This window comes from Leptospiraceae bacterium (assembly GCA_024233835.1).
GTDB lineage: Bacteria > Spirochaetota > Leptospiria > Leptospirales > Leptospiraceae > JACKPC01.
The window spans coordinates 85,001-142,671 of sequence record JACKPC010000002.1; the positions used below are offsets into that span (position 1 = coordinate 85,001).

The following is a 57,671-nucleotide window of genomic DNA, read 5'->3' on the forward strand; positions in this document are numbered from 1 at the left end:
TGCAGAGAAGATTTCCTTATCTAAATGTTCTTTTTTTTCTCCTCATTTTCTATTCTTTTTTTACGCAAATCTTCGGTGTTATAAATGATTATGGATTTCAAAAATGGCATTTATGCAATAATAAAGAGTTTGATGAGATGATGCACGATATGGAAAATCCAGAGATCCTTGCATTTTTAAAACCATACAAAACAGTTTTCCTAAATAATATAATAATTCCAGCTGATTACATCTGTGCTTCGAATATTGTATCAACTAATCGTGAAAATGGAAAAGTTAAATCCCTTGATTTCATGGAAGATGATTTTTTAAAATCCCCATATTTCCTCATAGGGCATGAGTTCTTTGGCAAAGGCAATTATTGCTTAAGTATTTCTTTTTCGAAGAGCAGTAATATAACTAATAATGATTTAGTTATATATAATAATACTATATCGGTCCCTTATTATACCCAAAATAATAGAATTTATATAGATTTCTTTATTAAACAATTCGGAAAACAGACATTACTTGTTTATGCAAAGGAAACAAAATATTATAGCGTTTTAGATTTAAAGATAAGCAAATCTAAATGTTTGCCCTAACTATATAAAAATAGTATTTATAAAAATCTTAGAGTCTTTTATAATCGAAGGTATAAAAATGCTTTACTAAAAATCATATTATTATTAAGTTCCAACTAAACGTATAGTAGGCAAACGAGGAAATAGCTATGATTATAAAAATTAGAGAAAATAAATTATTGTTAACTTTTTTATTTACTTCAATCATACTTGCATTATATCCAGTATTGAATATTACTGGCTGGCCAAACAATCATGAAGATTTGTTCTGGCGAAACCGTGCCCTATTATTTCACTCTTACTTCAGAGAAGGCATATTTTTCCCTGTTTGGGATAAATATGACATCTGGGGAATGGGAAGCCCATCAGCACTTTTTTACCATAAGTTATTCTATTATGTAATGGGAATTCTTTTGTTTATACTTCCTACAATAAAATCCGCAGTAGTTCTTAGTTTATCTTTCTTCTTCATTATAGGTTGGACAGGAATATACAAAATATTAAAGCTACTAAATATAGAAAATTACTTAAGAATTGCTTTTTCTTCGTTACTCATATTATTAAATTACACCTATACTGATTGGGTGATCAGAGGTGCAATGGCTGAATTGTCAGCGATGATGCTTATACCATGGATTTTGTGGTGGCAACTAAATTTATACAAAACGAAAACCTTTTCATTTTTTATCGTAATAATTTTTATTGCTTTATATTTTTCCCATTCAATAATCGCCTACTATGCAGGTGTTCAATTAGTCATTGCAGAAATTATATTTTTTGCTGTTAACAGGAAAGATATTATTGTTGTAAAAAATTGTTTGATTCGAGGTGCTATAGCATCAGTAATAATATTACTTATTTTAGGTTTAAACTTTTATTTAATGACAGCTTTTATGATTAATGGTAGCTATGACCTTAAAATAAATTTATCAAATATTAAAATAGCAATAAGTGCAATATATAGTTATCATCCTTTAATCGAATATTTCTATGATAAAAATTTACTATTTTCAGAATGGGAGAAGTATACTGTTCAGTTAGATTTACCAATTACAATTATAATGTGCTTAACTTATTTTTTTCTAAGAAAAAATAAAGAGAAAATAAATTTCAATTCTCAAGCAGATAATCTTTTTTTTATTTTCATAGTAATTTCCAACTTTTTTTGTGCATTTTTGCAAACCAAATTAAGTAAGTTCTGGTATATTTATATTCCAGGAGCTGACTACATTCAATTTCCATGGCGTTTACTAGCTTTTATATCTATTTATAATTTAATCTTGACTGCATGGCTTATAAATACATTGCAAAAAATAAATAAACAATTAATGTTTTTTGCTGTATCTGTATTATTCCTATCTGTTCTGTCTCTTTATCCAGGTTTTAAAAAAATTCAATATGAAATATTCCCAAAAGAAAAACTGGAAAATAGAAATCACTTGGACTATCCTTTTGGTGCAGGTGAGTATGCTCCTTACGTTGATAAAGCATTTGAAAAACTTGCATTTAAAACTTTGGACACTCACTTTAAAAAAATATATGATAAAAGCTTTATGAATTCTGTCTGCTCTATTAAAGAACTCCCCATCTCAAATCCAGTCGTTAAACAAATTGAAGCTACTTGTAGTCAAAAAACAGATTTATCAATTCCTGTAAATTACTCAGGTCATGAGAAACTGTTAATAAATGGTCAAGACAGTCAAGATTATATAAGAACAGGAACAAGTGATTCCAGAATTAAAATAAATAATTTTCCCAAAGGAACAAATTTAATAAGTATTAAGTTTCCAACTTTTATTGATATACTTTTTCGCGATATAAGGTAGACCCCGTTTTCTGAGTATATTTTAAAAATGTAAGTATGTAACCAAATGTACTTGCCGAGAAATAAAACACCAGACAATTTGTGAAAATGAAATTGATTCATAGTTTGAAAAACCTTCACGGAACTTATTGGTTCATAATCTTATTTTTTATTACTTATACAGCCAGTTCTTTCAATGTATTAAAAACTCCTTTCCATGAAATTGCAGATTCAGCCGTGAACGCCCTGCAAATTCATAGAGCGGGGCAATTTAAAGAAATGCTCGGTCCTTATTCCCGAGCCGAATTCCATCATTTTGGTCCTATCAGTTTTTATTATTTTTCCTTAATGGAAAAGCCGCTGTCATTCCTGAGTTCCATTCACAGGCAACACCAACTTGCCTTAATCATAATCAATTCCATATTTCTACTTATAACCACAGGAATCCTTCTCAGGGTTCTCTCTGATAAACGATATGTATATTTATTTTTACTTACAATTTTTATAAGTCTCAGACCTCTCGGAGCTGATTTTTTTATGGATACCTGGGGGCCTTATATACTCCTCATGCCCATGTTCTTATTTTTTTCCAGTCTAATTCCTCTTTGCATGGGAAATTATAAATATCTCCTTTTTACAGCCCTTGCATTTACATTTATGCTTCATAACCACATTGGCTCTATATCCATTACAATTCCACTTCTTCTCCTGGCACTTTTTCATTACTATCATAACAGAATAAATAAAGGTATTCAGCGGAAAGAAATATTCTTCTTTTTAAGTTCTATCCTTCTAATTTTACTTTTAAGTATTCCTCCACTGATAGAAGAAGCTATGTATAAAGATGGGAATATATCAAAAATACTGTATTTTATTTTCCAAAAAAAAGCGTCTCAAAAGTTAATAAGAGTTTTCCCTTTTATCTTCAATTATTATTCTGAACCTTTAAAATTTATAGGCGATTTTTCCGGAATTTGGGTTCTGGCTGTATGTTGGATAAGTTCATTTCCATTGAAAAAAAGATTAAATACACCGGAGTATTATCTCAGGCGAATCTCTATAGCCGGATTTATATTCTATTTTATCGCAGCTTCTCGTATTAACGGTGACCTCTTTTCATATTTATTATGGCATCATTATATCATTGTTGCTTCCTTTTACTTCATGGCTCTTTTAATTCCTTTTCAATATTTTTTAAAAATGTTAGAATTCAACCGGGAACATAACTTACAGATCTTTCATGTTTCCTGGATAGCCTTAGTTTTATTCTTAATAGTAAGCTATACAAGAAAACCAGCAGATTATGATAATCAAGCAGAAGTCTTTATGGAATTTATAAAACCCCAGAAAGGAACTTACTATAAACTCTACTGGGACGAGCAGGATCTGGGTCAATGGACAATAGCAGCCAGTTTTGCAATTGAAATGGTTAGAAAAGGCTATTCTCCCTGCGTAGAAGATAATTGGCTATTCATGTTTCCGAGAGATATGAAGTGTGCAGGTAATACAGTAAATGTAAAATTGTCTACAATAGATGAAACAAATACATTTAATTCTAATAATACTCTAAGTTATGAATATAAGAAAACCAGGGTAATTATTAAACCCTGATTATTTTTTCTTTGCCAGACAAAAAACACTTAAACCGGCAAGCTTATTGATAGGGAAAAATAATAATTCCAGTTTATGTATGCCTATTAAAGTAAAATTAATAAAAGGTGCTGAGAGTTTTAAATCACTCTTTGCCTGAAAACTTTTTCCTAAAAGTTTCATTTTCAACTTAGTAAAAAGGCGAATGCCAGCAATTAAGGGAAATAATAAACCAAAAAAATAATGACAACGAACTACTTCCAGACCTGCACTTTTAACAGTTTTCTGTATCATCGAAGATGTATATCGTCTGTGATGTTCTAGAAATAAGTCATGTCCGGAAAATAGAAATTGAAAGGCAGGAACCGTAATTAAAAAATAGGCTCCGCTTTGAACTTTGTCAACATAGCTTTTTAATAAAGCTACATCATCTTCCACATGCTCCAAGACATCCATCATAAGAACAAGATCCGCATCTGTCGTTTCTATATTTTTTTTAAAATATATTGGCTTATCTTTATATACTTCGTCCCACTCTTTTGGATAAGATATGTCTACGCAAGTAGATGAAGAATAACTTGACGTCTCTAATAGTTGTCTGGAGAAAATTCCGGAACCGGCTCCTACATCTAAAATACATTCACTTTTAATATCTTTTATATAATGCTTAAGTGCAAAGCCCTTAGATACATAGTACCAATGTGTATAAATTTTATCTTTCAGTATATCTTCTTCTTTTAAATCCATATCTATTCTTCATCCTGTATTGACTTAAAGCCTATTGATTGTTTTACTATATATAAAGGTCTTTCTTTCACTTCATCAAAAATTCTGGAAATATACTCTCCGATAACCCCCAGGGAAAGTAGCTGAATGCCACCTAATAATAGTAAAACTACCATCATAGAATTATAACCCGGAACATCAATACCATGAAAAAAATGTCTAAACATTAGAAATAATGCATAAATAAATGAAATAAAAGAAATCATAATTCCGAGATATGTCCAGACTCTAAGAGGAATCGTTGTAAAAGAAGTAATCCCTTCAAGGGCAAAGTTCCAGAGTTTCCAATAATTCCATTTTGTCTTTCCTGCAAAACGTGGTTTCCTTTGATAGGTAATACTTACCTGATTAAAGCCTACCCAACTAAAAAGTCCTTTCATGAAACGACGTTTTTCTTTGAGACTTTTCAGTGCATCCACCGCATTCTTTTTCATTATTCGAAAATCTCCTGTATCGGGAGGAATGGGAACTGAAGTCATCCTTCCTATAATTTTATAGAAAAGTATAGCTGTCATTTTTTTAAATAAAGATTCCCCTTCCCTCTTCGCCCTTGTTGCATATACAACATCATAGCCCTCTTTTAACTTTTCCATCATGGTAAAAATAAGTTCAGGTGGATCCTGTAAATCTGCATCAATAGGAACCAAATAATCACCTGAGCTATACTCTATGCCGGCAGTCATGGCAATTTCTTTACCGAAATTTCTGGAAAAAGATACGACTTTCACTCGATTGTCTTTGCTATGTAGATTGAGAAGCTTGGAAAGGCTATCGTCTTTACTTCCGTCGTCAATACAAACCATTTCAAAATCATATTCTGTTTTTTCAAAAACCTTAAGAATACGTGAATATAGTTCATCGATTACTTCAGATTCATTATAAATTGGAACAATGAGGGATATAACTTCTTTCTTCATACTTAAAAATTTATTGTTTCCTTAACTATATAAATCGGTCTTCTTTTAACTTCCAGAAATAAATGTGCAATGTATTCTCCAATGATACCGGTTAGAAAAAACTGTATCGCAAATAAAAAAGAAATAAGCACAACAATAGTAGTATATCCTGATGGAGGTTCATTGGTAAACAGTTTTTTTATTATGGAATAAATTCCTACAATTATACTACATAAGGCTGTCATTCCACCCAGAAACAGTCCGAGCCTCAGTGGAAAACGGCTAAAGCTAAATAGAACGTGGAAAAAATATGTAAGGAGTTTTCTAAAACCATACTTACTCTCCCCGTATTTTCTTGCTGGCGCTTTATAATGAATAGTTGTTTTAGGAAAACCAATAATTTGAACAAAACCTCTCATAAACCTGGCCCTTTCATGAAAGTCTTCTCTTAGAACATCGGCAACCCGTCTTGATACTAAAAAGAAATCAGAAGCACCCGGTTCGATATTATAGTGACTTAATCGATTGAAGATAAAATAAAAGAGATAAGAAAAAAAACTATGTAAAAAAGTACTATCCTCCCGTTTTTCTCTGACCATATTAATAATGTCAAAGCCTTCTTCTTGCTTTTTATAAATCTGTTGGATCAGATCGGGTGGATGTTGCAGATCAGCATCCATGCAAAGAACATGATCTCCTATAGCATAGTCAAGTCCCGCAGTCATCGCTGCCTCATGTCCAAAATTACGAGAAAAGTGTATAACCTTTACATAAGGGTAGATTTCTGTAAAATTTTGCAAAATTGTTTCTGAGCAATCCAGGCTTCCATCATTCACAAAAAGAATTTCATAATCAGCTTCATTCAAAAAGCCCAATGCTTCTTGCAGATTTTTCAAAAAGAAAGGAAGAACAGCTTCTTCATTATAAACAGAAACAACCAGACTTAGTTTCAAGTTCCCTTATATCCAATAACATCCATAAAAGCGGAAACGGAAAAAACTGCTTTTCCGGGTCCGGGTTCACCATAACCCGGTGGAACAGGAAGCTTATATTTTTCAAAAGTTTCTTTCCAGACTGTTAAAAGTTTACAAAAATATTCTAATGTAGGGCCGGCCTGGGTTCCGAGTGTGGTATAAGGTTCCGGGCACCAGGCTGTAAAGCGAGGAACCACTCCTTTTGACATAAAAAAATCTAATCCCTCAGCAGTAGAAGCAATAGCTTCCTCTACCGTATCAAATCCATAAGGTTCTGACAACTCCACTCCTCCCACAAAATTTGGTATTACACAGGATGGACCAAATACCTCGGATGAATCTATAATTCTACGAATCCAGTTATCTCTACCTATCCATTTTGTTTTTCCCGGGCATATCTTTTCAAAAAGTTTTGGATCCCATACTTCATAGTTCGGATGATAAACCTGGATACCGGCATCTTTGAATTTCTGGCAGTCTTCTTTTTCAAAGGCCTGGGCTACGATTTTTCCCATCCATCGACCGGGAAATTTTTCTTCAATAGCTCTCGGATATTGTAAGTAGAAATCTACTTCGGACATTTTTTTTAAATTGGTAAGAACAGAACCACCTGTAATCGTATAGACCTTTGCGACTTCATCCTCTTTGTCAATCCAGTCTAAAACTTCAAGAATTTCTTCTACAGCTTTTACCCCGGTATAAGGCCTTCCTGCATTTTTTTGCTGCCTATAATTGTGATTTATATCACAGTAAGCACATTCTTCTTCCTTTCCAAAATACTGGCAATTCCGAAATACCGTTAAATAGATTAAATATCCCCATTCTATCACCGGTGCTACCTCACCCGGAAACTTCCCGGCACTTGTCCTGTGTCTGTACCATTTTGGTACAGGAGGATACTCTAATTTTCCAAGACAGATGTTGTCTAAGAATAGCTCCGGTTCTCCGAATTCAGATGCTTTCACCAGATAAGGAGATTTAGGATTATTACGCACAGAAATAACAGTAGGTAAAAGATTGAAGTGTCCTCCGGAAAGCTTTACTTCTTCCGGAGCCTGTTTATCTTCTCCTTTCTTCATTTCAGCAAGAGGGATATGATCAAAAGAAAAAATGAAATAATCTTTCTTCTTATATTCTTTATCGGTTTTAAGAGCTTCCGGAGTAAAATTAAGACCAAGTCTTAAAATATCCTGTTTAATGATCGCTTCTTTAGGTATAAATGTATATATTTCTACCATTCGTTCAAGGTCTTGAATTGTAGAATGCTCTCGCTTCTTCACTGCTTTTAGACTCATCATCCCTCCGCATACTCTATGACTTTAAAGAGCCAGATTTTGTCTATGGAAAATTCTTAAAAATAATACCTTCCGCCTATGGCTGCATTCAATCGTACAGAGTTACTTCCTACAAGAAACATATTTAAACTGAGATCTCCAAATAACTCAAAAGATTCATTCACAAATAAAGATATACCTACAGGGAAACGAAATCCGGGAGCATTGATTCGACCGTCTTTTTTCCATAATTTCTCAATTCCCTCTACTTTATCATTCTGTGAATTCATCACGAGCCCCCCTCCGAAGTATAAGTTAATTTTAGGAGTTTGACTTAGCTGCATAAAATTATACAAAAGAACCCCGTGAATGTGGTGACTCTGACTTTCCAGACCCAGGCCAAGGGAGGCTTCAAAGGATAATTTATCATTAAATAGGTATTTCATAGTTAAACCGGTAGGACTTATAAGGCTTAAACCCAGACCAAAATTGCCTCCGAGCCCTCCGCTTATCCATTCCTTATAATTAGCCAGTGTGTTTTCTACCCTTTCCTCTTCTTCTTTTTCTGCTTTTTCTTTCTCTTCCGGCTTGGCCTTTTTTACAGCCCAGGAAACAGGTTTAGGAGTAAGGTTTTTAATTTTGTCCTCTTCAAAAGACTTAGTTGATCCATCAGAATAGACAACTATAGCCTTACTACCTCGAAATGTAACCTGCACATCATCAATGGTTTCTCCATCTTTTAGTGTTAGAGTATCTGAAAAGGTGTAAGAGCAAATTCCAAGTAGAAGAGTGATAAAATAGAGAAAGTTCATAAATATCCTTATTTAGCGACAGGTTATTTACAAGTAGGAATAACGTCCAGCAGAATTCAAGATGGTGATAAATAAGCGAACCGGAAGTGGTTCGCTATTATAAAAAATACTAAAACTCTATATTTTTTACTTCATTTTTAGAAAACTCTTTCGTTCCATTAGGAGTTATGAGTATGTATTTATCTTTATGTCTTGTATCTCCAATTATCCCTCGAATTTTTTCGCCATTGTTGAGTATAATTGTCTGAGCCCTTTTATTGTGGGTTTCAGAAAGACGTTTAATAAGTTTATCCTGAATCTCATTATTTCGAGATTCAACAGCTTTCTGTATAGATTCTTTATCTAATTTGGATTCTGATACCGGTTCTAGCTCTTTAGTTTCTTCAAGGCTCTCCTCCAAATCTTTATCTGAAATTTTTTCTATTTTCGAGAGATCTTCTTTTTTTATCTGGGATAGATTTTGAGAAAGTTCATCCGTCTTTATCTCATCTAAAGCTTTATTGAGTTTTTTATCAGATGGATTGGAAATAATTTTTTCAAGCTTTGCCACTTTCAAAATCTTATCTGACTTACTTTTATCGATAGTGATGGTTTCGGCTTCACCTAAAACAAGTTCATTTTCATCTATAAACTGTTTAACTTTTTGAATAGCAGGGTGTTTTTGATTAGAGTCTGAGAGTGCTTCTATTTCTTTTACCCTGACCTTATAAGAAACTTTACTTTCGATTACTTTCAAAGAAGAAGATTTATTGTCATCTACAGAAAGCTCAAATTTGGTTCCTCTTACTCCCGCTACCGCAGCCGGTGTAGAATATTGAAAATCTCCATTCTGCTTGTTTACACTAAAAACAGCTTTCCCCTTGTGCAAAAGAATTTGCTCTTTTTCATTTAAGTGTTTAAAGGTCAGTTTGGAATTGGCTTTTATACGAAAAGTGACTTCGGTTTTTGGAGAAATGATTTGCAAATCACAAAACGATTTGTTTCCGGTAACAATTTCCTGCCCCTCAGTAATAATATCCCCTTTCCTGGTATTCTTACTCGAAACTTTCACAGAACCGGTTTTGAATAAAATAATAGCTTTCATTGGTTCGGTGGTTTTACCTTTTTCTTCTCCCTTACAGGAGATAAAGGAAAATAATAATATTATAAAAGGGATTAATATTTTCTTCATCAACAGTTCCTCTTGTAGTAAAATAATACTTCCATATTTTAAAATTTTAGACTAAGAATAACTTTTTCCAGTCCATAGGAAATAATAACTAAAAATATTCTATTTGTCAAGTAGGAAAGAATATTTTACTGTATAAACCTAAAATGCAGCAGTAACATCCCCCATCTCTACATAAACTGTCTTTAATTGTGTGTAGTATTCAATAGTAGCCAGGCTATTCTCCCTTCCCAATCCGGATTGTTTATAGCCTCCGAAAGGAATTTCTATAGGAGTCAGGTTATAATTATTTATCCAACAGATGCCTGCCTGTAATTTCGAAACTACCCGATGAGCCCTCTGAATATCACAGGTAAATACTCCCGCTGCCAGACCGTAAGGAGTATGATTAGCCCTTTTTAGAACTTCCTCCTCCGTCTCAAAAGGCAAAATAGACAGTACAGGACCGAATATTTCTTCTTGAACACACTGCATATTATCCGTACAGTCATCAATAATTGCGGGTTCTATAAAATATCCCGCATGTCCTGGAACCTGAACTCTTTTTCCTCCAAAAATTATATTCGATCCATTCTCTCTGGCTTTTGTTATATAATACATTACTTTTTCGTAATGATCCTTACTTATCAAGGCTCCCATCGTAGTGCTCATGTCCATAGGATCACCAATTTTTATTTTCCGGGTTCTTTCTACTAATTTCTGAGCAAATTCTTTATGTATAGCCTTCTCCACAAAAACTCTTGTTCCATTCGAACAAACTTCACCCTGTGTATAAAAATTAGCCATGAGAGCAGCTTTTACAGCATTATCCAGATCGGCATCGGAAAAAATAATCAGAGGAGATTTCCCCCCTAATTCAAGAGTAACTTTTTTCAAACTTGTCGCTGCATCTGCCATGACTTTCTTGCCTGTATTTACTTCACCTGTGAGACTTATTTTGGCTATTTTTTCATGTCTACTTAAAAGTCTACCCGTATCCGCAAAACCCTGCACCACATTAAATACTCCGTCCGGAACGCCGGCCTCCGTGTATACTTCGGCTAGTTTTAGAGCAGTTATCGGACTTAATTCGGCGGGTTTAAATATCATGGAATTTCCGCAGGCTAAAGCCGGTCCTGATTTCCAGGCAGCTATCTGAAAAGGATAATTCCAGGCTCCTATACCGGCGGTAATTCCCAGAGGTTCTCTACGAGTATAAGCAAAGGAGAAACCCAGATCGTAGTGATGACCGTGAAGACTTGCAGCAAGACCAGCATAGTATTCTATTGCATCAGCACCGGAGTGTATATCTACTTCAATTGCTTCTGAGAGAGGTTTACCCGTATCAGATACCTCTAATTTAGCTAATTCTTCATTTCTCTTACGTAATATTTGAACTGCTCGATTTAAAATTCTTCCCCTCTGGGTTCCGCTCATGGAAGACCATATCTGAAAACCCTCCTCTGAACTTTGAACCGCTTTTTCCACTTCTGCTCTGCCTGCAATTTCAACTAAAGAAATAACTTTCCCGGTAGCCGGATTTAAGTTTTCAAAAAATTCTCCGGATTCAGAATTTACATACTTCCCATGAATATAGTTTTTTAATACAGGTATCTCTGACATAAACGATCCTCTTATCTTTGCTTAGTTTTCCATTCCGGATGAATCCAGTATTCTGCGTTTGAAGGAGCTAAGGGTTCTTTTCCGCGAATCACATCTGATAATTTTTCTGCCATCATGATGGTAGGAGCATCCGTATTTCCGCTGACCAGATCCGGCATTATCGATGTGTCTACTACTCTTAAATTTTCTACACCAAATACCTTTCCTTCTGAATCGACCACAGCCATAAGATCGGTTTCCTGACCCATTTTACAGGAACAGGATGGATGATATGCACTTTCCGAACGTTCACGAATGAAGGCATCGATCTCAGCATCCGAATGGACTTTCTCCCCTGGTGTCCATTCTTCTCCTCTGAATTCATCAAAGGCTTTCTGATATACAATTTCCCGGGTTAATCGAATCCCATCCCGCATTTCTTCTCTATCGTTTTCAGTACCCATATAGTTAAAAAGTATTTCAGGTTTTGCAAATGGACTGTTTTTACTTATTCTCACATAGCCCTTGCTTTCCGGACGCATCGGCCCTACATGCACCTGGAAACCATGACCTCCTGCCGGCATAGAACCATCATAATTCATGGCTATAGGTAGAAAGTGAAATTGAAGATTCGGATGCAAAACTCCGGCCTTGCTCCGAATAAAGCCTCCTGCCTCAAAATGATTTGTAGCTCCCGGGCCTGTTTTCATGAATATCCATTCCAATCCTACCAGAATCCTTCCATACCAGCGAACTGCCGGATACAAACTGATCGGTTTCTTACATTTATACTGAACATATATTTCAAGGTGATCCTGCAAGTTTTCCCCTACACCGGGTCTGTCCGCTATTATGGGAATTCCTAATTTTTCTAAATGCTCTGCCGGACCTACTCCGGATAATTGTAAAAGTAAAGGTGAATTGATAGCTCCTCCGCAAAGAATCACTTCTCTTCTTGCATACACCTTTCCTGTGTTCGCACCTCTTATAATTTCTACACCCACCGCTTTTTTTCCTTCAAAAAGAATACGGTGAACCATGGTTTTTGTTCGCACAGATAAATTCGGTCTTTTTAAAGCAGGATGTAAATAAGCTCTTGCAGAAGAAGCACGGTAGCCTTTTTTAGTAGTTCTATCAAAAGGTCCAATTCCTTCCTGGTTAAAGCCATTCACATCTTCCGTGTACTGATAGCCGGCCTGTTTACCGGCTTCCATCCAGGCAGTAAATAGAGGGTTAATTTGTCGACCGGCCTCTACAAATTGTGGACCTGCATCCCCCCTATACTCATTGCCTCCATTTTCATGAGTTTGCACTTTTTTAAAATAAGGTAAACAATGTGAAGCCGACCAATTTTTCAAACCATAGGATTCCCAACGGTTATAGTCTTCCGCATGACCCCGGATATAAACCATTCCGTTGACAGAACCGGAACCACCGAGGATTCTTCCTCTCGGGCAATACATTTCTCTATTATTCAAGTAAGGTTCCGGAAGTGTATAATAAGCCCAGTTTAAACGATTACTTTTCAAAGGTTCAGAAAAAGCAGCAGGCATTCGGCTGAAAATTGAACTATCCCCGGGCCCTGCTTCCAATACATGTACAGAAACATCGGAATCCTCAGAAAGTCTTCCCGCAAGTACCGAACCCGCAGAACCCGAACCAATAATAATGTAATCATATTCTTCTTTCTTACTCATTTGCTCCTCTTTTTTTTAAACTTTTTTACGTGCAAAGCATCGCACGAAATCCCAGTAGTCGTATAATACAATTCCTAAATATAAGAGTAGAGTGAAACCCAGAGATAATCGAAAGAGTTTAGGATATACAATTTTAATAGCCAGAACCATAGTCTCTAATAATAATGCTATTAATATGATAAAGACGGATGATGCTGTTTGTGAAAGCATTCTCATCCAGGGCCCTTCAATATCGCTGATTTCATAAGAAGAAGCAAAATTAGCAAAACATACTGTTACTAAGAGTATACTGATAAGCGATAAGAATTCACTTAGATTGGCCATCTTCACCTGTTCTAACTCTGTATAAATAAAAGAGTAAAAAAGAAGAGCAATCAGAACAGCCAGCAAATGCTTCACTGTGTTTTCTATTAAAGCTCTTCTTACACTCACCCGATTGAAAAATCCTTTTTTAAAAAGTTTCATAAATTTGACAGACCTTTTCTCGAACGATAACTCAGGTACCCGGTACCTATTATGCCGAGAATACAGATCGCCACTAAAAGTTGAAACGTTTTTTGAAAACCATATTCTTTTAAAATCCAGCCAATGATCTCTTCCTGAAAAATTGGCCCTATTGAACCCAGACCATTAATAATCCCGGCCGCAACTATAGCTCCACTTTTTCCTCCTACATCAATAGCCCCTACACCAGCTAGAAGCGAATCCGGTCCCATTACCATAAATCCGCATATCGCAAGGCTAATACCAAATAGAACTAAAGACTTTATCCCCACTAAGTACATAAATAAAAATGCGAGAAGCATTCCAATAGTCATGTAAAGTATAATTTGGTGACGCTTCCCCTTAAAAAATTTATCTGATGCCCAGCCTGCAAATAAAACTCCTCCAAAACCCACCCAATCAAATAGAGTAGAAATATATCCTGCATTTTGCTTCTCTATATTAAACAGGTTTTCTATAGCCATAGGTGACCAGCTATCCAGGGAATACCTGAGGAATTTAAATACAAAGTACACAGTTCCCATGAATATTACAGTGAATATTACATTGCTTGTCCAACCGGCAAAAATTCCACTCTGCCTTACATCAGCTGCATCGGAAGCTTCTATTTCAACTTCCTCAATGAGCGGTTCCATACCTGCATCTTCCGGCTTATCTTTTTCCATAAAATAGAATATTATCCACACAAGAAACATGATAATAGAAGCACCCCAAAAAGACCATAGAACGCCAAAAAGTCCGAGCATCATAGCCGCAAAAGATTTGGCAAAAATACTTCCTAATTGATAGCTGGTTGCCCATACAGCCATTATTTGACCGCGTTCTTTTTGGTTAAGCCAGTTACTCAAAACACCTATATTACCCGGCCAACCCGTCGCCTGGGCAAAACCATTGATAATCATGAATGTTATAAATAAGTAATAGGTAGAGGGACCCCGAAGATAAGAAAATCCGAACACAACATTTGCAAGGAAAGTAATTCCCATACCAGAAAGAAGTAAAATTCGGGTAGCAACTTTACGACCTAAATAACTCGTAAGAAACTGACCGAGCATGTATGCAACGAGATATGCAGTAAATATATGAGCCAACTGAAGTTCATCCAGGCCCATTCTTTCCTGTATAGATGATTTTACTATGGCATAATTTTTTCGACAAAAATAAAAGCCCGCATAGGAAAGCCAGGTAGTCGTAAGAATGCGCACTCTCCAAATTTTTTTAATCTTTGGCTCTTCATTCATTAGCCTATCCTTATTTGATTTTGATTAGAAAGTCCTCGCTTAATCCATTGTAATCTTTTATTAAAATGTCTGCTAAGCTCCGCATGACTTGTATATCAGTTGCCCTCCAGGTAATACCTACTGTATACATTCCTGCGTTTTTTCCGGCAGTAAGGCCTGCTATACTATCTTCAAATATAAGACAATGTTTCGGATGTAAGTTTAGTGATTCAGCAGCTTTCAAGTAACATTCGGGATCCGGTTTAGATTTCGTATAGTTTTCAGCCGAAAGGGCTACCTGAAGAGTGTCTCGAATTCCCATTTTATTTAATAAGAAATCCAGACTTTCTCTGTTACTCGAGGTTGCAATAGCCAGCTTAAAATCTTTTTGAATTTTTTTAATAAACTCCGGTGCTCCGGGGATATATATCATTTCATCGGACTTAAACATCTCATGAAATTTATCCTGTAATAGAAGACTTACATTGACTTTCATCAAAGTAGGATAGAGAGCCTGAAGTATATCGGTAATTCTTTGCCAGGTTATACCATAAAACTGTTTGAAATTCAAATCAGGATATGGCAGGTTAAATTCATCTAAAAGCCAGCGAACAGACTTCTCAGTGAATATCTCAGAATCTACCAGAGTACCATCCATATCAAAGATTATGCCCTGAATATCTTTTATATTCATTTTTCTAGGATCCTAGGTTTAAAAATTAAATAGATGAGGTCAAGGGATTTTTTTTTAATAGGAAAAAAGTATCTTTTTTATGAAAGTGGTTCTTGGAGGCTCCATGAAACTTTTTTATATCTATTTTGTATATATTCCCATTTTTTCTTTATTTTCGCTTATATGGTCGTATTCATCTGATGATCTGAATAAAGAAACTCTCTTATCTGATCATATATACCGCCTGAGTGAAAGTGAATATACCAAGAAATGGAAAACCGAAAATGGTAAAGAGGGAACCTGCATAGCTGACGGGCAATTATATGATAATTGGAAATCGATTATAGAAAAGGCTTTCAGGAAGTTAATAGACAATTCCGGAAAACATCAAATTCCTATCTGTTATGTAGTTTTGGAAGAAAATTCATTTAATGCTGCCGCCTTTCCGAATGGAAAGTTTTTAATAAATGTCGGTACTTTGAAGATCTTAGACGCTCGCATTAAATCCGAGAAACTAAAGGATATTGATAAGGCGAGAGAAAGCTATATTGCAGCAATCCTCTCTCATGAATTAGCCCATTATTATAATCGACATACCATAAAATTCATGAAACGTTTACTCGACTCCGGAAATAAAAAAAATATTGAACTACAAAAAATTCAATTTTCCCAGGAAGATGAGTTAGATGCAGATAGCAGCGGTATGCTCTATATGGAAAGAGCCGGGTATGATAACTGGTATTTCAAGGATATGTTGAAAATTATCAATCAGAATTATCAGAATTCGCTCGAAAAAGCAAGAAATGATAAAAAAGAGCATGTGAGTATTTATTTTTCAACCCATCCGAGTCCTCACCTGCGCTTAAGTAATGCGGGAGCAGAAAATGCAGAATTTCATCGCACTGCTTTTTTACTGGAGAAGCTATTCGCTGACATTCAACTCGGTAGAAATTTAGATTCCATAAAATCATCTCTTGATAAATTATTAATAGATCCAAAATACCGGGATAATCCGGAAATACTCAGGGCCTATGCGGTATGTCTTCACAAAATTTGGTTAGAATCCGTGTCACTTGAGGATCAAAGTTTAAGAGGTGTTCTCGACATGCCTTCCTTTAGAGATAGCATGTTATTTAAGAAAGCCGTAAGCGGCAAAGGAAGAAAAGAAATACCGGGAGATAAGGCAAAATACTGGAAAGCCAGAAGAGCCTATTTAAAACTATTAAAGAATATCATAGACCTGGAATTTTGTTCTAATTATGCTCTTTTATTAGCTTATTCTGATAAACCGCATGATTGGAAAGAAGCTGTAATTTTCGCCGAGAAATCAAATGAAATTCTAAATACAACCATCAGCATGAATAATCTGGGGGTTGTTTACTATATAACCGAAATGAAAAAGGTGGAAGAAGTTATTCCTTTTTTTGAGGGTATCGTAAAACGAGTAGAACCTGCACTGAAAGCGAAAGTATTCAGCAAACAGATAGAACCGGAAAAAGTAAAAGCCTGGGAACAAATTTTTAAAAATCGTCAGGCTTATGATTCTAATTATGTTTTTGAAGATTTTACTCCCATATTAAATTTGGCTTTACTCTATCACTATTCCGGTAAAACGGACTTAGCTAAAGAAATTGCTAAAACCTATTTGAAGGATTATGATTCTGAGTCTGATTGGTCAAAATTTCTTTCTAAAACAACTAATGTCAAGCTTCCCGAAATAAGCACCGGTGTTAATCAACTTAGCGTTTCCGGTTTAAAAATAGGAAATTCTCTTGTAGATGCAGTTCGTCTTTTAGGAAAGCCGGATGATAAAATAGTTGGCTATGAAGGAGATATATGGGTTTATCAGGATAAAAAAACAAAAATTATCTTCCAGGAAGGAAAAGTCAGAGAAATTCGCTTAGAAGATAGTAGCAGCCCTCCCGTAAACCAGGAACTTAGAGTAGGAGCAGAAAAAAGCCTCGCAGAGAAAGTTTTAGGGAAAAATTCACAAAAAAAAGGTCAAAATAAATTTATATACTTTCAAAAAGGAAAAGCTTCTATAAGTTATTCCAATAATATCGTAAACAAGATTATTCTATTTGAATAAGGAGAACTAATGAAAACAATTAGTCGTTCAATCTTACTACTGTTCGCCCTTTTGGCTACAGTTGCCTGTTCTTCTCAATTACCTTTTGTGAAGAGTGTAAAACAGAATATGAATCTGGAACATGTCTATTCCAGACCTTCAGCTGCTTACGGTCCGGGTACCATTGTATATTATACAGAAAAAAGTGGCTATTCAAGAGCCTGTTGGGCCTGGGAACTAATGGAGCTACCTAAAGAGTCCTATACAGGACTATTGATTAAAAATCCTATTGCCGGTGGAAATATTAAATCCAATTCAAACATCTCCTTCAATCTGGATTTGGATGCAAAAAAGCTGGCGAAACTCAAAACAAACTTTAAATCTGTCAGTGAAATGAAAGTAGTTTTGAAAAATGGCAAACAGTACGATCTGGAACTCAGTATCGGCAAACTCTTTCGAGCTCTTAAACGTGAGGATAACGAATGCCGCTTATCTTTAAAAGCTATCAAATCAGCCAATCCTGATGCTCAACTCTATATGGTATTAACCACATTTGCTTATGATATCGACTATTCGGTTAAAACCGACAAAGGCTGGGTTAGTAGTGCAAAAGTTTCCAAAGAACTTCTAAAACAAATTAATAATGAAATCCAACTTTCCGGTGGTGGAGATGGCGGAGCTGAGATTTCCGGAAAACAAATGTTTATTGGATTTACCGGACTACCGGCTAAAGTTAGCAATAAACAATATAGCAAAATTAGTGATTCTGATAGTGCTACAAGTAAAGGACTCGCTTCTATGTTAAACGATGGAGGAGGTAATTCGAATAAGAAAATTACTTCTATCGATCTAACAGAAGCTCTGGATCTTTCCAAATAAATATATAGCGGAGTTAAGCTCCGCTTTCTTGTTCTATTCCGATAGCCCGGCTCAATTTCTTTTCTAATAAATTCACTTTTTCCTTTGTCATTCCCAGTTCGATTACTTCATTCAGTAAAACTCTGGCTCTTCCATAATTTTCAGTTAAAATGTAAGAGTTAATTAGAAGTTCGAGGTTTTCCAAATTAGAAGGATTACGCATTCTTAGTCTTTCTCCGTATTCTATAGAACTCTCATATTTCTTGATAGCTAATCCTATTTTAATTGCTCTCATCATCATGTTATCAGCAGGTGAATACATCAGATATTTTTCAATACATGAAAAAGCTTGAGAATACATTTTCATACTCTCATATTGTAAAAGCAAGATATTACATAATTCTTTATCGAAAGGGTTCTCTTTGTAAGCTTTTTCTAATAAGCTTATTTTTTCGTTTTCTGCTTTATCTGTTAATTCTCTATAGAAAGAATCAGGTAGTACTTTTATATTTCTGTTTAATTGATTATATTTAATTCTTAGTAGAGAAAGGTCATCTATAAGTTCGCCCTTTTCTAATATTCTAGAATATATTTCTGAGATTTCTCCTTCTGCTTCTTCTACATTTTGGAGAAAGAGATTTTCATCTTCATTAATAATCCGATTTCCTTTCTCATCATAACCAATTATAATATCATCCCTACCATCCGAACCAATCAAAAGCATATCTCCATCCTGCAACTCAAAAACATTAATATAGATCTTTCCTGTTAAGCCTTCCGTACCCAGTTTACGAAACTCTAAAGAATTCTCTATAAATTCTGCTTTCTTGTCTCTATACAATACTATCCAGGGATGTTCAGCATTAATATAATAGAATACTCCGGTTTTATCTTCGACAGCACCAATAACCAAAGAAATTAACATCGTTCCATTAAAACTTTCAAAAACTTTTTGCAACTCTATAAAAGTGTTCTTCAACCAGCGTTCCGGAGAAATATTTTTAGATTGAGAGGCTGCTTTTGTCCTTTCTACAATAGAATGAAAGACCGCTCCCAAAACCAGAATTCCACCTGCACCTTGCATCGATTTACCCATGGCATCTGCATTTAAAAATATTGTATAGGTTTTCCCTCTTAATTCTATCGAGTGGGCAATATCAATATCTCCTCCAAGTTCCCATTCTCTTTTTCTAAAACTAAACTTTTTCTTCTGGGAAATAAAAAAATCTACTTCAACATTTTCACTCTTAACCGTATTTTTATTAAATGTATTTGTCAAAAGAGACGTTAAAAAGTAATCTCCATCTTGCTGTTCTTTTAAAGTTTTAATTTCTTCAAAAGATATTTGGAGTTGTTGGGTTCGATCTTTAACTTTTTCTTCCAGACTCTCATTCAGCTCATCTGTAAAATTATGAATCTCTACAGTCCTTGCAGCTAAGATAAACATGATGCTACCTAAAAACATGGGAAAACCCAGTCCTGACAAAAAAGGAAGGTTGAAATTAAAATAGTTTGTTATAATATCTACCACAGTCAATAACATCAATGGAATAAAACCATATAAAAGGGAGAAAACTTCTTTCCTTTTCAAAAGAAAAGCCCTGATGATTATAAAACTCAAGCCTATAACAAACAATAATAAAACGGTATTTAAATAATTTCTATATATTAAAAATAATTTGTATTCAGCGGGTATTATGATTATAATAAAACTAAGAATTGTCAGAAAAAGAAAAGTTCGAGAAAACCAGGATCTAACCGGAACCCTTAAAAACTCTATTAGGAATATCATAAATACCAGGGCAGATAAAAACATAAAAAAGAATACCAGTTTTTGGTGTAAGAGATAAGACATGGAAATATAGTGAGCATAAAACTCAGTAAAGAAATTTGCACTATAAACTGCATAAATAATTGAAAAAATAGCATAGTATAAATTATAGCGATCTTTTTTCCGTTTCACATAAATTAATAAATGGTAGGCAGCAATAATCACAAATAAGAAAGATACAAAAATATTATAATATCCATAGACAAACGCATTAGGAAAATTATACAAATCAACTTCATCCGCATCCCCCAGGATAAACGGTTCATAAATAGCCCCTTCCCCGTTTACGTAGAGTTTTATTAGTAACTCATTATTTTTTTCTTTTAGGATACTTTTATGAAAGGTATAGGAACGAAACCAGTTCCAGGTATTCCATTCCCGCATGGTACCTTTGGGAGTTTTACCAATAAAAACTCCATTTAAATACATTTCGTCAGATAATATAAGTCTTCCGGGCGATATGCTCAGCAATTCGGAACTAAAGATACTTTTTTGATTAAACTTTTTCTTTATCCAAAGATAGCCTTTTTCTGAAGGAACAAATCGATGCAAATTGTTTAAACTTTTCAAATTCTTCCATTCTGAATTCGCTTGATTGGAAAGAGAGTAGTACCAATCCCCGGAAATTTCCTGAACTTTCGGGTTTGAACAGGCGGAGAAAAAATAAAATACAATGATAAAAACTATAATTTTCATTTTATTCATACTCAGTTGATATAAATTAAATAAAAATAAAGTCAAAACTTTTTATCAGAAAGTATCTCATAAAATCAGTATTTTATTTAAAACAATATATTTCTTCCTTGTCATATACCTGTTTTTCAAAATATTGATTTCATGAAGATCTCTCAGACATTTCAAATTCCCTTTCCTATAAATAAAGTTTATGAGCTATTTACTAACCAGGAACATTTACTTCAAAGGTATGAACACGCTAAATGCAGTAATGTTGAATTCCTATACTATGGTAATAAAGAACAGGTTTTCAGAATTCAAAGCAAAAGACTTATTCCCTCTACTCCCCCTGCCTTATTAAAAAATTTCGTAAAAAGCACAACAAGCTTAATTCAAATAGATGATTGGATTCTCGAAGAAAAGGATGAAAAGCGTGGAAACTATGAGGTAGAAATGGAAGGCTTACCCGTCCATATAAAAGGAGAATTATTCCTTTTAAACAACATGGAAGGAAAAGAAACCGAATACAAGATCAATGCAGAAATAAATATTTCGATTCCTTTAATCGGCAATACCATCGCCTCTCAGGTAGCAAGCGATACAAAAAAAACATGGCAGCATGATGTAGATTTCCTGATAGAAGTCTTAACCAATACCCTTCTTTCTTAGTTTAAGTTTTTAAAGAAGGTCTTAAAACAAAGTGATTATGGGATCTATAAAATAACAGGAATCCGTACAAAATCGTCATAAGAACCAGGGCTCCGTGGTAACCTAATTCTTGATAGTAGTTTTCCCTGAGATCAAAATAAAAGTCTGATACATCTACCTCAAATGCATAGTTATAAAATCGTATCAAATCAAAAATTAAAACCTGGTATATAAAAAATACAAAAGCCCATATAAGAAGACCATAATGTAACAGGATTCCAATAATCCCCCGGCCTTCTTTCCATTCTCTACTCATAAACTTCTGGTATATCGGCAGCAAAATGGCGATTCTCCAGGATAGTCTCTCTGTCCAATGACACCATTCTGCATAAGGATTGATAATTCCTCTACCAAATCCGTAATCAACCATATCTGTTAAAAAAAGGAAATGAAAAATACTAAAAAGGCAAAGAGCCTGTTGGATACGTGTTCCATAAGACCGCTTACTTAATTGGAATAAAATGGCAAAATATGCTACATATAAAAATGGTAATATACTCCATATTAATAAAAAGATTACTGATCCCACATTATTTCCTACACCCGCAGGAACAAAAACCGGCATGTTAAACTCTTTCAGTCCGAGAGTAAACATTTTTTCTGAAAATTCTTCCGGTTTAAAAACTAAACCCAATAAAGCTCCCAGCTTAATAAACATTCTATGCCAATACGGCCAGCAATCTTTAGCTGAATTATAATTATATAAAGAGCAGGCCAGATTACAGGTGAAAGCAAGTAACTCAAATCTGTAAAGGGATGTTTTAGGTAAAATTTTTGAATCTAATAGGTTTACCTCCAGGTTTCGAGGAGGAAGAATAAAAACAAGTACAGAAATTAAAAGGATTAGAACTAAGTATATATATCCTCCCGGACTTATTAGATAAACAGAAAAGGGTAATAAAGCTATACTTAAGATAGAGATGAACTTAAACCACCATTTCTGATAGCTAAAGAATAGTTGAAACAAAATAAATAAAAACCCCACCTGTGCTGCGTTCCAGATAGTTTGTCCAAGCACTATCCCTACAGGCCCATCCTCAGCTCCCAATTTTTCTCCGGGAAAAAGTGTAAGAAGGAAACTGAGAAGTGATAAGAGTATAGTTATAGCGGCTATTTTACGAACGGGAAGAATAAAGTGGAATAATTTGATCATTATTTCCTGTATAAGATTTCCTGATTTATTTTGTCAATAAAACAAGTTATCCCTGAAAATAATTATTATGGGGAACTACGAAAAATAAAAAAGCCACCTGATGGTGGCTTTGATATGATTGCTTAAATTCTGGCAGCGTCCTACTCTCCCATGCAGCGAACCACATAGTACCATTGGCGATGAAGGGCTTGACTTCTGTGTTCGGGATGGGAACAGGTATTTCCCCTTCTCCAAAACCACCAGAATGATTACAGTCTATAAACCCACCTTTTTTAGTCAAGTTAAATTCTAAAAAATAATTCTTAATTATAAAAAATTTCAATATTTTCATAGACCTTCGATTGCATCCAGACTTGACAGATTTATTTAGATTCCTTATCAGGTTAGCTATGGATACAAAAAAAGAAATCATGGAATTTTTCTTCAGTCTACCCTTTGCCCTATTTCATTCGTTATATAGCGTTCTCATTACCGGTTTAATCGGATACCTTTTAAAGAATGAATTAAAAGAACTCCTGCTTATTTTGAATGTTATCATTTTCGGATTTCTCTTTTTTCTTTTTGCGATACCCTCCTTGCCCTACATCATGGCTATGAAAACCCAGAGTCTCGGTCTTCCAAAGCTTATTTACGGACTGGAACTCGTATTGCTTCCCTTTTTGTACTTCCGCTTTTTAAAAGGGTTTTACTTCAAAAAAAATTAGGTCCTGTAAAAATATCAGAAAGACCTGTATAAAAAAATGATACCCTTTTTCTAAGAGTGTTAGAAACTGGGTTCTGTTTGATTTAGGAGGAGAATATGATAGCCCCGAATACCCCGGTTGAAGAAATCGATAGAATTTATGCACTTCAAAAAAAACATAAACCTGTAGTAGCCAGAACCAGTTACAGGGAGAGAGTTGAAAAACTACAAAAACTTCTGGATACTGTTAGAGATAGAACTCGCGAAATTCATGAAGCAATTTATAAAGATTTTCGCAAAGTAGCCCAGGAAGCAGATATAACAGAAGTTATACCCGTTATCGGTGAATTAAACGACGCTATTAAAAATCTAAAAGATTGGATGAGTCCAAAATCTGTGGATACTCCCCTTCCCCTTTTGGGCTCGCAGAGTAAAGTCTATTTTGAACCCAAAGGACAGGCCCTGATTATCGCCCCCTGGAATTATCCCTTCAATCTTTCCATTTCCCCTATCATTGGAGCCATTGCAGCAGGTAATACTATGATTGTAAAACCTTCTGAATATGCAGCCCATACCTCTGCCCTCTTAAAAGACCTGTTAAAAATCTTTCCGGAGGAAGAAGTAGCTGTAATTGAAGGAGACGCATCCGTTTCCGGTCATTTGCTCAGCTTACGATATGACCACATCTTCTTTACCGGAAGTGTAGAAGTAGGTCGAATCGTTATGCAGGCAGCAGCTAAATATTTAACTCCTGTAACCCTGGAGCTGGGCGGCAAATCACCGGTTATCGTAGATGAATACTGCGATTTTAAAGAAATGGTGAAAAAAATATGCTGGGGCAAATTCATTAACTGCGGCCAAACCTGTGTAGCACCTGACTATATACTCCTACCTAAAAACAAGCTGGATGATTTCAGAAACCTCATTCGAACAACCCTTACAGAAGTCTATGGCAAAGAAGGAGAACGTCATCTCTCTCCTGATTATGCAAGGCTGATAAATGAAAGACAATTTAATCGGATCCAGGGACTCCTTAATGAAGCTTTAGAAAAAGGAGCGGAGATAATCGCCGGTGGACAAACCCTGGCAGAAGAAAAATTTGTTTCACCGACCGTTCTTTACAATGCACCGGCGGACAGTAGAATTATGAATGAAGAGATTTTTGGTCCCCTACTTCCCGTAGTTCTTTATGAAACTATAGATGAGGCACTGGAATACGTTAACCGAAAAGAAAAACCCCTGGCCCTGTATATATTTAGTAACCGAGAATATACCATTCAGAAAGTACTTCAGGAAACTTCAGCCGGTGGAACCTGTATTAACGATGTAGTAATTCATCTGGTAAATCCAGACTTACCATTTGGCGGAGTGGGTGAAAGTGGAATGGGCAACTACCACGGGTATTACAGCTTTAGAGCCTTTTCACACGAAAGAGCTGTTTTACGTCAATCCAGCCCTGTGAATACCATTCAACTTCTGTATCCACCTTATAAGGCTACCATAAAAATTCTTGCCAAGGATGTAATAAAAAACCTGGTATAATCAGTGAATCAACCGGGTATCCTGATTGAATCCTCTTATATTCAAGAGAAAGTTTCTTCTCTCGGTAAACAAATTACAGAAGATTACCGGGGGAAAGAACTTCTACTTATCGGAGTTCTGAAAGGAAGTTTCATCTTTTTGGCCGACCTTGCACGAAAAATAAAACTCGAACATAAAATTGATTTCTTACGAGCTGCTTCTTACGGAAACAGTACCCGATCTTCCGAAATTCTGGATCTCAATTTCCTCATGAAAGAAAGCATTGAAGGAAAACATGTTCTGCTGGTTGAAGATATTGTTGATACCGGAAAAACTTTAAATAAGATCTACGAAAGTTTATTTTCCCAAAAACCTGCCTCTTTAAAGCTAAGTGCTCTTCTGGTAAAAGAAAAGGTTCATCGCTTTGCCTATCCGATTGATTATCCGGGATTTTTTATAGAAGATCATTTTGTTGTAGGCTATGGACTGGACTTTGCGGAAAAATATCGACACCTTGATTATATAGGAATCCTTGATGAAAATGAAAATCCTCATCCTTCTTAGTTTCATTTACCTTTTTTTTACCTGCCTGCCACAGGGAGGAGGAGATAAAAAGAAGCTCAAACCAGAGAAACCCATAGAAACCGGTCTCAATGAGGATTTTTTAAACTGGAATGAAAATGTATTTCGAAATTATTTTCACTCAGAAGAGTCACGCAAAGAAAGCATGGAAGCTTTACACAGACGCTGCTGGGATGTAGACGATGCACATTCCTGCTATAATCTCTCTATTTTACACTACTATTTTTTAAAGCAGGCAGAACCTGCTCTTCCTCTCATTCGCAAAGCTATCAGCTTAAAACCGGATGATGAGTTATATAGAGATTTATTTCAGAAACTGGCCGTAGCCAACCATAAAGAAGAATTAATACAGGAGATCTATCCAAGGCATAAACTGAGTGTTTACCATTACACGAAGGCCATTGAATACTGCCGCTCCGGAGAATGCAAAAAGGCAGAAAGCCACATTCAATATCTTATAACAGAGAAAATTCTTACTGAAGATATACTGAACTCCGGAGTCTTTGAAACCTGTTTTAAGTCCGAAGAACTTAAACACCTCAAAGAACTCAAAAAAAATCCTGTGGACTATGTACGATTTCTGGAAACAGAGAAGAATAAAACCCAGACTTTTTATAGTATCTGGGATACTCTATACTATACCCGAAACCAGAAACTTATCCTGCAAGAAAGTTTAAAGTCTCCATTAAGCGTATATTGGAGAGATGTGCAGAGAGGCATCAAATCTAATAACTATACAATGGCGAAAAATAGCCTGGATAAATTTATCAGTCACAATCGTACACAGCAGCGTTCAGATAAAAGAAACTACTACCTGTATCTTGCCTTAGAAAAAGCGGCTATTTTCTTAATCCGGGAAGATCCCTTTTTTAAGAATTTTCGCCATTTAGAGAAAGAGTTTTGAGATAGGCTTTCACAGAAGCATCCAGACCCACTTCCAGTGCGTAAGAAATCAAACGATGTCCGATAGAAACTTCTTCGAGGCCGGGAAGAGTGGCAAATAAATGTAGATTCAGATGATCCAGATCGTGACCTGCATTGATTCCGAGACCGAGTTCTTTCGCTTCTCTGGCAGTTTGCAGATAAGTTTGAAAGATCTCGAAAGCCTTTTCTCTTCCACCCAGATCATACAATTCCGCAAAAGGACCGGTATATAATTCAATCCTATCCGCTCCCAGTTCCTTAGCCAGATAAAGGTTTTCGACACCGGCATCCACAAAAAGAGAGACTCGAATCCCCTTTTCTTTCAACTTCTCAATAGCCGGTTTTAGTTTTTCCTTATCTTTCTTAAACTGAAAACCATGATCGGAGGTTATTTCCCCCGGAGTAACCGGCACTAATGTAGCCTGTTCTGGTAATACCTCAAGACATATATCAATAAAACGTTTTTCCGGTTCTCCTTCGAGGTTATATTCTACATCTACATTTCCATGAGAATTATACATCTCTAAAAAATCTTTCAGGTTAAATACATCTTCTTTTCGGATATGTCTCTCATCCTCTCTCGGATGAACCGTAATCCCATGAGCTCCCGCTCGAAGAGCAAGACCGGAAAAATAGAGGAGATCGGGTATGGCACCACCCCGCGAATTACGCAGGGTAGCAATTTTATTGACATTGACACTCAAATGTATCATTTTTTAATAAAGTTCCATTTGCTTTTTTTCTTTCTCAGCTTTATGAGTTTCATACTTATATAAAATATGCTCTAATTTGTAAGAGGATTCAATCATATTGAGTTCGATTTTTTTAAGGATTTTTACCCGGTTTTCATAGTCAAAATAGTCCAGATCGGTAATGTAATTATGGGAAGTACCATCTGTATAGATAATGGTTCTTTTATAGTCTTCGGGATAAAATAAAAGCTTTTTATTTTCATATTCCCAGCTTATATTCAGATAACTTTCCTTATAAACAATTTCAATTTCTTTAACTTTTTCACCTTCAAATTTTAAAACGGTATACCGACTATTGATTAATTTTTTATGTGCCTTAACACTATTGAGCTCTGGAGCTGTTTTGTGCTTTAATAAGACGACGTTCGCATAATCCTTATCAAAAAGAATGAGCCTTGAGTGTACTTTCTCAATAAAAGCGATTTTTGATTGAATTCGCTGTAAAATGGCATCCATTTCTTTCTGGGCTTTTTGTTTGGTGACCTCATCTGCGACAACGAGTCCACCACTGGTCTCAGCAAATAGACCGGAACCCCACAAAGAAAGCATAAAAACTAAAACTTTTAACAACATAAGCTACTCCTATTAAACGGTTTTTAGCCAGACAGGCCTTGAAGAATCCAGAGTATTAGTACATAGAACGAAAAAAATTTCCACAGCTTTTTTTATTTTATAAAAAAATTATTTATAAAATTCGTCTTCAATACATTCTTCTTCGAGTCCCAACTGCTCCTCAAGGGTTTTCTCTACAAATAAAAGGTCAATAAATGACAGGTTGTTAGAAGGCTTTTCCTGGAATGGGACTTCCCAGAGACCGATAACCGTCCATTCTTCCGTGTTTTTGGAAAAGGGGTTTTTGCGGGAAAAAAAGCCCATTTGGAATAGTAATCCTTTTAGTCCTCCTGGATATTGCACAGACCTGTGTGTAAGAAGACTGAGCCAGATATGTCCTTCGTCAAGCCGGTTTACCCGGATGTACCGAATTTTATCCACAGGAATCTCCATTTTAGCTCCGAAAAGCCAATCAATGAATAAAGGATACTGCATTCTGATCATCAGGCTTTTTCGATTTACCAGAAGACTATATCTTTTCATATGCAAGAGGAAAATTAGTAAAACAATAGATAGAAAAATACTAACAAAGACCAGAGCAATCATTCCAAAAATAATACCTACTTCATCGTCTTTTGTATCGATAAAGGCGGAATACAGAAAATACACAGGAAAACCAAAAAAAATATAAAAAATAGTAAAGAGAATAAAGCTGGTTCCGAAATTCCCTGGTTTTTTAATCTGAATTTCCATGCCCTCCATTTCACTTTTTAATTCAACAAACTTTGAAGGCATGTAGGTTTTGGCTCCCGCTAAATTCCTCATCGTGTCTTTATTTTCTACACTGAGACCGAAGCCCGAAAAGTCTTTCATATTCCAGTTTATAAAACTCTGAAGTTTCTTTGCTTGTTCCTGAAATAGATCTGCATCCAAAAAGGAATCCAACCAGAATTGAGCCCCATCTCTCTTGATTAAGAAAATCTGGTAGCTATCATAGGCTGTCCTACTCTTCCCTTCCGTATATTTGATTTCTTTAATAAGCTCAATGTGAGAAAAGTTTTCGTATTCCAGTTGTATTTTATAATCCTCTTCTTTATAATACTCTAAAGTCTTATCCTGGTTATCCAGAACAACCACGGAGTCATAGTTTATAACTTTACGGTTTACAAAGACGGAGATAAACACCAGACCGAATACAAAGAAAAAAGAAGTTAAGAAAAGATCCGGGTAATTTCCTTTTTCCCAGTTCGAATATAAAAAGAGAGAAGATACAGAAGAGATGCTTAAACCAAAAAGAAACAGGAAAAAATATATACAACCATAGCCTTTTCCTGTAGCAATAATTTTGAGTCGATTTTCTGAAATTTCCCAGATATTCATTTCCGGCTCTTATACATTTAAACGATGCAAAACTTCCAATCCATTCAAAGTTAATAAGGGATCGATAATATCAAATACATCTCCATCGGTAGAAGAATGTATGGTCGTTACCAAACCTCCTGTTCCGATAACCCTATAATTGGAACCGTATTCTTTTTTTATCTCCATAATAATATTTTTTAATAGACCCACCCAACCGTAATAAAATCCGGCCTGTAAGGACTCTAGGGTAGAATCTCCTAAAACCTGCTTGGGAGTCTGGAAAACAATAGGGGGAAGTTGTGCCGTTTTTCTATGCAGGGTTTCCATAGAGATTTTCAAGCCCGGTGCTATGACTCCTCCGAGGTATTCGTTTTTATCATTCACCACGCAAAACGTAGTGGCGGTACCCATATCAATGATGATAGAATTTCCGGGAAAGTATTCTACAGCCGCCGCGGCATTGACAAGCCTGTCGGCTCCTATTTCGAAAGGTCTTTGATAAAGAATTTTAAATGGAAGTTTCATTTCATAGTGAACTTTCATAGGATGCACAGAAAACCAGTCTTCCAGCATTCTTTCTAATATAGGATTAAAACCTGGGACTACACTGGAATAAATAGCATGTCCGATTTCTCCTTCTTTGATACCACCTGAATCCAGGAAACCTTTCAGGAAAAGACCTAATTCATCGGAAGTTCTATCTCTTCGGGTTACCGTTCTCCTGTGAAACATGGGCTCTTTATCTCCCGGTCTATGCACGCCTATTACCGTATTGGTATTACCTACATCAACAATTAAAAGTTTGTCTGTCAACTTAACACCTCAAATTCTGGCATAGTATCCATGAGAATTTCTTTTTGTCCAGCACTTTCTACAATCAAAAAACCTGCTTTTGTATAGCCTTTCACCTTTGCCTCGGAAAGGAGTCCATTTAACTTATACCTTACACTTTTACCTGTAAGATAGGATCTTTCATAAATTTCAGATAAGATATTCAGACTCTCCGTGTTCTCATATAATAAGAGAGTAGCTCGATTTAAATAGTCTATAAGAGTTTTGTAAAATGTCTCTTTCCAGGCATCAAAAGGCGGCTCTGTTAATAAATAGGTCGCATTCCCCGTATTCTCAGTCAAAATCTTTCCGTAAATATTTATGCCTATACCCATGATTATAGTATACTGTTTATGTTGTAAGGAAGAATCGATTAATATTCCGGCCAGCTTCTTTTTCCCTGAATAAATATCGTTTGGCCATTTGAGACTTAAGGTCTCATTTTTTCCAAATACTTCTTCAATGCAAAGAAGGGTATAATATCCTACAAGTAAGGGAAAAATACTTAATGGCTGAAGCGGATTTTCGATACGTATTTTACCGGAAAAGATTACTTTTTCATCTCCTTCACTGTGCCAGGTTTTACTCCCCCTGCCCCTTCCTGCAGTCTGTTCATCTGCAATAACCCAGGAACCCGCTTCAACAGAATTCTCTGCTGCATACTTCGAAGTAGAATCGACTGTATGAAGCTTTATTTTTTTTGAATATTCTAATAACTGTAAATTCATTTATTCCCAGATTCTATCCCACCATTTCTTTCTTGGATAGGAAGAAGAATTCAGGTTCATACGATTTCTAATATCCTGTATATCCCAGCCTGTAAGATGAGAGAGGTTTTGAGCCCGTTTTTCCTGTCTTCCCTGCAAATTAGAAAAATAACGTTCCGCTTCGGAACAGGCAGAAGCGCTTCCTGTCCAGGGGTGTTGCAAAATATATCTTCCCTGGAAATTAGAACGATCCGAAGTTTCCTGAAACATCAGGTCTTCCGGAAAGGTTTCCGGCGTATAACGAACATGAAGACGGGTAACCAGGACATTCTGAGCTCCACCATATTGCTCGTTTCCATCCAGCCAGAATACACCCAGAGATTTTAACTCTTCTTTACTCAATGGATCCGCTGCACAGGGGTCACACCAATTCATATCCCAGAAATATTCTGTAAAAACAACTCGGTAGTTTTCTTTTTCTACCTGTTTTGAAAACATGTCCTTGTAAAACTTACCGAACTCTGTTTTAATATAGGCAGGAATTTCTAGATTAGAGGGAAGCTTTACTGTCCTATAATTACTGGTTTCTACCCTTCCATTCCGACTGAGTACATAAAGCAATAGCTCTTGAGGTCCTTTTGCATTGACCATACCCAGACGAATCGGTAACATAAACTTCTCAGATTCATAAGCAAATTGTAGGGGACGCAAAAATTGCAAACCTGTTTTCGTCTGTTCTTTCAGGTTAACTTTCGCTACAAAAAACTTGAGGTTTTGCTGTATATAAGGCTTTAATGCCTTGCTTGCTCCCTCCGGTATTTTATACCCATTTGTATGAAGCCAGGTTTCAAGTCCGCTAGAATACTTCGCAGAAAGAATCAGTATATCGTATTCCCCCACTAAATATTTGGCTTCTACTTTCACTCCGAGGTCTTTCTTTTTTCTGGATCCTCCACCGAAATCATCATTGACAGCACCCTCTGTTCGCATATCCCTTTCTTCTTCATACTTTCTTTGACAGGGATCTTCATCGAAATACTCTACCAGTCTCGGAGCAGTATAGGCATCCAGATGGTCAAATACAGCCTGATTTCCCACATTAATCTGCTCCCGTTTTAAAACCACAGGAACCGGAATTACAATAGCAAAATCCTTCAATTCTCCCTTGTAGTCATTCATCATACCGACTACTGTTTTATTCCCATTACGAACCAGCACGACTTTGGATGCTTCATTAAACAACTTTGCATCTGCTTTCGCCACATAGAAACCGCAAAAAGAAGATAGTTCTTCCTGGAATAAACCGAGTATTCCCAAAAGTAGGAATATAGAAATAAACCCTTTTTTTCTAAGCATTCTTAAACCCCTTTATGAACAGTAAGGTCGGATACCAAACCTGCCCATTCAAATTTTTCATATTTAAAATAAGTATCTAAGAGAGGAACCAGAGGACTGGCAAAAAGTAAGGCATATAGGAGGTTATGATAAAAATAAAAATAATATTGCCAGATAAAAGCGATAAGAGCCACAATGCCTGTGTGAATCAATCTTCCGGAAGGATGATCGGGGGAGGTTTTCGGATCGGTTATCATGAAAAAACTGAATAACAACAGAGAACCGCTTTTGAACTGGTGAAACCATACATCCCAGTGATAACCGAGGTATAAAACACGTATAGCCAAAAGCCCGAAATAAAAACCTATAAAACTCAAACCTATCCAGAGAGTTCTAGAACGAGCCGTTACAATAAAACCAAATATGAGTAGCCAGAATAGTACAGCGAGGTCATACCCCCATTGTCCGGGTGAAATCCAGGAAGCGGGCAGGAGATTCATAGCAAATAAAACAGCAAACATCGCCGGATTTAAGAGATGCTTCCCACGAAAACGAATTAAGAACTTACTGCTAATCGCAAGAAAAATGGCCAGAGGATGAACCCAGATGTGGTTAGAACGAAGCAATAAGGATATTCCAAAACAGGTTATAACAGCACTTAAATAACCCACATTTTTTATTCTAAAAATACGAATAAACATAGCCTGGCTCAAGATTCCAAATACAAAAGTTAGAGCAACTTGCAAGGGAACAATGGAAAAATCCCGGAATAAAGCTCCTCCCATCAAGAGACTTGCCATTAAGAATATATGAATATACCGAATATCATATATATAAAACATCTCCCTCCAACTGCGTTTTGCAGTTGGAAGCTTTTCTTTAGAAATGAGGTCTGTCAAACTTATTCCCAGATCCTTTCATACCATTTCTTCTTAGAAATAGGTTTCTCACCGAGATTCATTTTCTTTCGTATCTCGTTTATATCCCAACCTGTGAGCATAGAAAGGTTCTGCGCCCTTCCTTCCCTTAATGTATAAAGGTTATCAAAATATAGCCTCGCTTCCGAACAGGCATTCGGACTTCCCTTCCAGGGATGGCGAACAATGTAGCGACCCTGAAAATTGGCTGTATCGGAGGTTTCTTGAAACATCAGGTCTTCCGGAAAAGTTTTATTATTATAACGCAGATGTAGCCTTGTCACCTTTACATTACTTCCACCAAAGCCTTTGTTCTCCTGCTCATTCAACCAGAACACTCCGAGAGATTTTAGTTCCTGTTGACTCAAAGGGTTTGCGGCGCAGGGGTCGCACCAGCCCATGTCCCAGAAATATTCAGTAAATACAACCCGGTAATTCTCCTTTTTCACCTGTCTTGTAAACATATCCCGATAAAAATCTTTGAATTCCTGGATCACAAATTCAGGAACTTCTACATCGGAAGGCAGCTTTACCGTCCGATAATTGGTAGTTTCTACCCGACCTTTCTTGGTAAGCACATAGACTAAAAGCTCCTGTTCCCCTTTTGCGTTAATCATACCCAGACGAATCGGAAGCAGGAACTTCTCGGATTCATAGGCAAATTGCAAAGGACGAAGAAATTGTAAGCCGGTCTTCAACTGCTCTTTCAGATTGACTTTTGCTACGAAAAACTTCATCTTCTGGCGAATATAGGGTTGTAGGGCCTTACTCGCTCCCTCAGGAATCCTGTATCCATTCTGACGAAGCCAGGTTTCGAGTCCATTGGAGTATTTGGCAGACAGGATTTTAATATCGTACTCGCCTACGGTATAACTGGCCTCTACTTTTACACCCAGACCTTTCGGACTTTTAGGTGTTTCTGAACTACTTTCCTTAACACTTTCTTGCTTCACAACACCATCTTCATTTTCATAGAGCCGATAGCAGGGATCAGAGTCATGGTATTCTACAAGCCTCGGAGCTGTAAAGGCATCGAGATGGTCAAAAACCCCGGATTCTCCTACGTTGATCTGCTTTCTGGTAAGCACAACCGGAACAGGAACCACAAGGGCAAAGTCTTTTAGCTCTCCCTTATAGTCGTTCATCATACTGACAACGGTCCGGTTTTCATCACGAACCAGCACCACCCTCGAAGCACTATTATAGAGGCTGGCATCGGCTTTTGCGACAAAGAAACCACAAAAAGCAAAAAGGACAGAACTACTGCTAAAAGAAATAAACAGGAAAAAAATAAAAAATCGTAACATATTCACTTACTCCCAGATCCTTTCATACCATTTCTTAGCGGGTATCTTACTATATTGTTCAAAGTTCATTTTTTTTCTAATGCTTTGCAGATTCCATCCGGTTAGATCGGCGAGGTTTTTAGCTCTAGTTTCTTCTCTTGTTTGTAAATTCCTGAAATAGTTTCTGGCTTCCGAGCAGGCATTCGGACTTCCCTTCCAGGGATGATTTACAATGTAACGACCCTGAAAATTGGCTGTATCGGAGGTTTCTTGAAACATCAGGTCTTCCGGAAAAGTTTTATTATTATAACGCAGATGTAGCCTTGTCACCTTTACATTACTTCCACCAAAGCCCTGATTCCCCTCTTCATTCAACCAGAACACTCCGAGAGATTTTAGTTCCTGTTGACTCAAAGGGTCTGCGGCGCAGGGGTCACACCAGCCCATATCCCAGAAATATTCAGTAAATACAACCCGGTAATTCTCCTTTTTCACCTGCTTAGTAAACATATCCCGATAAAAATCTTTGAATTCCTGAATAACAAATTCCGGAACTTCTACATCGGAAGGCAGCTTTACCGTCCGATAATTGGTAGTTTCTACCCGACCTTTCTTGGTAAGCACATAGACTAAAAGCTCCTGTTCCCCTTTTGCGTTAATCATACCCAGACGAATCGGAAGCAGGAACTTCTCGGATTCATAGGCAAATTGCAAAGGACGAAGAAATTGTAAGCCGGTCTTCAACTGCTCTTTCAGATTGACTTTTGCTACGAAAAACTTCATCTTCTGGCGAATATAGGGTTGTAGGGCCTTACTCGCTCCCTTAGGAATCCTGTATCCATTCTGACGAAGCCAGGTTTCGAGTCCATTGGAGTATTTGGCAGACAGGATTTTAATATCGTACTCGCCTACGGTATAACTGGCCTCTACTTTTACACCCAGGCCTCCCTTCGTTCCGGAAGCATTACCGGCAGGAGCCGGAGAATAGGTTTTCTTCTCCATCATCTCCAGAGTCGGAGTCGTATAACAGGGGTCAGAGTCGTGGTATTCCACAAGTCTCGGAGCTGTAAAGGCATCGAGATGGTCAAAGACTTTCGATTCTCCTACGTTGATCTGCTTTCTGGTAAGCACAACCGGAACGGGAACGACAAGGGCAAAGTCTTTTAGCTCTCCTTTATAGTCATTCATCATGCTGACAACGGTTCGGTTTTCGTCCCGGACCAACACCACCCTAGAAGCACTGTTATAGAGGCTGGCATCGGCTTTTGCGACAAAGAAACCACAAAAGGAACTGAGTTCAAAAGAAAAAATCAGGATAGAAAGAACAGCGAATAGGTAAAAGACTCTTTTTTTCATGTAGTACTCCGAGAGAAAGATCGTGAAATCAGGATAAGGCTATTCAGCCATTTCCCATTTGTCAAACGGATAATCGCAAAAGAAGGTTTTTAAATCAGGAAATTGTGGATGTAAAAAAGAAGGAAATGTTTTATAAACCCTAAGGGGCTGTCTTATAAGGGAATTTCTTTTTTTCCTAAAAAACTAACATAGAAAAATAAGGACATCAATCCCAAAAGTATAAAGGATTCAAAAAAAGTTTGTATATAAAGATTATGTGAAACCAGCACATCTACAGGATAAAATATTAGATAGAAAATTACGGCAAGAAAACCAAGGTGAAGTAAAGAATATTGTTTATTTCTTTCATAAAGAACAAAAAGAAGCACAACAGAAGGAAACAAAAATACCAGATGATGATACCAGGTCATAGGACTTAAAATGATCAATAGTATATTTAATTGAATAATTAGAATTTCCTCTCTTCCCGAAACATTCTTCATGCGAAAGTAAACAAATAAGGAAAAGAGCAATAATACAATACCACATATATAATGCACATACGACAGATGGGGAAAATCCCAGGGTAAGACCTTATAAACAAAGGCCTTCAAGGAATGGTTTCCCGAACCTATAACGGTAACCGTTCCCATAATGGCTTTTTCGCCGAAACTTATGTTGGGTAAATTCTTAAAAAAATGTATCCAATTTGTTATCCCCTTAAAAAACAAAGTAGGAATAATAATTACCACAGAACTCAAAAAAGTATAAAGTAAAAATCGAAATTCTTTTTTCAGAAAGAAGTATACTAAAAACAAAGCCGGACTCATCTTAATCAAGATAGAGAATGCCATACAAGAGGAAGCTAAAATAGGAGAATCCTTATATTTAAAAATGGCAATAGTGAATAAACCCAAAACTATACCATTCACCTGGGACCAGTATAAAGAATTATTCATTGGCATCACAAAGAATAAGAGAAGGAGGAAAAACATAACTGAAGTTTTAGATTGTAAATTTATCTTCTCATCACTTAACTTTTCGATGGCTACTACTAAAGCAAGGAAGTAAAAGGCATATAAGAGAAAATGCCAGACAGGAAAAGCGATTAATTTTGAAATAAGGGTTAAGGGATAGATATAAAAGGCTAAAACCGGGGGATATAAATACGGAAAAACAAAAGCCCGGTTGAGAGCTATCGGGTTAAGGCCGGTTGCCGCCTGCAACTCTTTTGCAAAAGGCAAGAAGTCCGGTTTTAACATCGGCATCTTCTCCATCATTTTCTTTGTAAGCATAGAATGTAATGGAAGGTCTTCTCCTACGGTATGAAATTCGTAAATACGATTTGTAAAAACGTTTTTTGCCGCGTAATAATAAGAATCAAAATCACGATAATCATAAGAAGGATGATTTAGTAGGGTAACAAACTGTACGAGGAAGTATCCAAGAACGATGAAAAGATATACCTTCAAAAATGTGGATTCAATTAATAGCTGTTTTAGTTTATTCATCAGGAAGATAGGTGTAAAAATATAGTTTACTTATTTCAGATCTGCAAATTACCCTGCTACTATGATTCAATATGTCAACTTATTTTTTATAGTACTGCTTATATTTTCCTGTAAAAAGGAAGATAAAAGTAAGATACAATTAGAGAATTTAAGGAAGGAAAGTTACAATACAAGCCTAAAGCATCAGGCACATATTATTGAGCTTTCTTCTAAATTTATGGAACGTACAGTAACGATAGAAGAAAGGGACTCTATAGACAAGGAAAAATACACCGTTTTAGGAACCGGCTTTTTTATAAATAACGAAGGCCACATTCTTACCTGCTATCACGTAGTCAGGAACAAAACAAAGGTATGGATCAATTTAGGTGGAACCCAGAAGCACCTTCAGGCAAAAGTCATAGGTGACGATTATAAATACGATTTAGCCCTCCTGAAAGCAGAGTTCGAAGATCCAATTCCCACCAAGATTCCTCATATAACGATTCCGTATGAAGAGTTTCCCGCAAGAGGAACTGAGTATATTTCCTTTGGAGCCTCTCACGGTCGTAGAGATACTCTTATCAAAGGATATGTTGCTAATATTGTAAATAAAGGAATTGCCGATGACAGACCTGAGGAATACTACCTGCAATTAAGTGAGCCGGTCTTATCAGGAAGTTCGGGTGGGCCTGTAATAGACCTATCCGGTAAACTTATAGGTATGAATCGATTTACCTACTCCTTAGGAGGAAAGGGAACCTTCGGACCGGGTTTTGCGATTCCTACAGATATACTTTATAACTTTGTTAAAAACCAGAAAGAAGTTGTTTCTGTAAAAACCAAGGCTATGCGTGGAATTATAGAAATTCCTTTTACAACTATGTATCTGGTAAAAAAACTTAACCTTCCGGATATGGCAGGTGTAATCGTCAGTTACCCGGAAAAAGACTCAGCAGCCGAAAAAGCCGGCATCAAGCGCTATGACTATATCACGCATCTCAACGGCAAACAAATACACGGTTTTTTTGAATTCTTTGAAGACATGAAAAAAATAGATAAAAAAGAAGATATAACTTTCAGTATTATTAGAGAAGGAAAGAAGCTGGAAATTACAATAAAAGGAGAAAAAGAATAAGCCCTAAGGCTTATTCTTCCCCTGACAACCGGTTTAAACCGGTTGTCAAACGGATGCCTCAAAGGTCTTAGAAATTAATAGTTTCTGTTAAGTTAAGGGGTGAACCTGCAAAAGTTCCGGAAATACTCAGAGTAGAAGTTCCGGTTACTTTACTCGCTGTATATGTATACTTACCTCCCTCATAAGAGGTACCATAATCGTAATCAAAACTATAGGTTTGTTTGTAAGTAACATCCATAGGAGAATCAACGTTTTCAATTTTCAAATCTGTAGATTTACTGCTTGCAGTAGTTGTTCCGCTTGATTTGCCAACATTTGTAGTTTTTGAAGTGTAGGTAGTTCCACTTTGAGTAGAAGTGTAAGTTGTAGTAGAACTCATTGAACCTGTTGAATTAGAAGTAGCTGTAAGAGTACCTGAATTCATAGTAGTTCCCAAAGAAGGAGTATACAACATATTCAGAAAACCAGCATACTGTTTTATCTCATCACAGGAATACTCGGCCATGCTTTTTGAATATAAAGTTTTCAATATTTTGTAAAATTTAACCATTACACTCGGATCCTGAACCAGCATTCCATAATTGGAGAATTTCAAAGTAGCAGAAAAATCACTAGAAACTCCTAAAGAAAACTGTGAATCATAACCGCCGCTGGTATTCTGAGTAGACTTGTTTAACATAGTTTGGCTAAGTGTAAGCTTTCCATCGGTAATGTCTATAGTCCCCTGTTTACCGGTTTGTGTATAAACTTTTACCGGATCAAATGTACAGCCGGAATAGTTTGGATTTGTAGCAAACGCTGAATAAACTGCCTTCTTCATATAGTCACCTGCTGCTTCTGTTTGGGTATAGCTGACTCCGTCCTGAGTTCCGGAAAAAGTAGCTGTAAACTTGGTCGTTGTTCCTTTAGTAGGATCAATAGTAACTGATCCATCAGAATAGGAACCACTTAGAGCAGAAAGATGGGTATTGCTGGTTTTCTTAGGAGTTTGAGCCTTAGCAGCCATTTTCTCTAACAGTTTATTAGTAAAAAACTTACGAACTGCTTCTCTGGAATAGTACGGGTCACGACCATTTTTCATGATATCAGCTACCAGGTTGTAAAATTTTCCCTGGTTCTTCAGATTATCCAGTTGAGCAGAAAAACTACCAGCAGAAGTAGCTGATGATGAAATCGAAGTGGAAATCGAAGTGGAAACAGAAGTGGAAACACTACTTGCTACAGAAGTACTGGTAGCGGCTACTGTGTTCTTCTGGGTTTCCTGGGCTGCTGTCAGGGTGCCGGCTGAGCTACCTGCATTACTGGCCATAGCCAGAAGTAGGGCTGTTTGCTGGTCTTTATTATCATCATCTTTCTTACAATGAATGAGGCCTGCAACCAGTAAGGAAACAGTAATTAAACGAGTCAATTGTTTCATAAAAGAAATCTCCAAAAAATATTTCACCCTGAACCCAAGCCTTGTCAGGCAAAGATACAGTGAGAATATGGACATGTTCTAAAGAACTGAAAAAAAAAGGCAAGTTTTTTTTAAAAAATAATTTTATTATTAAAATTTTTGTATCCCATCATTTATTCGGGGCAAAAGAAAGCGATCCACCGATGGGACGCTTTCTGGAGACTTTCTTCTTGATTTTTTGAGGAGATTCATTTTTTCACACTACTTTTTGACGATTTACCTAAGAATTCATAATAAATAAATAAGAATCTATAAGTTCATCACTAAAAAAATGTCGGCGCCTTGCCTGTTCTGTAGTGTAAAGTACAAAAATCCCCCTGGAACTCGCACAGAGTTCCTTTTTTTCGTTATACAAATAGGCTTCCACAACAGCTTTTCTCGGATTCAACATGCGTTTGATTCTACCCTGTGAATAAGAAACCCGACCTGTAAAAATGGGTTTTATGAAATTCACCTTCATCGACTGTGTCAAAATAAAGCGCTTTAAAAGATAGATAGAAGACCAACTCATTGTCTCATCGAGAATAGTAGATATGATTCCTCCATGGACAATATCGTCCCAGCCACAGAGATGCTCAGGTATTCGAAACTCCGAAACAACACTCTCTCCATTTGTAAAAAAAACCATTTTTAAACCTGCAGAGTTCATAGGACTACAGGCAAAACATTTATGATTCTCGCGATTCGGGATTTTTTGCAAGTTTTGTATATCTTCCGGTAGTTTCATTTTCTTATAGGACTTCCATCTATGGGTAATTCTTTAACCAGACCGGTTTTTAAGTCATAGACCCAGGCGTGAATGATTGGATAGGAATATTTTTCAATAGACTCCTTTACCACCGGAACCTGTTTTAAATGCTTCGTTTGCTCGATTACATTTAGTTCCACGATTCTACGGCTTCTTTCATTTTCATCTTTTATTGTATTGATATATTCTAATTTATCTTCATACATTTTCCGAATAGGCTGCACCCATTTTTCAACAACCCCGGTACAACCGGTAACAGCAGCATGTACACCACCGCAGTTGTAATGACCGAGAATAATAATTTGTCTCACTTTTAGTACACCTACACTATATTCCAAAATTGACATGAGGTTTGTATCATCAAGACGAACCAGGTTGGAAATATTCCTATGAACAAAAATGTGACCCGGGTCAGCCTTAGTCAGCATGTTTATCGGAACTCGACTATCGGAACAACCGATAATTAAGAAATCAGGATTTTGCCCTGCTGCTAACTTCTCAAAGAAAGAGGAGTCTTCCTGTAATTTCTCCCAGGCCCAGTCTTCATTGTCTTCCAAAAGACGATTGTACATGATCTCATCTTTTCCCTGTTTTAACGAAGTATCGAGGTGAATATTTTTTAATCCGATAATACTCAGGGTAATATTTCGAATTTTGGCCTGCCTGTGAAAATTCAGGAACAGTTCTTCTATATCATGATGAATGTAAATACTACGTCTTCCGTCTATAATCACTTTACAATTATCCGGAATTTGTTTCAAGGTTTCCCAGATTCTGGCCCTGTGCAGAAAGGTTAAATTTTCCCCGAGAAAAATTTTAATCGATCTATCAGTACGAAGTACCTTAATGATAGGAGAAGAAAACACATCTTTCAGGATAAAAAAGAAAGCAAATAAAGAACCTATGACGATCCCGATTAATAGATCGGTAAGAACAATAGCGAGTGCTGTCACCACAAAAGGAATAAACTGAATGTGACCCTGTTTAAAAAGCTCTCTATAAATAGAAGGACGGGTGAGTTTAAAACCGGTATAACACAAAATAGCTGCAAGGGTTGCCAGGGGAATTTTATTTAATAGAGATGGAATAGCAATTATAGAAAGGAGGAGTAGTATTCCATGAAAAATTGTAGAATACTTGGTTCTTCCCCCCGCATTCATATTGACAGAACTTCGAACAATTACAGAAGTAATCGGGAGACCACCCAGCAAACCGCTTAAAGTATTACCTACTCCCTGAGCCAATAATTCTCGGTTGACAGGTGTGGTTCTTTTCTCAGGATCCAGATTATCCACCGCTTCTATAGAAAGAAGAGTTTCGATAGAAGCCACTATGGCTATAGTAATTCCAAGCTTATAGGTAGCCAGGTTTTTTAGTGCATTAAAATCAGGGAAGTGCAAGAATTCTTTTACTTCAAAAGGATGTTGCAGAATTGGAATATTAACAAGGTGCGTTTTATCTAAAGTATAAACCGGCAGATAAAGTCTGTAAAACTCATTTATAAGAATTCCGAGTAAAACAATCAGAAGAGAACCCGGGATAAATCGAAATTTATGGTGCAAATGTTTCTCCCAGTAAACAAGACCGAATAAAGATAAAACGCCTATCAGCACAACACCCGGATTAATATGAGTGAGAGAGTGAAAGAAAAGAGTTATCGTGTTGGTTTCTTTATTACCTGAATCATCGAGATCCTGGGGAGTAAGACTAAATTCCGATACTCCAAATTGTTCTATATCATAACCTAAAACGTGAGGAAATTGCTTGAGTATGAGTATGATACCGATGGCAGCTAAAAGCCCTTTGATAACAGAATTTGGTATGTAATCGCTGATAATACCGGCTTTTAAAAAACCGAATATAATTTGAACGATACCCCCAATCATCACTGCGGCTAAAAATGCTTCAAAGGTTTTCAGTTCGGCAATTCCTGATATTACAATGGCCGTTAGACCGGCAGCCGGTCCGCTAACGCTTAAACTTGAACCACTGAGAATACCTACTACGATTCCTCCCAGAATCCCGGCTATCACTCCTGAAATAAGGGGGGCACCTGAAGCGTGTGCGATACCGAGACATAAGGGAATCGCTACTAAAAAGACAGCTATAGATGCGGAAATATCTCGAAGTCCGGGTTTTGTCAGTGGTTTTTTTAAGAATTTCATAGGTAGGAAACAGGCTAAAAATTTCAGTATCCCTATCAAGTATAAAAAAGTCTTTTTCGTGTGATTTTTTACATAGTATTTAAAAGCTCAAGACTGTAAATTCTCAGCACCATTAACTATTTGGTTACATGTGATAAACCGTTCTCATAACTCCTGATTTTTTTCCGGAAGAGAATTAGCATAATCGGCATGATAAGAACTTCGAACCAGGGGACCGGATTCTACATGCAGAAAACCTAATTGAAGAGAAAACTCTTTCAGCTCTACAAATACTTCCGGTTTGATATACTCTACAAGCGGATGATGGGTTTTCGTGGGCTGTAAATACTGACCGAGGGTTAAAATTTCAGTTCCTGCCATTCGTAAATCATGGATACATTCTTTTACTTCTCCTATGGTTTCTCCCATGCCCAGCATAATTCCTGACTTGGTTCGAAATCCCTGAGATTTCGCATTTTCGAGAACTTTAAGAGAAAGGTGATAATCTTTTTGGGGTGCTATGTGGCTAAATAAACTTTTCACAGTTTCGATGTTGTGGTTAATGATATCGGGCTTAGAAGCGTATAAAATATCTAAGGCAGACTGCTTGCCTTTAAAATCGGGTATAAGAACTTCCACCTTAGCCTTCGGAAGAAGGGTTTTTATAGACTCGATAGTCCTTGCAAAATGAGAAGCTCCTCCATCTTCCAGGTCATCACGATTCACTGAAGTAAGAACAATATAGCGAAGTCCGAGTAGCTTAGCGGATTCAGCAACTTTTTGAGGTTCCTCTAAGTCAAGAGCTAATGGTTTACCTGAAGCCACATCACAATAGCGACACTTTCGGGTGCAAATATCTCCGGCAATCATATAGGTGGCGGCTTTTCTGGACCAACACTGATTTAAGTTAGGACAGGAAGCACTTTCACAAACGGTGTGCAATGTCCTTGTATCAAGAGTGTTTCTCACTGTTCGAACTTCATCATTTTCTACCGGAAAACGAAGCCGAACCTTTAACCAATCCGGCTTGTCCGGAATAGCTGTATTATTACCTGTTCTGGGTTTTTTCTTCAGAGGATTCATAGACTTTCTTATATATCCTTTTCTAAAGGGTATATTGTCCTTTATACGGGTCAATCTAATTTTTTATATAAATTTCACACTTTGTTTCATCACCCACCAAATAGACTTTATCCGAATTGTAATTCATCCGAATGCATTCAACTAGTGGAAAAACAAAATAAATAGGTGCACTAAATCCATCTTTATAGTCCAACAGAGTATCGAGGTTATTTTCAAATTTCATATTCTGAAGGGATGCTAAACTGATACTATTCTTTGAACCTGTTGAATAAGCCCAGATAAAGCGTAAGAAATTTACTTTGGGAATAAGGGGGTCTGTTTTCTCCATAGAACCTACAAACAAGCAATTCTCTAATTCTTCGGGAGCTAAACTTTCTACTTCCTCAATAAAATTTACAAAGGAATCTCCCAATTGATGCAATCTTTCATCCATAGGAATAGAGGGTTTATCTAAAAAAGTAAAGGGTATTTTTTCACTCATACAGGATCAGTTAATTCTCGATAAGGATTTGTATAGTTTAAAATTATGTATAGCTTCTTCTAAAGTAAAATTTCTTGTATTTTAGACATACTAATCCCTAAACCACCAATCCCTAATCCCCGGAGCATACACCTGAGATACAACTTTCAGGTTGCTATAAGAGCCTGTCTGAAAATGAAGCTACAGGCTCTTGCAGCTTGCTTTTCTTTAATAGATAAGCCTGTTTAAAGACATGCTGTAAGGGTCAGTATACTACCCGCTATACTTTAGTTGTAAGCTTTCTGTAAAACCGGTGCTTTTGCTTCGCTCACAGACTGTGTGAAAAGTGAGCAAAAAAAAACCTGTAGATATTGACGAACTCGGTTCTTACTAAAAAAACTAAAAACCAATCATTCCAAATTGGTTTATAGTAAATAAATTTACTATAAGTCATAAAAGAGAGAAAATTCATTGCTATCCATCAAATAAAAATCTATTATTCCTACTATTTTGCATTTACAGCATCTATAAAAGCCCTTATTCCCAGAATATTTATGACTCTTTTAAAATTATAAGCAAAACATATGAAACTAAATTCGGCCTGAACGCTTCTAATTCCTTTTTGTATAAAGTAAGTGAACCCCAAATTTCTCTTTATAGTGCCAAATGGGTGTTCCACAATCTCCTTACGTTTACGAATTAGCTTTTTATTTTCCTCGTTCCCCATCTCTTTTTTAAAATCATCCATTGTCTCTCGGTTTATCGAGACCCGAATAGTTCGTCCAGTTTTACTATTGGTACATTTTGCTCTATGAAAACAATCTTTACATTCCTTACATTTATACTCATTTACATAAATCCCGTATGACGTCTGTCTTGGATTTTCATTTTGTCTATTTAATTCTTTTCCTGCCGGACATACGTATATATCCCGCTCTTTATCATAAACAAAATCCTGGATTTCATATCCTTTTGCAGGAAGTTTATCAGGATTACTTTTACATTCACGCTTATTATTACTATCCAGTGCAGATTTGGTATCTGGTACTATAATATTTATCCCCGATTTATCTTTATTATTCATTATTTCTTTTTCACTAAAATATCCGGAATCCATTACTGCATTTGTCTCATTTTCTATTTTAAGTTCTTCTTTTATCGACTGGACTTTTTCAATCATAGGAGTCATTTGTTCCAGGTCATTTGACTTTTGCGATACATCATTTGCAATAATCAACTTATTTGTATTATCCACTGCAGTTTGGGCATTATATCCAGGACGAATTTTTCCTTTGTCACTTTGAAATCTTGAATCTGTGTCGTTAGCAAAATAGACCTGTAGTTCCGGGTCGTTTTCAAATAATTCCCGAATCCCTTTCACTTTATCATTGTATTTCGTTAGTCTTTTTAGTTTATTTAATACATCCCTGGCTTCATCTCCATCTTTAAGATTTAGTTCATTTGCTTCGGAAATATCATTCAATTCTAATTCCTCCAAATATTCCTGTATTTTGGATTTTATATTTTGCTCGATATTTTCAATACGCTCTCTTTTAAATACATTATTTTGTCCGTTCTGTGCTCTTAGCTTCGTTCCATCAATTCCAACTATTGAAAGAGTTAGTAGATTCATTTTCTTGCAAAAGAATAAAAACTCTTTGAAGATATTTTTTATTCCATCTTTATTATTTTTTCGAAAATCAGCTATTGTCTTAAAATCCGGGGCGAGATTCTTTGTTAACCACCTAAGTTCCTGGTTTCTATTACATTCCTTCTCTAATTTTCTGCTACTTCGGATTCGTTCTATATATCCGTATAAATATATTTTTAGTAAATCATGTGGATTATATGGTGGTTTACCTGTTTCTAACTTTGGAATTTTAAAACCCAATTTTTTAAGATCGAGATTATCAACATAGGCATCAATAACCCTTACCGGACTATCTTCTTTTATTACGTTATCCAAACATTCACTGTATAATACTATCTGTTCTCGAGAAGTTCCTTGTATATAATTCATAGCTGCACCTATAACTCTTTATCGTTATAAGGAAATTTTCTATATACATTACATTCCTGACAAACAAAAAATATTCAATAACGAGACTTTTCACACAGTCTGTCAGCAAGCGGTTTAAATGTTTCCTAAACCGAAGGCTTAAATCTCCGATTTGGGAAAGGAAGCAAGCGACCATAGTGAAATTAAAATCTTAAAATACTAACAAATCATAATTAAAGATTTGACTACTCACTTATGAATAGTTACTTGTGACTATGGCTCTATTGAAAGACAAATATTTGCAAATATTAGGTATCCTTCTTCATGAGGGAATGCATGGTTATAAAATAAATCAAATGCTGGATTTTACAGGAAATTCTATCCACATAGGAAAAGCAAATGCCTATAAAATACTGGCAAAATTTGAGGAATTGGGATTTGTTACCCAAAAGAAAGAAGCACAATCTAATTTCCCTGATAAAAATGTTTATTCAATTACAGAAAAGGGAAAGAAAGAATTTAACAGATTGCTTCGTGAACGATTAGGAGAAACCCAACCATTTGAGCATCCAGACGGTGTGTCTCTTAATTATATTGGCTTACTGGAACCTAAAGAAGCAGTGAGCCTTTTAGAAAAAAGAAAGGAAGCATTGATTACCCGGCAGGCTGAATTAAAGGGTCCATCAAAGAAAATATTAGAGAGTCATCCGGGACTCAATTTTCTATCCAATCAAGTGGACCTTGAATTGGATTTATTAAATAAACTAATGAAAAACCTTAAAACAAAGAAAAAGTAAATCAAGATGTCAGAAACAAACAAATTAACAGTAATAACTGGTTGCAGTTCCGGTATCGGAAAGCATATTGCTATTGAAATGGCCAAATTAGACTACAAGGTCTTAATGCTGGTTCGTGATAGTGACAAATCCAGAGATGCCTATAATGAAATTGTCAAAATTTCCAATAGTAATAATATTAAGATGCTATATACAGATTTTGCATCTCTTGATTCTATCCGTTCTACCTCTGATAATATTATTAAAGAATATAGCCAGATTGATATTCTGATTAATAATGCTGGTGTGATTAAAAGGAAGTATGAATCCAGTGGTGATGGTTATGAAATGACTTTTGCCGTAAATTACCTTGCCACATTTCTATTAACAAATTTACTATTGCCTCTCTTAAAGAATGCATCTTTTTCAAGGGTTATCAATCTATCCTCAGAGTTATATAAAAATGGAATAATTGATTTAGAAAATATTCCACCGAAGGGGAAATTTAATGGAACAAAAAATTATGCGGATTCAAAACTACTAATAAATATATTTACAAAAGAATTAGCCGAAAGAATAAAAAATGATGGCATAACAGTAAATTGTCTTCACCCCGGCGTTATAGGAACTGATGCTTTCCGTGAATATCCCAAAATATTTGTAAAACTAATGAATTTATTTCTTACTAAACCAGAAAAAGGAGCATTGCCTGTTATTAGATTGGCAACATCACCAGAATATAAGAATGTCACCGGACAATATTTCAATGTAAATAAACTTGTCCCAATGAAAAATTATATTTTTGAAAAGGAAGTAATACAAGAAATATGGAATATTAGCAGACAACTTGTTAATATATAGTTCTCAAACCTGGTCTGTTTTCTTTAGTTCATATTAATTTTTAATATGACTTATAAACCGCCTATCCCCCAGAATGACAGAGTCAGAAAACAAATTCTCGTTCACAATGCAAAGGGCAATAAAAATAGATATACCATTTTCTCTAAAAAGAGTCTTGAGTTATTGGATATGCACATCAGGGCAAATAGACCACAGGACTTTATTTTTATTTCAAACCAAAATAAATATGGACATATCCATACAAGAACCGTTCAAAAAATTATCAAAGCAGCTACACTACAATAAAAGCCGGCATAGAAAAAATGTCACTCCACATACTCTCAGACATTCCCAGCAATTCTCGGTGAAAAATAAAGGGCTAAAAACATTTACTGAATATGCTGCAAAGTCCAATAAGACTTTCATTTATGAATGGATGGAAGATGTTCCTTTAACAGGCAAGAAAGATATGAGGTTCTGTAATTATATATCATTAAAAATATTGGATGGAGATGGAAAAATCTTCTGCTCTTTGTGTTCGACCCGGAACAATTTAAAATGGTGCCCGGGTAGCTTCACCGAGAATTGCTGATCAAAGATGGTAGACATAGAACATATTCTGTGAAGACATGTTGTTAAGACATAAGAATTTTTAGGAGCATACGTATGAGGTACTTTATATTACGCTGGTTTACCATGGTTATTGGATATTTTTTCTTTTTTTTCTCTGTCTTTTCCCAACCTTCCAAATTGGCAAAAACTCCAAAATATAGCAAAATAATCCGCGTCTGTCATGCAACATGGGGGAAACTAGGAGGAAAAACTCTTCCTCATTACGGACTACACAACCATTTTCTTGAAGCAGTTTTGGTAGAAGCCGGATATACCGTAAAAACCGATATTATCAACTGGGCAAGATGTGTAGAGAGTGTTAAGATGATGAAACATGACATGACCATGGCCTGGGAATCTGAAAAACTTAAAAAAGATTTTCAATTTTTCAGTTATGGCATGAAAACCCCCATGAATTTTTACACCAAAATCAGCTCACCTTTGAAAAACGGTTCATTCGAAATAATGAAAGAAAAACGTGTTGCATATGTAAGGGAAACAGGCGGTCTAGATAACTTTTATAAAAACGAAAGTATGTTTCAGTCTGTAGCAGTAAACTCAGTAGACCAACTATTTAACATGATTGAATGGGATCGCATAGATGCGTTTATCATTGACCCGATGAGTTTTGACGATGAAATTTCTAAAAAGTTTCCACACCTAAAAGGAAAGATTAAAGCTCTACAGCCACCTATTCAGGAAAATATAATTTCACCCATGATATACAAAAAACATCCAAAGAAAAGCGAGATAGAAAAAGCGTATGAAAACGCCTATAAAAAAGTCGTAAACAGATCGTTTATCCAAAAATTAGAAAAGATTCATAAAGTAAAAATTTACAGGTAATCTTGTGTAATGTTCAACTCTTTTCATAGTAATAAGCTGGCATCCAGGTTGGTTTTTTACATCCTTCTTTGCAGCTCCATAGTAACTCTGGTCATCACCTCTATTCAGCTTTATACGGAGTATAAGCGAGATTTGTCGGATTTGAATGAAAAATTTGAAGAAATCTATAAGGGATATCAAAGCACTATCGCTCATGGATTGTGGGTATTTGACCGGCAGCAGATGATCCTCCAATTAGAGGGAATTACCCATATACCTGATATAGATTATGCAGAAATTACATCTATTACAGGACATACCTATAAGTATGGAGTTTTCCCTGCATCCAATTTAGTTTCCAAATCATGGAAAATTATTCATGATAAGGAAGAGATCGGTAGTTTTCGGGTTGCAGCAAACTTACAGCATCTCTATGTTCGCATCTTTTACCAGGCTTTGACGATTCTAATTACTCAGTTTGTCAAAACTTTGGTAGTATCTGTCTCTATATTTTATATATTCTATATGGTTGCATCACGTCATCTTTCCAACCTTTCCCGACTCGCTGCAAATCTAAATTTTGATAACCTTGAAAAACCGATTCGCCTGAAACGCAAACATTTTTCTGACGAACTTGATAGTTTATGCCAATCTCTGAATCAAATGCGGGAAAATCTATTATCTGAGCTAGCCAGACGAAAAGTAATAGAAGAAGAACTAAAAAATCTCAATGAAGAATTAGAAGAAAGAGTGGTACAAAGAACGAACGAACTTGAAAAAGCAAAAATTGCCGTAGAGTCTGCTAGCAATGCCCGTAACGTGTTTTTTACGCACATGAGTCACGAACTTCGCACTCCCTTGAACGGAATACTAGGCTATGTGCAAATACTAAAAAACGACTCTTCATTGGCTTCCCAACAAATGAACGGATTGAATGTCATTGAACAAAGCGGAAATCATCTTTTAAGTCTGATAAACGACGTACTCGATCTTGCCAAAGTAGAATCCGGCAATATAGAACTGCATAAAACAGAATTCAACTTGTTGGAAACAATCACTAATACTTGCAATATAATCAGAATTCGATCTAAAGAAAAGGGAATTGAACTTTGTGAAACTATCTCGGATGATTTACCTGAAGCAGTATTTGCTGACGAAAGAAGGCTGTTTCAAATTCTGCTAAATTTGCTTGGTAACGCGGTAAAATTCACAGACAAAGGGAGAGTTACCATAAAAGCACAAAAGGTAAAAACTTCAGTAAGAGACAATTCACAATATGCTTTATTATATTTTGAAATCACAGACACCGGTATAGGCATTTCGCCAATAGATTTGGACAGGATATTTGATCCGTTTCGGCAAGTAGGAGATATAAAACGTAGGTCGGAAGGAACAGGTCTTGGATTAGCGATTACATCAAAGCTACTTACTCGGATGGGTGGAGAACTAAAAGCCGAAAGTCAATTGAATTTGGGTTCTAAATTTTGGTTTGAATTGGAACTGGAACTAGTTGCCTCGTCTAAGCCAAGCAAAATCATAAATGGGTGGCCGTACGAGGAACCTCAAAAAGATGATCTTAAATCAGTTAAAGTCGTTCCACCACAGCACGATACTTTAAAAAAGATATTGGAATTTGCAGAATTTGGTGATATGGATGAATTGCAAAACTATTTGGATAGTTTATTAATATCCGAAAAAGAATATGATGTATTTTTAAAGAAGCTGAAAAACATGGCGAGTCAATTCAAACTGAGAGAAATCAAAAATTTAATTCTTTGGCATATAGAACATTCATAGCTAAATATATAGGTAATATAATGAATTCTCGAATTTTGATCCATAAAAAACTGCGTCAGCTAAAAGCCCAAAACAAACAACTTCAGTCTGAAATTGCGTTTCGAACGCAGTTGGAAAAAGTATTGCGTGAAAAAGAAACTCGTTTGCACGCAATCTATAATTCAGCTAGTGTAGCAATTGGAATTATTGATACCAATGGAAACTGGTTGGATGCCAATCAATATTGGTTGGAACTTCTCGGTTATTCCAAAGAAGAATTCCTCAACCTATCAAACCGAAGCATTACTCACCCGGATGATATGGAAATCACTTTGCAATACATGAAAAACATCCTAAATGGAATTATTAAAATACATCGCTTTGAAAAACGTTATTTGAAAAAAAATGGAGAAATCATTTGGATGGATATATCCATCTCTCCTCTACTGGATGAAACGGGAAAGGTGATTGCTCTGATTGGTGCTGGAACGAATATTACGGAACGCATACGGGCGGAAGAAGCATTGCGTCGTAGTGAAACTCTTTTTCGGGCAATTATTGAACAGTCCGGCGAAGGGATTTCTTTGGCAGATAGTACCGGAAGATACTTACTAGTGAACCCGGCTTTTTGTCAAATGACAGGTTATACAGAAAAAGAACTTCTGAAAATGAATGTTCGTGACCTCGTTCCACCGAAAATCGATTTAAAACTATTTTCTCAGGTATTGAAAAATGAGAAGGGTTATAGAGAAGCAGTTTTAATGAAGAAAGACGGTAATCTATTTTTTGCGGAAGTAAACGGTTATCCTATTCATCTAAAAAGTCAACGATTAGTTCTGGGAATTATTCGAGACATTACGGAACGCAAACAGGCGGAGGATTCCCTTAAACAAGCCAAAGGAGAAGCGGAAAATGCCAATCGGGCAAAATCCGAATTTCTTGCAAACATGAGCCATGAAATCAGGACACCCATGAATGCGATTCTGGGATTTGCCGAACTCTTACATTCCAAATTGGAAGACGAAGACTTGCGTTATTATGCTGATTCCATTTCAGTTAGTGGTACGATTCTCTTAGAACTCATCAATGACTTCCTGGATTTGTCAAAGATCGAATCCGGTAGAATGGAATTAATCAATAGAGCCATTGATATTCGAACTATATTAGAAGAGATGAAGGCACTTTTTTCCAATAAAGTCTATGATAAGAAATTAGGATTAATCATTGAAGTTGAACCGCAAGTTCCGCAGATATTGATTTTGGATGAAACCAGGCTTAGACAAATCCTACTCAATCTGATTGGAAACGCAGTTAAGTTTACGGACAAAGGATATGTAAAGGTTTCCGTTAGTAGTACGAATTATCAAGAGGATCGTGTTACATTAACCATCCAGGTGGAGGATACGGGAATCGGAATTTCTCAAAGCGAGCAAGAGAATATTTTTGAATCCTTTACTCAGTCCAAAGGTCAGGATAGTGGGAAGTACGGAGGAACGGGACTAGGACTTGCAATTTGTAAGAAACTGATGCAACTTATGAATGGTGAAATATCGCTTAAGAAGCGAAGAAGGGAAGGGAACGACTTTTATGATTTTGTTCCAAGATGTAGAGGTTGCAGCCAGATTGGAAGAGAGAGAAAAGGTGGAAGTTTTGTCTGATGAAGCTATTGATTTTGAGCCGGCAAAGATATTGATCATAGAAGATGTCCTTTTAAATCGAGAATTGCTAAAAAGATTTTTGAAAAAATTCAAGTATTTGGAATTATCGGAAGCAGAGAATGGGAAAATAGCCATTGAAAAGGTTCGAATGTCTCGTCCTGATTTGATATTGATGGATATGAAAATGCCGGAAATGGATGGATATGAAGCAACAGAATATTTAAAGAAAGATCCAACCACCTCATCCATTCCGATAATCGCTATAACAGCTTCCGTTCTTAATCATACGGATTGGGAAAGAAAGGCAATGTGTGATGAGTATATTCGAAAACCGATTAGAATGGAAGAACTTCAAAAAAAAATGGCAAAGTTTTTAAGAACAAAAGAGATAGAAACAAATGTAAATATGTTATCTTTTCAAAAAATTAAAAACCCAAAGAAACTCTATGAAATTCTGTCCCTTGAAAGAATGGAAATTTGGAAAGATATTCGGGAAATTTTAATTGTCGATAACATCATTGTATTTGCAAAAGATTTAATTGAGTTGGGTGAATTGCATGATTACAAGGAATTGGTAGCTTGGGCAAGAAAACTGGAGAAATCTGCTTCTCTTTATGATGCCAAAGAGATGAAAAGAACTCTGTCACAATTTCCGGAATTGATTATGAATCTGAGAAACTTTATCAGAGAAGATTGATATTTTGAAATCTGTAAAACTGAAAAAAATTTGAATTGTTAGAGATACGAAAACTTTATAAATTGAAGGATATACCAAATCTTATGAATGAAAATGTAAAGAAATCACAAATATTGATAGTGGATGATACTCCTAAAAACATAGAACTATTAGGAAAAGTTTTATCAGACCAAGGATATAAAATAATTATTGCAGAAAATGGAATACAAGCATTGAAGGTAGTTGATAAAATACTACCGGATTTGATTCTATTGGATATTATGATGCCGGAAATGGATGGGTACGAAACCTGTAAACACCTGAAAGAAAAACCGGAAACTTCGGAGATTCCTATCATATTTCTAACGGCTAGAGTGGAAATAAAAGATATTGTGAAAGGATTCCAAATGGGAGCAGTCGACTATGTAACAAAACCATTTAATATCGCTGAATTGCGACAAAGAGTAAAAACACACTTGGCACTAAAGTTTGCTAAAGAAGAATTAAAAGAACAGGTAAAACTGCGTGAAGACATTGATAGAATTACTCAACACGATCTAAAAAATCCTTTGAATGCGATCATTAATTTACCTGATTTTATAAAAATGAAAGGGAAACTAAGTGATGAACAAAAAAAAGATCTTGAACGCATAAAAATATCTGCTTTACAAATGTTGGGAATGATCAATCGATCCTTAGATTTGGTAAAAATGGAAAGAGGTACATACGAATTATCACCAGATTCATTTGATATAATTAAAGTAATTAATAAAGTAATAGAAGACATGGCTCAATCTATAAATTTCAAAAAATTAATTATTAAAATAACTTTAAATGAGAACAACATAAATACTAAAAATTCTTTTTTCGTACTAGGAGAAGAATTGCTTTCTTATTCCATGTTATCCAACTTATTGAAAAATGCAATAGAAGCATCACCACCAGATTCAACAATAGCAATATTATTAAGCTCTATAGAAAACAATGCAATTATTAAAATTTATAATTCTGGGTTTGTGCCATTGGAAATCCGAGATAGATTTTTTGAGAAATATGTGACATATGGAAAGGGGAAGGATGGAAACGGACTGGGAACTTACAGTGCAAAGCTAATGGCAGAAATACAAAATGGTAATATAAGTATGAATTCATCAAAAGAGGATGGAACGACTATCACTATATCACTACCTATTCGTTAATGGGTACCATAGGATGAAAATTAAATATAGCTAAAGAAAACGTAAGCGTATCATGAACCCACCTTCTCATGCTCTCGTAATTGTGCGACACTGGCTTCATGAAGACAGCGCAAAACTGGGAAGAACATATCAAGAACTGGCAGCGAGCAGCAAGAGCTGTATGGCCTATTGTAAAGAGCATAGCATAGCTTATCTTATTCATCCTTTAGATATAACCTGAAGAAGTCTACAAAGCCCGATAGAGCGACTCAAAAAGAAAATCCTTTCGAGGATTTGGGATTTTTAGATTGTCTATTCTATAGTCTTAGGGTATTTTTGTCTTTTAGGGGATACTGGCAAAGTCAAAAACAATGCTAAGTAGTTAGAGGGAATGTGAGCTAAAATTGGAATTGAATATGATTAATAATTTTCAAGATAAAACAGACAATGAAATTGCAAAAATGTGGATAGAATATTCATCAGATACAAAAAAAAATAAAGAATTATTTAATTATTGGGAATATGTTAATAATTTAATTAATAATGATTCTAATAAATCCTGGCAACTAATTTTAACATTAATAAAGTATAGTAATTCTGATCAGATTTTAGCAAATATCGCAGCAGGACCATTAGAAGATTTTATTAATAAATATTATAAGGATTTTTATAGTAAAATTGATAATCAATTAAGAATAGATTCAAAATTTAGAAAATGTATAACTGGGGTTTGGCTAAATAAAAATTTAAGTAAAGATTTTCGTAATATGATTAATAAATATACAAAAACCCTAAAAGATTCGTTATAAAATAAAAAAAGCCGGCACTTCATCTATCAGCCGGTTTATGAAATTAGCTAGATTAGTTAATTTTAAACGTAGGTGAATATAAGAATTTATTTGAAAATAAAAAAAAGATTATCTCCAGATGATATGAGAGAAGGAGGATGATGTGGAAACTTCTTATGACGCTCGGGACGTTAGCGGTATTTTACGTGCCTACTGCTTAAAAATAATATTCTCTAGTGAAATTTCAGGAAAGAAATATGAATAAGATAAACCTTGCAGATTGGATCAAGAATCATTTTATCCATTTAAACTCAGTTTCGCAAAATAACAATTTTGATGATTTGATACAATTACGAGATATAATTGGAAATGCTAAAGTAATTGCGCTCGGAGAAAATTCACATTTTATAAAGGAATTTTGTGAGCTTAGACATCGTATAATAAGATTTCTTATTGAACAATGTGATTTTAAAGTTCACGCAATGGAATTTGGATTCGCTGAAGGTATAGCACTTAATCATTGGATTCAAGACCATAGCGAACCAGAAAGTAAATTAAAAAACTTATTGAATCATTTTCCTTATCCTCTTCAAATTCATGAAACACTTAAATGGATAAAAAAACATAATTTATCTTCCAAAGCATCCGTTCATTTTGTCGGAATAGATGTCCCAAGAAACGGAGGTTCTCTCTTTCCGACATTAGATATTCTAAATGAATTTTTTAAATTAGCTGATCCGGAGGCATCGATTTATCTTTCGGATATTTATCGTATTGCCCAAAATATAGATGGATTCTCTACTGCTCAATCTGCATTTTTTTTAAACCAAATTTCTGAAGAAGATAAAAACTTGCTTACTGCTCAAATAAATAGACTTCTTTATAGGCTTGAAGCATTGGCTCCTCGCCATATTTCTCAATACGGCAAAGGTCAATACAATACAATTCTTCAACATATAAAAAGTCTATGCTATCTTGATTATAACTCTCATGCTATGAATCGCTTGATTTCAGGAAATGGACTTTCGGGAGATATGGGTGCCAGAGATAAATTTATGGCAGATTCTGTTCTCAGGCGTTTGAAAGAAACTAATTCTAAAATAGTATTAGTCGCACACAATGCTCATATTCAAAAACTTCCTATTTCCTATGGTGATTTTTTAAGTTGTCTACCAATGGGACAACGCTTAGCAGATGAATTAGGAGATGACTATATTGCCTTAGGTATAACCTCCGAGGGAGGCCATACTGCGGCTCTTTATCCGGATGAGAAAGGTAAGTTCGGTTTTCGGATTGAAAATACAAAATTAGATATCCCGAAGGAAGGAAGCATTGAAAAATTATTGGCAGATGCTCAAATGCATAACGGAATCCTTGGTTTTAAAAATATCCCCAGAGGATCAAACGATCCGAAACAGATTCGTTTTGATTCCGATTATATAGAAACTTCTGTTTTTGATGCTTTTGATGGGATAATTCAAATTCCAATTTCCAGTGTGGCAGATGAAATAATTATTTAATAAGTTTCTTTTTAAAATAAAGATATAACTGCTTTAGGAGCTATTCACAGGGTAATAGCATAAGTTTATAAGTATCATTCATAGAGATTAATCGTTCTTCCTCTTCCATCTTCCGAAATGTTCTGCTTAATGTTTCCGGGGTAGTGTTCAAGAGCAAAGCAAGTTGTTTTTTTGATATAGAAAGTGGAACAAAGTTCAGTTCTGCTCCGAGATCTCTCAAATAACTAATGATCCTTTCTTCTATCGTATCTAAGGAAAGTGAAGAAACACGATCTTTTAAATTAATGATATACTTACTTAGTATGGAAAGTAGTTGATCCCGAAAATTGGGATAATTTTTTGAAAATGATATATAAGCTTCTTCTGATATATAATACAACTGCCCCGGCTCTAAAGCTTCTAAATACGCCGGATAAACATTTTCAGGACAAAAGAGTAAGGGGGCTGCGATAATATTCCCACTGGACATGATATTTATAATAATTTCTTTGCCATTGTCTTTCAGCTTGTATACTTTAAATTTACCACATTTTACTATATAAAAACCAGTGAAAACTTCATCCTGTTGAAATACAATCTGGCTTTTTGTATATTTCTTTATCACTGCAATATTTTTTAAGTTAATCGCAGTTATACTATCCAGAAGGGTCCAAAAATTTTCCGGCTTCATTCTTTATAGTTTTTATATTAGGTATTTTAAAGCAAATACTTTTGTATACTCCGATGAGCCTCGTTCCGAAAAAAGCCTGTTATTATAAGTTTGTTTTGTTAGACAAACGTATGAAATAAGGACCTGCAAACAGCCCCAAAACCTATCTGAAAAAGAAATTTTTCCAACTTCCTTGAATGGTTTTCCATGCTTTTTAAAGTAATTTTAATAAAA

52 protein-coding genes and 1 rRNA gene (1 of these 53 cut by a window edge) are annotated in these 57,671 nt (G+C 35.7%); 22 read left to right on the plus strand and 31 right to left on the minus strand.

The features are described from left to right. From H7A25_09640 to H7A25_09650, 3 genes are all read left to right on the plus strand, one after another. On the plus strand, positions 1–584 hold the 3' portion of the coding sequence (locus tag H7A25_09640; GenBank protein MCP5500152.1) for a hypothetical protein. 1,564 nt of this gene lie to the left of the window's left edge; 584 of the gene's 2,148 nt are visible here — the last part of the coding sequence; its start codon lies beyond the left edge, outside the window; its stop codon occupies positions 582–584. A 128-nt stretch (positions 585–712) separates the two neighbouring features. Beyond that, entirely contained in the window at positions 713–2,389 is a 1,677-nt protein-coding gene (locus H7A25_09645; protein MCP5500153.1) for a hypothetical protein, read from the plus strand. Positions 2,390–2,475: 86 nt separating this feature from the next. Next, complete coding sequence (locus H7A25_09650) at positions 2,476–3,978, plus strand: hypothetical protein (protein MCP5500154.1); 1,503 nt, start codon at positions 2,476–2,478, stop codon at positions 3,976–3,978. On the opposite strand, the gene H7A25_09655 is transcribed toward H7A25_09650, so the two are convergent. From H7A25_09655 to H7A25_09705, 11 genes are all read right to left on the minus strand, one after another. Then, positions 3,979–4,704, minus strand: a complete 726-nt coding sequence (locus H7A25_09655; protein MCP5500155.1) for a methyltransferase domain-containing protein — start codon at positions 4,702–4,704, stop codon at positions 3,979–3,981. It abuts the gene before it with no gap. A 2-nt stretch (positions 4,705–4,706) separates the two neighbouring features. Further along, positions 4,707–5,660 carry a glycosyltransferase family 2 protein gene (locus H7A25_09660; protein MCP5500156.1) on the minus strand — a complete coding sequence of 318 codons (954 nt, stop codon included), beginning with the start codon at positions 5,658–5,660 and terminating at the stop codon, positions 4,707–4,709. 2 nt (positions 5,661–5,662) lie between these two features. Next, a complete protein-coding gene (locus H7A25_09665; protein MCP5500157.1) occupies positions 5,663–6,592 on the minus strand; it encodes a glycosyltransferase family 2 protein in 930 nt (309 codons plus the stop codon). Next, positions 6,589–7,908: a radical SAM protein gene (locus tag H7A25_09670; GenBank protein ID MCP5500158.1), complete on the minus strand. Its 1,320-nt coding sequence runs from the start codon at positions 7,906–7,908 to the stop codon at positions 6,589–6,591. Before H7A25_09670 ends, H7A25_09665 begins: the two co-directional genes overlap by 4 nt. Positions 7,909–7,964: 56 nt before the next feature. Beyond that, entirely contained in the window at positions 7,965–8,699 is a 735-nt protein-coding gene (locus tag H7A25_09675; protein MCP5500159.1) for a hypothetical protein, read from the minus strand. 109 nt (positions 8,700–8,808) lie between these two features. After that, positions 8,809–9,870, minus strand: coding sequence for a FecR domain-containing protein (locus H7A25_09680; protein MCP5500160.1), 1,062 nt, complete (start codon positions 9,868–9,870; stop codon positions 8,809–8,811). A gap of 138 nt (positions 9,871–10,008) precedes the next feature. Beyond that, entirely contained in the window at positions 10,009–11,469 is a 1,461-nt protein-coding gene (betB, locus tag H7A25_09685) for a betaine-aldehyde dehydrogenase (protein MCP5500161.1), read from the minus strand. A gap of 11 nt (positions 11,470–11,480) precedes the next feature. Continuing rightward, a complete protein-coding gene (gene betA / locus H7A25_09690; protein MCP5500162.1) occupies positions 11,481–13,145 on the minus strand; it encodes a choline dehydrogenase in 1,665 nt (554 codons plus the stop codon). A 15-nt stretch (positions 13,146–13,160) separates the two neighbouring features. After that, positions 13,161–13,610: a hypothetical protein gene (locus H7A25_09695; protein MCP5500163.1), complete on the minus strand. Its 450-nt coding sequence runs from the start codon at positions 13,608–13,610 to the stop codon at positions 13,161–13,163. Further along, a complete protein-coding gene (locus H7A25_09700; protein ID MCP5500164.1) occupies positions 13,607–14,890 on the minus strand; it encodes an MFS transporter in 1,284 nt (427 codons plus the stop codon). Before H7A25_09700 ends, H7A25_09695 begins: the two co-directional genes overlap by 4 nt. Positions 14,891–14,900: 10 nt before the next feature. Then, positions 14,901–15,563 carry an HAD family phosphatase gene (locus H7A25_09705; protein MCP5500165.1) on the minus strand — a complete coding sequence of 221 codons (663 nt, stop codon included), beginning with the start codon at positions 15,561–15,563 and terminating at the stop codon, positions 14,901–14,903. A gap of 103 nt (positions 15,564–15,666) precedes the next feature. Here H7A25_09705 and H7A25_09710 point away from each other — a divergent pair, with 103 nt between their 5' ends. Together H7A25_09710 and H7A25_09715 are read left to right on the plus strand one after the other, a co-directional pair. After that, positions 15,667–17,631, plus strand: a complete 1,965-nt coding sequence (locus tag H7A25_09710) for a M48 family metalloprotease (GenBank protein ID MCP5500166.1) — start codon at positions 15,667–15,669, stop codon at positions 17,629–17,631. 9 nt (positions 17,632–17,640) lie between these two features. Continuing rightward, positions 17,641–18,489, plus strand: a complete 849-nt coding sequence (locus H7A25_09715) for a hypothetical protein (GenBank protein MCP5500167.1) — start codon at positions 17,641–17,643, stop codon at positions 18,487–18,489. Between the two features lie 13 nt (positions 18,490–18,502). Here the strand turns inward: H7A25_09715 and H7A25_09720 are convergent, their stop codons facing one another. Then, entirely contained in the window at positions 18,503–21,004 is a 2,502-nt protein-coding gene (locus H7A25_09720; protein ID MCP5500168.1) for a SpoIIE family protein phosphatase, read from the minus strand. A gap of 132 nt (positions 21,005–21,136) precedes the next feature. Here H7A25_09720 and H7A25_09725 point away from each other — a divergent pair, with 132 nt between their 5' ends. Further along, on the plus strand, positions 21,137–21,643 hold the full coding sequence (locus tag H7A25_09725; protein ID MCP5500169.1) for a DUF2505 domain-containing protein: 507 nt from the start codon (positions 21,137–21,139) through the stop codon (positions 21,641–21,643). A 1-nt stretch (position 21,644) separates the two neighbouring features. On the opposite strand, the gene H7A25_09730 is transcribed toward H7A25_09725, so the two are convergent. Together H7A25_09730 and rrf are read right to left on the minus strand one after the other, a co-directional pair. Continuing rightward, positions 21,645–22,835, minus strand: a complete 1,191-nt coding sequence (locus tag H7A25_09730; GenBank protein MCP5500170.1) for a hypothetical protein — start codon at positions 22,833–22,835, stop codon at positions 21,645–21,647. 127 nt (positions 22,836–22,962) lie between these two features. After that, positions 22,963–23,079, minus strand: a 5S ribosomal RNA gene (rrf, locus tag H7A25_09735). 145 nt (positions 23,080–23,224) lie between these two features. Between rrf and H7A25_09740 the strand changes: the two genes are divergently transcribed. The 4 genes from H7A25_09740 to H7A25_09755 all read left to right on the plus strand — a co-directional run bounded on the left by H7A25_09740 (position 23,225) and on the right by H7A25_09755 (position 26,524). Further along, positions 23,225–23,539: a hypothetical protein gene (locus H7A25_09740; protein MCP5500171.1), complete on the plus strand. Its 315-nt coding sequence runs from the start codon at positions 23,225–23,227 to the stop codon at positions 23,537–23,539. A gap of 95 nt (positions 23,540–23,634) precedes the next feature. Further along, positions 23,635–25,059 carry an aldehyde dehydrogenase family protein gene (locus H7A25_09745; protein ID MCP5500172.1) on the plus strand — a complete coding sequence of 475 codons (1,425 nt, stop codon included), beginning with the start codon at positions 23,635–23,637 and terminating at the stop codon, positions 25,057–25,059. 3 nt (positions 25,060–25,062) lie between these two features. Beyond that, positions 25,063–25,602: a hypoxanthine phosphoribosyltransferase gene (hpt, locus tag H7A25_09750; GenBank protein MCP5500173.1), complete on the plus strand. Its 540-nt coding sequence runs from the start codon at positions 25,063–25,065 to the stop codon at positions 25,600–25,602. Further along, on the plus strand, positions 25,574–26,524 hold the full coding sequence (locus H7A25_09755) for a hypothetical protein (protein MCP5500174.1): 951 nt from the start codon (positions 25,574–25,576) through the stop codon (positions 26,522–26,524). Before hpt ends, H7A25_09755 begins: the two co-directional genes overlap by 29 nt. Here H7A25_09755 and H7A25_09760 read toward each other — a convergent pair. The 10 genes from H7A25_09760 to H7A25_09805 all read right to left on the minus strand — a co-directional run bounded on the left by H7A25_09760 (position 26,490) and on the right by H7A25_09805 (position 37,132). After that, entirely contained in the window at positions 26,490–27,257 is a 768-nt protein-coding gene (locus H7A25_09760; protein MCP5500175.1) for a pyridoxine 5'-phosphate synthase, read from the minus strand. The genes H7A25_09755 and H7A25_09760 overlap by 35 nt on opposite strands. A 3-nt stretch (positions 27,258–27,260) precedes the next feature. Further along, the gene (locus tag H7A25_09765; protein ID MCP5500176.1) at positions 27,261–27,869 is read right to left on the minus strand and encodes a hypothetical protein; all 609 of its coding nucleotides are present in this window, start codon (positions 27,867–27,869) and stop codon (positions 27,261–27,263) included. Positions 27,870–27,977: 108 nt separating this feature from the next. Beyond that, positions 27,978–29,228 (minus strand): hypothetical protein, encoded by a 1,251-nt coding sequence (locus tag H7A25_09770; GenBank protein ID MCP5500177.1) that lies wholly within the window; start codon positions 29,226–29,228, stop codon positions 27,978–27,980. A 9-nt stretch (positions 29,229–29,237) separates the two neighbouring features. Further along, on the minus strand, positions 29,238–30,023 hold the full coding sequence (locus H7A25_09775; protein ID MCP5500178.1) for a type III pantothenate kinase: 786 nt from the start codon (positions 30,021–30,023) through the stop codon (positions 29,238–29,240). After that, positions 30,020–30,769, minus strand: a complete 750-nt coding sequence (locus H7A25_09780; protein ID MCP5500179.1) for a biotin--[acetyl-CoA-carboxylase] ligase — start codon at positions 30,767–30,769, stop codon at positions 30,020–30,022. The genes H7A25_09775 and H7A25_09780 overlap by 4 nt, the downstream gene beginning before the upstream one ends. Then, positions 30,770–32,104 (minus strand): DUF2330 domain-containing protein, encoded by a 1,335-nt coding sequence (locus H7A25_09785; GenBank protein ID MCP5500180.1) that lies wholly within the window; start codon positions 32,102–32,104, stop codon positions 30,770–30,772. A gap of 2 nt (positions 32,105–32,106) precedes the next feature. Then, positions 32,107–32,982, minus strand: coding sequence for an RnfABCDGE type electron transport complex subunit D (locus tag H7A25_09790; GenBank protein MCP5500181.1), 876 nt, complete (start codon positions 32,980–32,982; stop codon positions 32,107–32,109). A 2-nt stretch (positions 32,983–32,984) separates the two neighbouring features. Further along, positions 32,985–34,307, minus strand: coding sequence for a DUF2330 domain-containing protein (locus tag H7A25_09795; protein ID MCP5500182.1), 1,323 nt, complete (start codon positions 34,305–34,307; stop codon positions 32,985–32,987). Between the two features lie 6 nt (positions 34,308–34,313). Then, positions 34,314–35,642, minus strand: a complete 1,329-nt coding sequence (locus H7A25_09800; GenBank protein MCP5500183.1) for a DUF2330 domain-containing protein — start codon at positions 35,640–35,642, stop codon at positions 34,314–34,316. A 152-nt stretch (positions 35,643–35,794) separates the two neighbouring features. Further along, the gene (locus tag H7A25_09805) at positions 35,795–37,132 is read right to left on the minus strand and encodes a DUF2029 domain-containing protein (GenBank protein ID MCP5500184.1); all 1,338 of its coding nucleotides are present in this window, start codon (positions 37,130–37,132) and stop codon (positions 35,795–35,797) included. 61 nt (positions 37,133–37,193) lie between these two features. Here H7A25_09805 and H7A25_09810 point away from each other — a divergent pair, with 61 nt between their 5' ends. Continuing rightward, the gene (locus H7A25_09810) at positions 37,194–38,249 is read left to right on the plus strand and encodes a serine protease (protein MCP5500185.1); all 1,056 of its coding nucleotides are present in this window, start codon (positions 37,194–37,196) and stop codon (positions 38,247–38,249) included. A gap of 67 nt (positions 38,250–38,316) precedes the next feature. Here H7A25_09810 and H7A25_09815 read toward each other — a convergent pair whose 3' ends face one another. The 6 genes from H7A25_09815 to H7A25_09840 all read right to left on the minus strand — a co-directional run bounded on the left by H7A25_09815 (position 38,317) and on the right by H7A25_09840 (position 46,160). After that, positions 38,317–39,666 carry a hypothetical protein gene (locus H7A25_09815; GenBank protein ID MCP5500186.1) on the minus strand — a complete coding sequence of 450 codons (1,350 nt, stop codon included), beginning with the start codon at positions 39,664–39,666 and terminating at the stop codon, positions 38,317–38,319. A 259-nt stretch (positions 39,667–39,925) separates the two neighbouring features. Further along, positions 39,926–40,432 (minus strand): PaaI family thioesterase, encoded by a 507-nt coding sequence (locus tag H7A25_09820; protein MCP5500187.1) that lies wholly within the window; start codon positions 40,430–40,432, stop codon positions 39,926–39,928. Continuing rightward, positions 40,429–42,618, minus strand: a complete 2,190-nt coding sequence (locus H7A25_09825) for a sulfate permease (GenBank protein MCP5500188.1) — start codon at positions 42,616–42,618, stop codon at positions 40,429–40,431. Before H7A25_09825 ends, H7A25_09820 begins: the two co-directional genes overlap by 4 nt. 144 nt (positions 42,619–42,762) lie before the next feature. Continuing rightward, positions 42,763–43,680, minus strand: coding sequence for a lipoyl synthase (lipA, locus tag H7A25_09830; protein MCP5500189.1), 918 nt, complete (start codon positions 43,678–43,680; stop codon positions 42,763–42,765). A 55-nt stretch (positions 43,681–43,735) separates the two neighbouring features. Next, positions 43,736–44,161, minus strand: a complete 426-nt coding sequence (locus H7A25_09835; GenBank protein MCP5500190.1) for a hypothetical protein — start codon at positions 44,159–44,161, stop codon at positions 43,736–43,738. A gap of 484 nt (positions 44,162–44,645) precedes the next feature. Then, positions 44,646–46,160, minus strand: a complete 1,515-nt coding sequence (locus H7A25_09840; GenBank protein MCP5500191.1) for an IS1182 family transposase — start codon at positions 46,158–46,160, stop codon at positions 44,646–44,648. Positions 46,161–46,414: 254 nt separating this feature from the next. Here H7A25_09840 and H7A25_09845 point away from each other — a divergent pair, with 254 nt between their 5' ends. The 11 genes from H7A25_09845 to H7A25_09895 all read left to right on the plus strand — a co-directional run bounded on the left by H7A25_09845 (position 46,415) and on the right by H7A25_09895 (position 56,788). Further along, entirely contained in the window at positions 46,415–46,936 is a 522-nt protein-coding gene (locus tag H7A25_09845) for a PadR family transcriptional regulator (protein ID MCP5500192.1), read from the plus strand. Between the two features lie 6 nt (positions 46,937–46,942). Next, entirely contained in the window at positions 46,943–47,776 is an 834-nt protein-coding gene (locus H7A25_09850) for an SDR family NAD(P)-dependent oxidoreductase (protein MCP5500193.1), read from the plus strand. 45 nt (positions 47,777–47,821) lie between these two features. Continuing rightward, positions 47,822–48,061, plus strand: a complete 240-nt coding sequence (locus H7A25_09855) for a hypothetical protein (GenBank protein MCP5500194.1) — start codon at positions 47,822–47,824, stop codon at positions 48,059–48,061. A gap of 444 nt (positions 48,062–48,505) precedes the next feature. Then, entirely contained in the window at positions 48,506–49,213 is a 708-nt protein-coding gene (locus H7A25_09860) for an ABC transporter substrate-binding protein (GenBank protein MCP5500195.1), read from the plus strand. A gap of 141 nt (positions 49,214–49,354) precedes the next feature. Then, entirely contained in the window at positions 49,355–50,989 is a 1,635-nt protein-coding gene (locus H7A25_09865) for a hypothetical protein (protein ID MCP5500196.1), read from the plus strand. A 20-nt stretch (positions 50,990–51,009) separates the two neighbouring features. After that, positions 51,010–52,626: a PAS domain S-box protein gene (locus H7A25_09870; GenBank protein ID MCP5500197.1), complete on the plus strand. Its 1,617-nt coding sequence runs from the start codon at positions 51,010–51,012 to the stop codon at positions 52,624–52,626. Beyond that, on the plus strand, positions 52,556–53,323 hold the full coding sequence (locus H7A25_09875; protein ID MCP5500198.1) for a response regulator: 768 nt from the start codon (positions 52,556–52,558) through the stop codon (positions 53,321–53,323). The genes H7A25_09870 and H7A25_09875 overlap by 71 nt, the downstream gene beginning before the upstream one ends. Before the next feature lie 83 nt (positions 53,324–53,406). Then, entirely contained in the window at positions 53,407–54,501 is a 1,095-nt protein-coding gene (locus H7A25_09880) for a hybrid sensor histidine kinase/response regulator (protein MCP5500199.1), read from the plus strand. Positions 54,502–54,553: 52 nt separating this feature from the next. Beyond that, complete coding sequence (locus H7A25_09885) at positions 54,554–54,721, plus strand: hypothetical protein (GenBank protein MCP5500200.1); 168 nt, start codon at positions 54,554–54,556, stop codon at positions 54,719–54,721. Between the two features lie 175 nt (positions 54,722–54,896). After that, on the plus strand, positions 54,897–55,289 hold the full coding sequence (locus H7A25_09890; GenBank protein ID MCP5500201.1) for a hypothetical protein: 393 nt from the start codon (positions 54,897–54,899) through the stop codon (positions 55,287–55,289). Positions 55,290–55,525: 236 nt separating this feature from the next. Beyond that, complete coding sequence (locus H7A25_09895) at positions 55,526–56,788, plus strand: erythromycin esterase family protein (protein ID MCP5500202.1); 1,263 nt, start codon at positions 55,526–55,528, stop codon at positions 56,786–56,788. Between the two features lie 40 nt (positions 56,789–56,828). Here the strand turns inward: H7A25_09895 and H7A25_09900 are convergent, their stop codons facing one another. Next, positions 56,829–57,458, minus strand: coding sequence for a Crp/Fnr family transcriptional regulator (locus tag H7A25_09900; protein ID MCP5500203.1), 630 nt, complete (start codon positions 57,456–57,458; stop codon positions 56,829–56,831). Positions 57,459–57,671: the final 213 nt, after the last annotated feature.

Coding starts and splice junctions, on each gene's coding strand:
- H7A25_09645 (MCP5500153.1), top strand. CDS start 713: ATGATTATAAAAATTAGAGAAAATAAATTATTGTTAACTTTTTTATTT.
- H7A25_09650 (MCP5500154.1), top strand. CDS start 2,476: ATGAAATTGATTCATAGTTTGAAAAACCTTCACGGAACTTATTGGTTC.
- H7A25_09655 (MCP5500155.1), bottom strand. CDS start 4,704: ATGGATTTAAAAGAAGAAGATATACTGAAAGATAAAATTTATACACAT.
- H7A25_09660 (MCP5500156.1), bottom strand. CDS start 5,660: ATGAAGAAAGAAGTTATATCCCTCATTGTTCCAATTTATAATGAATCT.
- H7A25_09670 (MCP5500158.1), bottom strand. CDS start 7,908: ATGAGTCTAAAAGCAGTGAAGAAGCGAGAGCATTCTACAATTCAAGAC.
- H7A25_09675 (MCP5500159.1), bottom strand. CDS start 8,699: ATGAACTTTCTCTATTTTATCACTCTTCTACTTGGAATTTGCTCTTAC.
- H7A25_09680 (MCP5500160.1), bottom strand. CDS start 9,870: ATGAAGAAAATATTAATCCCTTTTATAATATTATTATTTTCCTTTATC.
- betB (MCP5500161.1), bottom strand. CDS start 11,469: ATGTCAGAGATACCTGTATTAAAAAACTATATTCATGGGAAGTATGTA.
- betA (MCP5500162.1), bottom strand. CDS start 13,145: ATGAGTAAGAAAGAAGAATATGATTACATTATTATTGGTTCGGGTTCT.
- H7A25_09695 (MCP5500163.1), bottom strand. CDS start 13,610: ATGAAACTTTTTAAAAAAGGATTTTTCAATCGGGTGAGTGTAAGAAGA.
- H7A25_09700 (MCP5500164.1), bottom strand. CDS start 14,890: ATGAATGAAGAGCCAAAGATTAAAAAAATTTGGAGAGTGCGCATTCTT.
- H7A25_09705 (MCP5500165.1), bottom strand. CDS start 15,563: ATGAATATAAAAGATATTCAGGGCATAATCTTTGATATGGATGGTACT.
- H7A25_09710 (MCP5500166.1), top strand. CDS start 15,667: ATGAAACTTTTTTATATCTATTTTGTATATATTCCCATTTTTTCTTTA.
- H7A25_09715 (MCP5500167.1), top strand. CDS start 17,641: ATGAAAACAATTAGTCGTTCAATCTTACTACTGTTCGCCCTTTTGGCT.
- H7A25_09720 (MCP5500168.1), bottom strand. CDS start 21,004: ATGAATAAAATGAAAATTATAGTTTTTATCATTGTATTTTATTTTTTC.
- H7A25_09725 (MCP5500169.1), top strand. CDS start 21,137: ATGAAGATCTCTCAGACATTTCAAATTCCCTTTCCTATAAATAAAGTT.
- H7A25_09730 (MCP5500170.1), bottom strand. CDS start 22,835: ATGATCAAATTATTCCACTTTATTCTTCCCGTTCGTAAAATAGCCGCT.
- H7A25_09740 (MCP5500171.1), top strand. CDS start 23,225: ATGGATACAAAAAAAGAAATCATGGAATTTTTCTTCAGTCTACCCTTT.
- H7A25_09745 (MCP5500172.1), top strand. CDS start 23,635: ATGATAGCCCCGAATACCCCGGTTGAAGAAATCGATAGAATTTATGCA.
- H7A25_09755 (MCP5500174.1), top strand. CDS start 25,574: ATGAAAATGAAAATCCTCATCCTTCTTAGTTTCATTTACCTTTTTTTT.
- H7A25_09760 (MCP5500175.1), bottom strand. CDS start 27,257: ATGATACATTTGAGTGTCAATGTCAATAAAATTGCTACCCTGCGTAAT.
- H7A25_09765 (MCP5500176.1), bottom strand. CDS start 27,869: ATGTTGTTAAAAGTTTTAGTTTTTATGCTTTCTTTGTGGGGTTCCGGT.
- H7A25_09770 (MCP5500177.1), bottom strand. CDS start 29,228: ATGAATATCTGGGAAATTTCAGAAAATCGACTCAAAATTATTGCTACA.
- H7A25_09780 (MCP5500179.1), bottom strand. CDS start 30,769: ATGAATTTACAGTTATTAGAATATTCAAAAAAAATAAAGCTTCATACA.
- H7A25_09785 (MCP5500180.1), bottom strand. CDS start 32,104: ATGCTTAGAAAAAAAGGGTTTATTTCTATATTCCTACTTTTGGGAATA.
- H7A25_09795 (MCP5500182.1), bottom strand. CDS start 34,307: ATGTTACGATTTTTTATTTTTTTCCTGTTTATTTCTTTTAGCAGTAGT.
- H7A25_09800 (MCP5500183.1), bottom strand. CDS start 35,642: ATGAAAAAAAGAGTCTTTTACCTATTCGCTGTTCTTTCTATCCTGATT.
- H7A25_09805 (MCP5500184.1), bottom strand. CDS start 37,132: ATGAATAAACTAAAACAGCTATTAATTGAATCCACATTTTTGAAGGTA.
- H7A25_09810 (MCP5500185.1), top strand. CDS start 37,194: ATGATTCAATATGTCAACTTATTTTTTATAGTACTGCTTATATTTTCC.
- H7A25_09815 (MCP5500186.1), bottom strand. CDS start 39,666: ATGAAACAATTGACTCGTTTAATTACTGTTTCCTTACTGGTTGCAGGC.
- H7A25_09820 (MCP5500187.1), bottom strand. CDS start 40,432: ATGAAACTACCGGAAGATATACAAAACTTGCAAAAAATCCCGAATCGC.
- H7A25_09825 (MCP5500188.1), bottom strand. CDS start 42,618: ATGAAATTCTTAAAAAAACCACTGACAAAACCCGGACTTCGAGATATT.
- lipA (MCP5500189.1), bottom strand. CDS start 43,680: ATGAATCCTCTGAAGAAAAAACCCAGAACAGGTAATAATACAGCTATT.
- H7A25_09835 (MCP5500190.1), bottom strand. CDS start 44,161: ATGAGTGAAAAAATACCCTTTACTTTTTTAGATAAACCCTCTATTCCT.
- H7A25_09840 (MCP5500191.1), bottom strand. CDS start 46,160: ATGAATTATATACAAGGAACTTCTCGAGAACAGATAGTATTATACAGT.
- H7A25_09845 (MCP5500192.1), top strand. CDS start 46,415: ATGGCTCTATTGAAAGACAAATATTTGCAAATATTAGGTATCCTTCTT.
- H7A25_09850 (MCP5500193.1), top strand. CDS start 46,943: ATGTCAGAAACAAACAAATTAACAGTAATAACTGGTTGCAGTTCCGGT.
- H7A25_09855 (MCP5500194.1), top strand. CDS start 47,822: ATGACTTATAAACCGCCTATCCCCCAGAATGACAGAGTCAGAAAACAA.
- H7A25_09870 (MCP5500197.1), top strand. CDS start 51,010: ATGAATTCTCGAATTTTGATCCATAAAAAACTGCGTCAGCTAAAAGCC.
- H7A25_09875 (MCP5500198.1), top strand. CDS start 52,556: ATGATTTTGTTCCAAGATGTAGAGGTTGCAGCCAGATTGGAAGAGAGA.
- H7A25_09880 (MCP5500199.1), top strand. CDS start 53,407: ATGAATGAAAATGTAAAGAAATCACAAATATTGATAGTGGATGATACT.
- H7A25_09885 (MCP5500200.1), top strand. CDS start 54,554: ATGAACCCACCTTCTCATGCTCTCGTAATTGTGCGACACTGGCTTCAT.
- H7A25_09890 (MCP5500201.1), top strand. CDS start 54,897: ATGATTAATAATTTTCAAGATAAAACAGACAATGAAATTGCAAAAATG.
- H7A25_09895 (MCP5500202.1), top strand. CDS start 55,526: ATGAATAAGATAAACCTTGCAGATTGGATCAAGAATCATTTTATCCAT.
- H7A25_09900 (MCP5500203.1), bottom strand. CDS start 57,458: ATGAAGCCGGAAAATTTTTGGACCCTTCTGGATAGTATAACTGCGATT.